Here is a 57,262-nt window from a genome sequence, read left to right as displayed (position 1 = left end):
ATGTTGCATTGCGCACAGCCTCGTTGACGGCCTGGGTCAAGCGACGCAATTGTTCGGGCTTGATAATGTACGGCGGCATCAGATAAATGAGCTTACCAAACGGTCTTACCCACACGCCCTGTTCGACAAAGAATTTTTGCAACGCGGCCATATTCACCGGGTGCGTGGTTTCGATGACGCCGATGGCACCAAGCACGCGCACGTCGACGACCCAACCGGAGTCTGCCGCCGGGGCGAGTTCTGTCCGAAGCTGCGTTTCTATGGCCGCTACCTGCGAACGCCACTCGCCGGTTTGGAGTAACGACAGGCTGGCGGAGGCGACGGCGCAGGCCAGTGGATTACCCATGAAAGTTGGACCATGCATAAAACATCCAGCTTCACCGTTGCTGATGGTTTCTGCGACCTGACGCGTGGTCAGGGTAGCGGAAAGGGTCATCGTTCCGCCGGTTAACGCTTTGCCAAGGCACAAAATGTCCGGAGTGATATCGGCGTGCTCACAGGCAAACAGCTTGCCCGTGCGACCAAATCCGGTGGCGATTTCATCGGCAATCAGCAAAATGCCTTCCCGGTCACACATTTTACGGATGCGCTTTAACCACTCAGGATGGTACATGCGCATGCCGCCAGCGCCCTGCACAATCGGCTCAAGGATCACCGCCGCAATTTCGTGGCGATGTGCGGCCATCAGACGGGCAAAAGGCACCATATCCAGTTCGTCCCATTCGCCGCCCATCCGGCTTTGCGGAGCGGGCGCAAACAGGTTCTCCGGCAGATAACCCTTCCACAGACTGTGCATTGAGTTGTCAGGATCGCAGACCGACATCGCGCCGAAAGTATCGCCGTGATAACCGTTACGAAATGTCAGGAAACGCTGACGGGATTCGCCTTTGGCCTGCCAGTATTGCAGTGCCATTTTCATCGCGACTTCCACGGCGACCGAACCTGAATCCGCGAGAAAAACGCACTCCAGCGCCTCTGGCGTCATCGCCACCAACTGGCGACACAGCGCAATGGCCGGGGCATGGGTAATGCCGCCAAACATCACGTGCGACATAGCATCAATCTGCGTTTTCATCGCGGCATTCAACTGTGGATGGTTGTAACCGTGGATCGCCGCCCACCAGGATGACATACCGTCAATCAGCATCTCACCGTTGGCTAATATCAGTTCACAACCTTCGGCACGCGCCACCGGATAAACCGGCAGCGGGGAGGTCATGGAGGTGTAAGGGTGCCAGATATGGCGTTGGTCAAACGCAAGATCGTCCGTTGTCATAATCGACTTGTAAACCAAATTAAAAAGATTTAGGTTTACGAGTCTACACCAAACTGACAACGAAACGTATACCAATATGGCTCATTCTTCTCGCTGGACAATGTCGCAAGTCACCGAATTATTTGAAAAACCGCTGCTGGATCTGCTGTTTGAAGCGCAGCAGATTCATCGTCAGCACTTCGATCCGCAGCAGGTTCAGGTCAGTACATTGTTGTCGATAAAGACCGGTGCCTGCCCGGAAGATTGTAAATACTGCCCGCAAAGTTCCCGCTATAAAACCGGCCTGGAAACGGAACGTTTGATGGAAGTTGAACAGGTTCTGGACTCTGCACGTAAGGCGAAACAAGCCGGTTCAACGCGGTTTTGCATGGGTGCGGCGTGGAAGAATCCTCACGAACGCGATATGCCTTACCTGGAACAGATGGTTCAGGGCGTGAAAGAACTGGGGCTGGAAGCCTGTATGACGCTGGGCACGCTGGACGAATCTCAGGCCCAGCGCCTGGCCAATGCGGGTCTGGACTACTACAACCACAACCTCGACACCTCGCCGGAATTTTACGGCAATATCATTACCACCCGTTCGTATCAGGAGCGCCTGGATACGCTGGATAAAGTGCGTGAGGCGGGCATTAAAGTGTGCTCCGGCGGGATTGTGGGACTGGGGGAAACGGTCACCGATCGCGCGGGTCTGCTGCTGCAACTGGCGAACCTACCCACCCCGCCAGAAAGCGTTCCCATCAACATGCTGGTGAAAGTAAAGGGCACGCCGCTCGCCGATAACGACGATGTGGATGCGTTTGATTTTATTCGTACTATCGCCATTGCGCGCATCATGATGCCGACGTCGTACGTGCGTCTTTCTGCCGGACGCGAGCAGATGAACGAACAAACCCAGGCAATGTGCTTTATGGCCGGGGCCAACTCGATTTTCTACGGCTGCAAATTGCTGACCACCCCGAACCCGAACGAAGATAAAGACCTGTTGTTGTTCCGCAAACTGGGTCTGAATCCGCAACAAACGGCGGTGCTGGCGGGCGATAACGAACAGCAGCAACGTCTGGAACAGGCGCTGCGTACTCCGGATACCGACGATTACTACAACGCGGCAACCGTATGACCTGGCAGCAAAAAATAGACGATGCGCTCGCTTTGCGTCGTTCTGCCGATGCCCTGCGTCGGCGCTATGCGGTGACGCAGGGCGCCGGTCGTTGGCTGCAGGCAGACGATCGCCGGTATCTGAATTTCTCCAGCAACGACTACCTTGGCTTAAGCCACCACCCTCAGATTATCTGTGCCTGGCAGCAGGGGGCAGAGCGTTTTGGGGTCGGCAGCGGTGGCTCGGGTCATGTCAGCGGTTATTCGGTTGCGCATCAGGCGCTGGAAGAAGAACTGGCCCACTGGCTGGGCTATTCGCGGGCGCTGTTGTTCATCTCCGGTTTTGCGGCTAATCAGGCGGTCATTACCGCGCTGATGGGCAAAGAGGATCGGATTGTCGCCGACCGACTCAGCCATGCCTCGCTACTGGAGGCTGCGAGCCTTAGCCCCGCCGTGCTACGTCGCTTTACCCACAACGATGCGCAGCATCTGGAACGTCTGCTGGCTGCCTCCTGTCCGGGGCAGCAGTTGGTGGTGACCGAAGGCGTGTTCAGCATGGATGGCGACAGCGCGCCACTGGCTGAAATCCACGCGGCGGCTGAGCGGCAAAGCGCATGGCTGCTGGTGGATGATGCCCACGGTATAGGCGTTACCGGTGAGGAAGGGCGCGGTTCATGCTTCCATCAACAGGTGAAACCTGAGCTGTTAGTGGTGACCTTCGGGAAGGGATTTGGCGTCAGCGGCGCGGCAATCCTGTGTTCAGACAGCGTGGCCGATTATCTGCTGCAGTTTGCCCGTCATCTGATATACAGCACCAGTATGCCTCCGGCGCAGGCTCAGGCTTTACGCGCTGCGCTGACAGTGATCCGCAGCCGTGAAGGTGACGAGCGCAGAGCAAAACTGACAATGCTTATCCGGCGTTTTCGCGCCGGCATGACGACCCCTGATTTAGTGCTGGCGCATTCAGACAGCGCTATTCAGCCGCTGATCGTTGGCGACAACCATAAAGCCTTGCAACTGGCGCAGGTATTACGGCAACAGGGATGCTGGGTGACGGCAATCCGTCCACCCACCGTGCCGGTCGGCACCGCCAGACTTCGTCTCACGCTGACCCAGGCGCATGAGCCCCAGGACATCGACCGCTTGCTGGAGGTGCTGCATGGCGCAGGTTGATAAGCAAGCCATTGCCGCCGCGTTTGGTCGCGCGGCTTCCCTCTACGAACAACACGCTGAACTCCAGCGCCAGAGCGCCGATGCGTTACTGGCACGACTGGATGGTCGTCAGTTCGACCACGTGCTGGATGCGGGCTGTGGCCCGGGGCGTATGAGTCGTTACTGGCGGCAGCAGGGGAGCAAAGTCAGCGCCCTGGATCTGTCGGCGCAAATGTTGGCAGAAGCACAGCGTCACGATGTTGCTCATCACTATTTATTGGCGGATATCGAAGCTCTACCGCAGGCGAGCGCCACTTTTGACCTGGCCTGGAGCAATCTGGCCGTGCAGTGGTGTAGCGATTTACGCGGCGCGTTAAGCGAGTTGTACCGGGTGGTACGCCCGGGCGGGATAGTGGCGTTTAGTACCCTGGCACACGGCTCGATGCCAGAACTGCGTCAGGCGTGGCGAGCGGTTGATGACCGGGAGCATGCCAACCGTTTTTTGCCCGTGGAACAGCTGGAAAGCGCCCTGGATGGCTGGAATGTTGACTACCAGTCTCATGCCATCACGCTGTGGTTTAACGACGCGCTAAGCGCCATGCGCTCGCTGAAAGGCATCGGCGCGACGCATTTGCATGATGGCCGCGACCAGCGCTTACTTACCCGTTCACAGTTGCACCAGGTGCAGTTAGCCTGGCCCCAGCAGCAGGGGAGATATCCGCTGACCTATCATCTATTTTTGGGAGTGATTCAACGTGACTAGCACGTATTTTGTCACCGGGACAGACACCGAAGTGGGTAAAACTATTGCCAGCTGCGCGCTGCTCCAGGCGGCGGGGTTGTTGGGATTACGAACCGTCGGCTATAAGCCCGTGGCGTCCGGTAGTGAAATAACGGCTGAAGGACTGCGCAACAGCGATGCGCTGGCTCTACAGCGCAATAGCGTTGTAGCCGTGGATTATGCAGCCATCAATCCGTATACCTTCGCGGAACCTACTTCACCGCATATCATCAGTGCTGACGAAGGGCGCCCCATTCAGGCCTCCGTGATGTCTGCGGGATTACGCACGCTGGAAGAGCAGGCTGAATGGGTACTGGTAGAAGGCGCGGGCGGATGGTTTACGCCGCTTTCGCCAACACTGAGTTTTTCTGACTGGGTAAAAGCGGAGCAACTGCCGGTGATTCTGGTGGTTGGCGTTAAGCTTGGTTGCATCAATCACGCCATGCTGACCGCTCAGGCGGTGCAGCAGGCCGGACTGACCCTTGCCGGATGGGTCGCCAATGATGTGACGCCGCCTGGAAAACGTCATGCAGAATATATGGCGACGCTCAGGCGTGTGCTTGCGGCACCGCTGCTGGGGGAAATTCCCTGGCTGGCAGAAAAGCCGGAGCAGGCATCAACAGGGCATTATATCGATCTTAGCGCTTTGTCTGCGTTGTCCCCCAGTCGTTAATTAGCGGGTCGCCGAACGGTGTTATTTGCCCCTGCGCTACGTTACGCCCACGGTGTAACAAGCAATAGCAATCGGCGACCCGTCGAATAAACGGCAGGCTCTGCTCCGCGAGCATAATGGCGATGCCAAGTTCCTGGCTTAGCTTGACAATCAGATTACCCAGCCTGTGGATATAAGCCTGACCACTTCCTCGCGTGGGTTCATCGAGGATCAGCAGGCGCGGGCGTGTGACCAGCGCGCTGGCGAGCGCAAGCTGGTGCTGATTTTCCTCCGACAATGCCACTCCTTTGACCTGACGCAGTTCGAAAAGCTGTGGAAACAGGCGGTAAATATCGCTGCTGTTCATCGTTTCGCTTTCTTCAACCGCCTGACGCGCAATATGCAGATTTTCCTCGACCGTTAGTTGTGAAAAAATCCGTCTCTCTTGTGAGACGTAGTTAATACCCAGCGCAATGCGATTTGCCGTCGGAATCGGACTCAGGTCGCGCGGCGGTGCGCCAGCCTGATGCCAGAACATGGTTCCGCTTTCAATCGGTAAATTGCCGATAATGCAATTGGCAAGCGTAGTCTTTCCCATCCCCGGAAGCCCCAGCACGCCAGTACATTTGCCGGGCAGCAGGTCGAGATCCACATCCCACAATGAGTGTTGATTGCCGTAATAGTGATTCACTGCGCGAAGACTCAACATAGATTTCTCCATCATGATGTTATCGGCCCCACTAACAGGTCGTCGGAAGAAACCTGCAATTCTCTTGCCAGAAGCGGGATTCGTGGTAGAAACAGCGTGATAGCATACTAAAAACGCAAAAAAGTCCGGTTCATCAGATGGGAAGGGCTGTTTTGTGCACATTGCCAGTGCCTGGCGGTATCGTGATGGTGCAGGCAGGAAAATGATGAAAATGCGAGCAAGATCCCGGCCATTCCAGGTTGCTTCGTTAGCTGATAAATATCAAAAAATAGCGATAATTTTTTTTTATGCCTGCGGAAAAGAAAGTCAGGGTGTTTTTGCCAGGCTACAGTCCATACGGGCTGGAGGCAGTTATCCACTATTCCTGTGGATAACCTTGTGTATTAGAGTTAGAAAACACAATGTAAGCGAGAGAAGACGCGGGTTGCGACTAAATTGATGCGAAAGACGGCTTGTGATAATAATCATTAAATTACAGAAAGTTAGATAAAAGCAATGGCTGTCGCAGAAGTGTCATGTGTTGCCACAAAACTTTCATCGGGTAGCTTGACAAATGTTAAAAAAGTCATTGCTTTGGGGATAACACGTTTTTACTGGTGTTTTATCTTGTCTCTGGCCAAATTTTAGCCTGTAGTCACGCTCGTTCAGATGGCGTATCAGAAATATTCTGGCGTGTTACTGTTTTTTCATCCAGTATTTTTTACTGGCAAAATATACCACTGCGAGTAAAATTACACACCTGCCCGCCCATTGCTTCAGGTAGCTGCTCATGAGTAAACCGTTCAAACTTAATTCCGCTTTTAAACCCTCTGGCGATCAGCCTGAGGCAATTCGCCGTCTGGAAGAAGGGCTGGAGGATGGTCTGGCGCATCAGACGCTACTGGGGGTGACGGGGTCTGGGAAAACATTCACCATCGCTAACGTGATTGCGGACTTGCAGCGTCCTACCATGGTGCTGGCCCCCAATAAGACGCTTGCTGCTCAGCTGTACGGTGAGATGAAAGAGTTCTTCCCGGATAACGCGGTGGAGTATTTCGTCTCTTACTACGACTATTATCAGCCGGAAGCCTACGTACCCAGTTCTGACACCTTCATCGAGAAAGATGCTTCGGTCAACGAACATATTGAGCAGATGCGCCTGTCGGCAACCAAAGCGCTGCTGGAGCGTCGGGATGTCGTCGTCGTGGCCTCCGTTTCCGCTATCTATGGTTTGGGCGATCCGGATCTGTACCTGAAGATGATGCTGCATCTGACGGTAGGGATGATTATCGATCAACGCGCGATCCTGCGCCGCCTTGCGGAACTGCAATACACCCGCAACGATCAGGCATTTCAGCGCGGGACCTTCCGTGTGCGTGGTGAAGTGATCGACATTTTCCCGGCTGAATCCGACGACATCGCGCTGCGTGTGGAACTGTTTGATGAAGAGGTTGAACGCTTATCGCTGTTTGACCCGCTCACCGGGCAGGTCGAATCCACGATTTCGCGCTACACCATCTATCCTAAAACGCACTACGTGACGCCGCGCGAACGTATCGTGCAGGCGATGGAAGAAATCAAAGTTGAGCTGGCAGAGCGGCGTAAAATTCTGTTGGCAAATAACAAATTGTTGGAAGAACAGCGGTTAAGCCAGCGTACACAGTTCGATTTGGAAATGATGAATGAGCTGGGTTACTGCTCGGGGATTGAAAACTACTCCCGCTATCTGTCCGGGCGTGGCCCCGGTGAGCCGCCGCCGACGCTGTTTGATTACCTGCCTGCCGACGGTCTTCTGGTGGTGGATGAATCCCACGTCACAATCCCGCAAATTGGCGGCATGTATCGCGGAGACCGGGCGCGTAAAGAGACCCTGGTCGAATACGGATTCCGTCTGCCCTCGGCGCTGGATAACCGTCCGCTCAAATTTGAAGAGTTTGAGGCGTTGGCTCCACAAACCATCTACGTTTCAGCGACGCCGGGTAACTATGAGCTGGAGAAATCTGGTGATGAAGTGGTCGATCAGGTAGTACGACCAACCGGCCTGTTGGATCCGGTCATTGAAGTGCGTCCGGTGGCGACGCAGGTTGACGATCTGCTGTCGGAGATCCGCACCCGTGCGGCGATTAACGAACGTGTGCTGGTCACTACGCTCACCAAACGCATGGCGGAGGACCTCACCGAATATCTCGAAGAACACGGTGAGCGGGTGCGCTATCTGCACTCTGACATCGATACCGTGGAACGCATGGAAATCATTCGTGACCTGCGTCTGGGCGAGTTTGACGTGCTGGTGGGTATCAACCTGTTACGTGAGGGTCTGGACATGCCTGAAGTCTCGCTGGTGGCGATTCTGGACGCAGACAAAGAAGGGTTCCTGCGTTCTGAACGTTCGCTGATCCAGACCATTGGTCGTGCGGCGCGTAACATCAACGGTAAGGCTATTCTTTACGGCGACAAAATTACCGCCTCAATGGCCAAAGCGATTGGTGAAACTGAACGTCGTCGTGAGAAACAGCAGCTTTACAACGAAGAACACGGCATTACGCCGCAGGGGCTGAATAAGAAAGTGGTCGATATTCTGGCGCTGGGTCAGAATATTGCGAAGACCAAGGCGAAAGGCAAAGGGAAGTCACGCGCAGGTGCGAAGTCTGAGGTTGTCGAACTGGATATGACGCCAAAAGCGCTGCAGCAGAAGATTCACGAGCTGGAAGGACAAATGATGCAGCATGCGCAGAATCTTGAATTTGAAGAGGCCGCGACGATCCGCGACCAGTTGCATCAGTTGCGCGAGCTGTTTATCGCGGCGTCTTAACGCGATGTTGAAGGTGGGGGAGACCTGTCATCCGGCCTGGAAACGTCAAGGTTGTGTATGCCTGATAAGCGTCAGCGCCATCAGGCAAATTCGCTCAGCCTAACGCCTGTACCGCTTTTTCCAGCGCGCTATGCAATAGCTGGCGATCATGGCGGTAGGGAATATCGCTGGCTTCCAGCACTTCCTGAATGACAACGCGATTGGTAACGGTGGAAACATCCACTTTCGGGCCCACAACTACGGCATCAATCACTTTCTTGCCAACATACTGTTCAATGATTGCCAGCTTATCGTTGAGTGTCAAGCTGGCTGCTGGCAGGCTTAACTCGCGGCCGAGATTACCGATGTAGACCATCGGGGCCGGCGTGCGACGTAACGCCTGCGCCAGATCGTCGAGCAGCAGGATCGGCATCAGACTGGTGTAAAAACTGCCTGGCCCTATCAGAATCAAATCCGCTTCGGCGATAGCTTCAACCGCTTCCCGCGTGGTGGGGACTTTTGGCGACAGCATCAGCTCCTGAGGAGGGATAGTGAGCTGATCGATATTCACTTCGCCATAGACTTCATGCCCCTGATCGTCGATAGCCATCAGATCCACTGGCAGCTCCGACATCGGAATTAAATGCGCATCGACCTTCAGCAGGTTACGAATTAAATTGATGGCTTCTAAAGGCCGCACGCTGAGGTGATCGAGTGCCTTTAACATCAGATTTCCGAGGTTATGCCCGGAAAGTTCGCCATTTCCGCCAAAACGATACTCAAACATAGCGGATGCGACGCTGGGCTGGGTAATTAACTGGTTGAGACAGTTACGCATGTCTCCCCAGGCGATCCCGCCTTCAGAGCGACGAATACGGCCTGTCGAGCCGCCGTTATCGGTCGTGGTGACGATACCCGTCAGGCGTGAGCCTAAAGGGGAAAGTGAGGAAAGAACGCGTCCTAATCCATGCCCTCCGCCGAGAGCGACAACGCGGTCCAAATCTGCCAGGGTGCGAGTGCGCATAGAGTTTCCTGATATCAATTGATCGGCGCTACAGTACCGTAAATAGCGTGTTTTCAGCAATTATCCAGTTGGCATCTGGCGAAATTTATTATCTGCGATCTACCCCTTTCTGACGATATCGACCTGACGGCAAGATGATGTATATCAATGCAAAACTATGGTTTTTGCTTATTCTGTAGCGAAAATGCACGATCGCGTCGCTATATACATATTTATATAGCGAAAGTGTACATGGCAAAAGCGTCATTTACACGCTAGTATCGGCATAACCACAATGTACTCGAAGTATGACGAGTATAAACACTCTAGCCTCTGCACCTGGGTCAAATGATACGGTGCTTTGGCCGTGACAATACTTGAATAAGTTTGTCACCAGGGCGCAGGAAGAAATGACTACGTCTCCCGTATTTGGAAAGGTGTACATGGGCTCTCAACTTACCGATGCTTTCGCGCGTAAGTTTTACTACTTACGTTTGTCGATTACAGATGTGTGTAACTTTCGTTGCACCTACTGCCTGCCGGATGGCTATAAGCCCGGCGGGGTCACCAATAACGGCTTTTTAACCGTTGATGAAATTCGTCGTGTCACGCGTGCGTTCGCCAGTCTGGGAACGGAGAAAGTGCGTCTGACAGGTGGCGAACCTTCATTGCGTCGCGACTTTACCGACATCATCGCCGCCGTGCGTGAAAACGACGCCATCCGTCAGATTGCGGTGACCACCAATGGTTATCGTCTGGCGCGCGATGCCGCCGTCTGGCGCGATGCCGGGCTAACCGCGCTAAACGTCAGCGTCGACAGCCTGGATGCCCGTCAGTTTCATGCCATTACCGGGCAGGACAAGTTTCAGCAGGTGATGGCAGGTATTGACGCCGCCTTTGATGCGGGTTTTGAAAAAGTGAAAGTCAACACCGTGCTGATGCGCGACGTAAACCATCATCAGCTGGACACCTTCCTGGCCTGGATCCAACCACGGCCGATCCAACTGCGTTTTATTGAACTGATGGAAACAGGCGAGGGCAGCTCGCTCTTCCGTAAACACCATATCTCCGGCCAGGTACTGCGCGATGAGCTGCTGCGCCGCGGCTGGATTCATCAGATCCGACAGCGCAGCGACGGCCCGGCTCAGGTTTTCTGCCATCCTGACTATGTTGGCGAAATTGGTCTGATCATGCCTTATGAGAAAGACTTCTGCTCTACCTGCAACCGTCTACGCGTTTCCTCTGTCGGTAAGCTTCATCTGTGTTTATTCGGTGAAGGTGGCGTTAGCCTGCGTGATTTGCTGGAAGATGACGCTCAGCAGTCGGCGCTGGAAGAACGCATTTCAGCTGCGCTGCTGGAGAAAAAACAGACCCATTTCTTACATCAGAACAATACCGGTATTACGCAAAACTTATCTTACATTGGCGGCTGATCGCTAAAAGGAGTTTTTCATGAGTCAGGTAAGCGCTGAATTTATCCCGACACGCATTGCTATTCTTACTGTTTCCAATCGTCGTGGTGAAGAAGATGACACCTCCGGCCATTATCTGCGTGACTCGGCGCAAGAAGCGGGTCATCAAATAGTCGACAAGGCGATTGTCAAAGAGAACCGTTACGCCATCCGCGCCCAGGTTTCAGCCTGGATTGCCAGTGACGACGTGCAGGTTGTGCTCATCACCGGCGGCACCGGGTTAACCGAAGGGGACCAGGCGCCGGAAGCGCTGCAACCGTTGTTCGACAGAGAAGTTGAAGGGTTCGGCGAAGTCTTCCGTATGTTGTCGTTTGAAGAGATTGGCACCGCGACGCTGCAATCCCGGGCGATTGCCGGAGTCGCCAATAAAACGCTGATTTTCGCCATGCCGGGGTCGACCAAAGCGTGTCGTACCGCCTGGGAAAATATTATTGCGCCGCAGCTTGATGCCCGTACGCGTCCGTGTAATTTCCACCCACATTTGAAGAAATAAGTATGTCGCAACTGACTCATATTAACGCCGCTGGCGAAGCGCATATGGTGGATGTCTCCGCCAAAGCGGAAACGGTACGCGAGGCGCGTGCCGAAGCCTTTGTTACCATGCGTAGTGATACGCTGGCGATGATTATCGATGGCAGTCACCATAAGGGCGATGTATTCGCCACGGCGCGTATTGCGGGTATTCAGGCCGCCAAACGGACCTGGGATCTTATCCCGCTGTGTCATCCGCTGATGCTGAGCAAGGTGGAAGTCAATCTGCACGCCGAGCCTGAGCACAACCGCGTACGCATTGAAACGCTGTGTCGCCTGACCGGGAAAACCGGTGTCGAAATGGAAGCGTTAACGGCTGCCTCCGTAGCGGCGTTGACTATCTACGATATGTGTAAAGCGGTGCAAAAGGATATGGTGATTGGTCCGGTGCGTCTGCTGGCAAAAAGCGGCGGCAAATCCGGAGATTTTAAGGTGGATGCGCATGATTAAGGTTCTCTTCTTTGCTCAGGTACGCGAACTGGTAAATACCGATGCGTTAGAGGTCGCCGCCGAGTTTGCAACGGTAGAAGCGCTGCGTAAGCATCTTGCGGCAAAAAGCGATCGCTGGGCGTTGGCGCTGGAAGACGGTAAGCTGCTGGCGGCGGTAAACCAGACGCTGGTCGATTTTGACCATACCCTTAACGCGGGTGACGAAGTGGCTTTCTTCCCACCGGTAACCGGAGGCTAAGATGGCTGAAACGCGAATTGTTGTTGGCCCTGCGGCGTTTCGTGTCGGGGATGAATATCCCTGGCTGGCCGAACGTGACGAGGACGGCGCGGTGGTCACTTTCACCGGGAAAGTCCGCAACCACAATCTCGGCGATAGCGTGCAGGCGTTAACGCTGGAACACTATCCAGGGATGACCGAAAAAGCGCTGGCGGAGATTGTCGACGAAGCGCGTTCGCGCTGGCCGCTGGGACGAGTAACAGTGATTCATCGCATTGGCGAACTGTGGCCGGGTGACGAAATCGTTTTTGTTGGCGTGACCAGCGCGCATCGTAGCAGTGCGTTTGATGCCGGGCAGTTCATTATGGATTACCTGAAAACCCGCGCGCCGTTCTGGAAGCGCGAGGCCACGCCGGAAGGTGAACGTTGGGTTGATGCTCGCGACAGCGATAAGCAGGCGGCAAAACGCTGGTAGAGTAGTACACTTGTGTTAGGCTCATACTGATTCAGGAGATTGTCATGGACCGATTCCCACGATCCGATTCTATTGTGCAGGCGCGTTCCGGTCTGCAAACCTATATGGCGCAGGTCTATGGCTGGATGACTTGCGGGCTGTTGCTGACGGCGTTTATCGCCTGGTATGCGGCAAATACGCCTGCGGTGATGATGTTTGTTTTCTCCAGCAAAATCACCTTCTTTGGCCTGATCATCGCCCAACTGGCGCTGGTGTTTGTCCTGTCTGGCATGGTGCAAAAGCTTAGCGCGGGTGTGGCGACCACGCTATTTATGCTCTACTCGGCGTTAACCGGTCTGACGCTATCAAGCATTTTCATTGTCTATACCTATTCGTCTATCGCCAGTACCTTTGTGGTCACCGGCGGGATGTTCGGTATCATGAGTTTGTACGGCTACACCACCAAGCGCGATCTGAGCGGCTTCGGCAATATGCTGTTTATGGCGCTGATTGGTATTGTGCTGGCCTCGCTGGTTAACTTCTGGCTGAAGAGTGAAGCGTTGATGTGGGCGGTGACGTACATAGGGGTGATTGTGTTTGTCGGCCTGACCGCCTATGACACGCAGAAGCTGAAAAATATCGGTGAGCAGATCGATCTGCGCGACAGTTCCAACTTGCGTAAATACGCTATTCTTGGGGCGTTAACGCTGTATCTGGACTTCATTAACCTGTTCCTGATGCTGCTGCGTATCTTCGGCAATCGTCGTTAATTTTCCGCTACCGGATGGCGTAAGCCGCCATCCGGTGAATTATTTCGCCATCGCCTTCTCGTTTTTTACCCGCAACTTTTTTGCCCGACTCTCCAGCAGCAAATAACACACCAGTGCCAGAAGTAGCGGAATAAAATAGTACAACACGCGATACGCCAGCAGAGCGGCAATAATCGTTCCCTGAGACGTTTTTTCTCCTGCCAGCAGCGCCATAAAGACCGCTTCCAGCACGCCGATCCCCGCCGGAATATGCACGATTACGCCGGCAATACTGCTCACCAGCAGCACGCCCAGCACGAAGAAATAATCGATATTCTGACCGAGCAACAACCAGATAATCGCCCCCATTACCATCCAGTTAGCACTGGATATCGCCATTTGCGCGAGGGCAAATTTCCAGGAGGGTAGCACCAGCTTTTGGCCCTTGATGGTGATGTGTCGATGCTTAGCGAAGGCGCAAAACCACAGATAAACGACAATAATCAGCAGCAGCGCTACGCCTAAAATACGCAGCGTACCTTCATCGATATACCAGTGTGCGGGCAGTTCAACGATGCCGAAGGTAAAAATAAAACCGCCCAGCAGAATATAGCCCAACCAGTTGGTGGTAATGCTCAGCGAAAAAATGCGGGTGATTGTGCTCCCCGGTAATCCGAGGCGAGAGTAGAGCCGATAGCGCATCCCAATACCGCCTACCCAGGTGCTTAACGTCAGGTTGAAGGCGTAACAGATAAACGACACCAGCATGACCTGACGTTTTGCCAGCTTATGGCCGCAATAATAGCGTCCGAGCAGGTCATAACAGCCGTAAAGCAAATAACTGACAATCACCAGCCCCACGGCGCTGAGCAGGGCAATCCGGTTGTAATCGCGGATGACCGTCCACACCTCCTGCCAGTTGACTTTGCTGGCATAAACCACCAGCAATACGATGACCGCAATAAAAAACAGCCATGTAAGGATCTTTTTCGCTAATCGCCAGCGTCGGTGGCTTTTTGCCATCAGGATTTTCCTCCTGCATCCTCAGTTGGAATACGATCCTGCGTTTCCAGCGTGGGCTGTGCGGGCGGCTCTACCTCAGCCAGATGCGGGGTATGCGCCGGTAGCCAGCCGACCAGAGCCGGGAAGTGGCGTAAAAAGTGGAACGCCAGTACGCTTTTGGTCAGGTTCCACCAGGTGCGCTTGGGCAGCATGGATTCATCAACACGCTTGCAGTCCTGCGCAATGATAGGGTTCAGGTTGTCACGTAAAGTCTGGTTAAACGTGCGGTCATGAATAATCAGATTTGCCTCCAGATTGAGCGACAGGCTCAGGGGGTCGAGATTGCTGGAACCGACCGTTGCCCAATGGTCATCCATCAGTGCCACTTTGCCGTGCAGAGGCCTACGCCGGTATTCATAAACATGGACGCCGCCTTTAACCAGATAGTTGTACAGCAGGCGGGCGCCAACTTTTACAATCGGCATATCCGGTTCACCCTGGACGATGAGTTTTACCCGCACGCCGCGTCTCGCTGCTTTACGCAGGGCATGCAGCAGGCGATAGCCCGGAAAGAAATAGGCATTGGCAATAATCACTTCCCGCCTTGCCTGGGTTAGCATTTTCAGATAGTGGCGTTCAATATCATCACGATGTTCTTCATTATCACGCCAGACAAACAGTGCCTGTGCTTCGCCGGGATGATGATTATCGACGGCCCGATGATGACGTCGCCACCAGCGTCGTACTGCGCTTTGCCCCGGTAAGTTCTCCAGCACGAATGTCAGGATATCAGCCACAACAGGGCCTTCAACGCGAACGGCGTAATCCTGCTTGGCCTCCGGGCCGTAATCAGACATATGTTCAGCGGAATAATTGATGCCGCCGACAAAAGCAACACGATCGTCAATGACCACTATTTTGCGATGCATTCGGCGAAAGAGATTGGTGCGCATACCGAACAGGCGCGGACGTGGATCGTAGTAGCGGAAGACAACGCCGGCTGTGGTCAGCTCTTCAACAAAACGGTCGCTAAGATCCGGCGAGCCGTAGCCATCCAGCAGCACCTCTGCTTTGATTCCTCGCCGGGCGGCTTCGAGCAACGCGGCATGCAGCTGTTTTCCTACCGCATCTTCAAACCAGATAAAGGTCTCAAGGATAATTTTTTGTTGCGCCTGTTTAATGGCGTCAAAAACGGCGGGGTAGAATTGATCGCCGTTTTCCAGCAGTTGAATTTGATTGCCTTCACGCCAGCCATATTTCATAAATGAATCTCCGCACTCAGAGGGGCATGATCGGACAAATGTCGCCAGTGACGCAGCGCTAGCGTCGTTGGGGTACTGGCATTCGCGTTTTTCACATAGATCCTGTCCAGACGCAGCAGGGGAAACTGCACCGGAAATGTGCGTGCTGGGCGACCGTGGGCGCGGGTAAAAATCTCGTCAAGTCCGGCTCTGGTTTTCAACGGGTGATTGGCCGTTTGCCGCCAGTCGTTGAAATCTCCAGCGATCACCACCGGTTCCGCGTCGGGCAGGGCATTGACCCAATCAGCCAGCATCGCAAGCTGGGCCTGGCGATGAGCTTCGCGTAAACCGAGATGCACACACATGACATGAATGGGGTGGGAGAGCATTGGTGGCGCGATACGGCAGTAAAGCACCCCGCGCTTTTCACTCGCGCCGACCGACACATCACGATTTTCATCATGTTCAATGGGATAACGCGATAGCACCGCATTACCGTGATGCCCCTGCGGGTACACAGCATTACGCCCATAGGCGAAGTCGCTCCACATTGTGTCCGCCAGAAATTCGTAGTGGGTGGTATCCGGCCAGTTCTCAATGCGCAATGAGTGAGCTTCGTGCGCACCCATCACTTCCTGCAGGCATACAATGTCCGCACCAACCGTTCTGACGGCTTCCCTTAGCTCAGGCAAAATAAAACGCCGATTGAAGGCGGTGAACCCTTTGTGAGTATTAATGGTGAGCACATTGAATGAAAATTGAACTCCCGATCCGCTCATGAGCCTCCCGTTGGCGTCACTTCCTAAATAAAATAGTGTAGTCATCGTCACAAAAAGATGCAGTGTTGCGGAATTTTCCGTAAAGTCCGGTACTCTGAACAATTAGTTGAAAATCCTTCAGGAGAAAAGCCATGAGGTGGCAACAACGTGTTCGTGTCGCAACGGGTCTAAGTTGCTGGCAGATTGTGTTGCATTTACTGGTAGTGGCGTTGCTGGTAATGGGCTGGATGAGCGGCACGTTGGTGCGCGTCGGCCTGGGATTATGCGTCGTTTACGGCGTAACAGTTTTATTAATGCTGGCCTTGCAACGTCACCATGAACAGCGCTGGCGCGACGTAGCGGATGTGCTGGAAGAACTCACCACCACGTGGTATTTCGGTGCTGCGATGATCGTGCTGTGGTTACTGTCACGCGTGCTGCAAAACAACGTTTTGCTGGCACTGGCGGGGCTGGTGATCCTGGCCGGACCCGCCGTGGTCTCGCTGCTGGCGAAAGACAAAAAGCTACATCACCTTGCGTCGAAACATCGCATACGCCGCTGAGCCGGTTGTGGCCGCTATCACCAACAGCGGCCACAAACTTCCCCAGACAATCTGCAGACTCGCATCCTTCAGGTAAATCTGTTTCGTAATGTCCGTAAAATGGCGGATTGGGTTAATCCACGTCAGATTCTGTAACCACACCGGCATATTTTCGACCGGCGAGACGTAACCTGAGAGCAAAATCGCCGGCATCATAAACACAAACACGCCGATAAACGCCTGCTGCTGTGTCGCGCACAGCGATGAAATCAGCAAACCAAAGCCGACCAACGACAGCCCGTAAATCACCATCGTGAAATAGAACAGCCCCAGTGAACCGGCAAACGGAATGTCATAAGCCCAAATGCCGATTGCCAGCACAATGGTGGCCTGAAAGGTTGCCACAATTAGCGCGGGAACCGCTTTGCCGATGAAAATCTGCCAGGTGGTAAGCGGAGAGACCAGCAGCTGATCCAGCGTGCCTTGTTCGCGCTCACGGGCAACCGACAGCGAGGTGACGATCATTACGCCGATAGTGGTGATCATCGCGATCAGCGACGGTACTACGAACCATTTGTAATCCAGATTCGGGTTATACCAGTTACGCACGACCAGCTCGCTATTGTTTGGTTTCGGCTTGCCGTCCATCAGCTCCTGCTGATACGTCTTAACGATCTGCTGCAGGTAGTTGGCGGCAATTTGCGCGCTGTTGGAGTTACGCCCATCGAGGATAATTTGCATGGGTGCCTGCTGGAAGGTGTCCAGATTGCGCGAAAAGTTGGCCGGGAAGCGCACCAGCAGCAGGGCTTTTTGCGTGTCGATAGTCGGCTTAATTTCCTGGGGACTTTTAAGCAGCAGAACATGGGTAAAGGCGCTGGCGCGGGCGAAGCGTTGGGTTAACTCCACCGAATGTTTACCGTTGTCTTCGTTATAGATAGCGATCGTGGCGTTGGTCACTTCCAGAGTCGCCGCAAACGGGAACAGGATCACCTGAATCAGTACCGGTAAAATCAGAATGGCTCGCGTCTGCGGTTCGCGTAACAGCGATTGCAGCTCTTTGCGAATTAACGTCCATAAGCGATGAAACATGCCCGTCCCCTTAATCCAGCCGACGTTTGGTTTTAAGCCACGTCAGGCCAATAAACATTACCGCCGAAGCGATTAAAAACAGCACGTTGATAATTAGCACCACAGGAATATTTCCCGCCAGAAACAGGCTTTGCAGGGTGCTGACGAAATAACGCGCCGGAATAATGTAGGTTACCGCCCGGATAATCGCGGGCATGCTGTCTATCTGGAAGATAAAACCTGACAGCATAATCGAGGGCAGGAAAGCGGCGTTCAGCGCCACCTGAGCGGCGTTAAACTGGTTGCGGGTAATAGTCGAAATCAACAGGCCCATGCCGAGCGTACTCAGCAGAAACAGGCTGGTAATGAAAAACAGGATTAGCAGCGAGCCGCGATAGGGCACGCCGAGAATAAATACCGACACCAGCATACACAGCAGCATCGCCAGCATGCCGAGAAAATAATAGGGGATCAGTTTACACAGCAGCAGCTCTACGCGGGTGACTTCGGTAGAAAGCAGCGCCTCCATGGTTCCGCGTTCCCATTCGCGCGCCACTACTAATGAGGTGAGGATCGCGCCAATGACCGTCATTATAATTGTTACCGCTCCGGGAATAATAAAATGCTGGCTGATGGCTGCCGGGTTAAACCAGTAGCGGGTCTGCACGTCGATCAAGGGCTTGAATGATTCTCCACGATCTTCCGCCCGCTGTTGTTGCCAGATCTGCCAAATACCTTCGACATAACCCTGCACAAAGTTGGCAGTATTGGGTTCGCTGCCGTCGGTGATCACCTGGATCGGCGCCACGTCGTTTGGTCGCGCCATCTGCTGGGCGAAATCCACTGGGATCACCACCAGCCCGCGAATGCGCCCGGCCTGCATTTTCTCAATCAATTCCTGACGGTTATCGCTGATAGTGGCGTCAATATACGGCGAGCCGGTCATGGTATGGGTAAAATCCAGCGCCTCTTCGCTTTGCTGTTCGAGCAAAATCCCTACCCGTAGCTTGCTGGAGTCGAGGTTGATCCCGTAGCCGAAAATAAACAGCAGCAGCAACGGGATCACCACCGCAATCAGCCAACTGCTGGGATCGCGGACGATCTGGCGGGTTTCTTTCACGCACAGCGCGCGTACGCGACGCCAGGAGAGAGCGGAATTACTCATGCGCGTGCTCCTTATCCCAGTCATTGATTAGCGTGATAAACGCCTGTTCCATCGTCGGATCCGGCGTGTCGTTGTCGGCAGCCTGAGCTTTCAGGTCGTCCGGCGTACCGCTGGCAATCAGTTTGCCGCGATACACCAGCCCGATGCGATCGCAGTACTCCGCCTCGTCCATAAAGTGGGTAGTCACCATTACCGTGACACCTTTTTCCACCATGCTGTTGATATGCAGCCAGAACTCGCGGCGAGTGAGAGGATCGACCCCGGAAGTGGGTTCATCGAGGAACAAAATATCCGGTTCATGCATCAGCGAGCAGGCCAGCGCCAGGCGCTGCTTAAAGCCCAGCGGCAGTTCGTCGGTGGCGTGAGACGCGATGCTTTTCAGACCGAATGCCTCGCTCATACGATCGATTTTCTCCTTCTGTGCCCGACCGCGCAGGCCGTAGACGCCGGAGAAAAAGCGCAGGTTCTGCTCAACGGTCAGGTTGCCGTACAGCGAGAATTTTTGCGCCATATAACCCAGATGCTGGCGCGCTTTGCCGGAGCTGACCTTCAGGTCCATGTCCAGCACCAGCGCTTTGCCATACGTGGGAACCAGCAGGCCGCACATCATTTTAAAGGTCGTGGATTTGCCTGCGCCGTTGGGTCCTAGCAGGCCAAAAATCTCGCCGCGCTGCACGGCAAAGTCTACGTGGTCGGTCGCGGCAAAATCGCCAAATTTCTTGGTCAGCGCTTTGGCTTCGATCACCGTTTCGCCAGGCGTGCCTTCTACGGTATGCAGGATAGCGCCCAGTGGGGACTCCGATGTCCCGGCTCCGCCGAGTAAATCGATAAAAGCATCCTCGAAACGGGGGGCGGTTTCGTTGATGGTTACTTCCGGCATGCCGTCAGCGCGTTGAATCTGCTGAACTGTCACGTCCTTTTTCAGGATTAAACGGACGGATTTCCCCTGAATCATCCCGTCGCTGACCAGCGGCAGTTTTAACGCGCGTTGCAGCAGTCGGCGGTTATTTTCCTGCGGACTGCTCATCAGGAAGCTTCGACCCGCCATGGTTTGCGTCAGCTGAGTGGGATCGCCCTGGTACAACAGCTCACCTTCGTTCATCAGCAGTACATCACGACATTGCTCTGCTTCATCCAGGTACGACGTACTCCAGAGGATCAGCATACCGTCCCCGGCCAGCTCATGAACCATTTGCCACAATTCGCGACGGGAAATTGGGTCGACACCCACACCTGGCTCATCCAGCAGCAGCACTTTGGGTTCGCCGACCAGCGTACAGGCCAGCCCGAGCTTTTGTTTCATGCCGCCGGAAAGTTTGCCGGCCAGTCGTCCGGTAAATGGCCCCAGCGAGGTAAATTCCAGTAACCGGGCAAAGGTTTTTTCTCGCGTTTCACCGGTGACGCTGCGCAAATCGGCATAGAGATTGAGGTTCTCCATGACGGTCAAATCTTCATACAGACCAAATTTCTGCGGCATATAGCCCAGCACCGCATGCAGCGCGCTGTCGTCCTTGATGGGATCAAAACCAATCACCGCAGCACTTCCGGCATCGGGTTTTAACAATCCCGCCAGCATGCGCATCAGCGTGGTTTTCCCCGCGCCGTCCGGTCCGACAAGTCCGGTCACGTAGCCCGCATGCACGGTACAGTCGAGCGGGGCGACGGCGGGTTTTTCCATTCCGGCAAAGTTTTTTGTCAGCCCTTTGAGCGTAATAACGGCATCATTCATGCCGTGCCTCGTCACTGAATTTGATCGTTACCGGCATTCCCTGGCGTAGCGCATCGTCCGCGTCGGTCACCACAATACGCAGGCGATAAACCAGATCGGTGCGCAGGTCAGGAGTCTCAACTGTTTTCGGCGTAAACTCGGCAGTAGGCGACACGAAGCCGATTTTACCGTGATACGGTTTGTCCGGACGGCCATCGGTGTAGAGCAGGATTTCGCGTCCCGGTTGGGCCTGGCTCAGATTCCGCTCATCTACGTAGGCGCGAACCCAAACCGGACGCGTAAGCGACAACGTCAGTACCGTGCCTCCTTCGTTCAGCATGCTACCAGGTTCCACCGCACGGGTGAGTAGTGTGCCGTCAGACGGGGAGATTAGCGTGGTGTCGTGTAAATTGAGCTCTGCCTGCGCAAGCTGGGCCTGAGCTTGTTCGAGCGTGGCTTTCGCCTGTTCAATGTCCTGTACACGATTACCGCTGCGATACTGGGTAAGTTTGTCCTGCGCAGATTTCAGCGAAGCCTGCGCCTGATCGCGTGATGAACGGGCATTTTCCAGATCGTTGGCGGAGATGGTGCGGCTTTTCCACAATCCTACCTGCCGATTATAAAAGTTCTGCGCGTAATCATAGGCGGCCTGCGCCTGTTTGACAGCCGCTGCTGCCTGGGCAATCTCTTCTGTGCGATACCCGGCCAGCATCAGATCGTATTGCGCCTGGGCGGCGGCAACATTGGCTTTCGCCTGCATTAACGCGTTTTCATATGGGGCGTGATCCAGTTCACCCAGCACCTGACCGGCTGTAATAGCATCGCCTTCGTCAACCGCCAGTGAGGCCAGCCTGCCGCCAACGCGAAAACTCAGGTTGACGCTACGGATATCGACATTGCCGTACAACGTCAGGCCGTTATCTTGCCGACTTTGATACCACCACGTTCCACCGGCAATCACGGCAACGAGGGCCGCGATAACCAGCCCGAGCACGACAGGTTTTTTCATGACTCCAGACTCCTTTGCGTTAAACCTTGCAGAATAAGATCGATGTGACAGGTGATCGTTTGGTCAATCAGCGCGCTTTTATCTTCATCAAATTGTGACCAACCTGTACGCAACAGAATGGTTTCTTTCCCAAGACGAAAGGCCAGCACCTCGCCGAGGATGGCGTGGGTGTGCAGAATCATTTGGGTATCGTTGGCATCGCCGCCTGTATAAGCAGCAATCAGGCGTGTTAAGTGTGTATGCAGCGGATTGATAACCTGGTCGTGCACCAGTTGATAAGCCGCGGTGGGTGAAAGCTGTTCGCGCGAGATAAATTTGCTCAGATTTACGGTGTCTTCCTGGGTGAGCAGCGTGATCATATTTTTGCAGGCGCGCAGGATCAATTCGCGCATTGCGCCACGATCCGGCTTTGGCTGGGCAAACAAACGCTCAGCTTCTTCAGCGTGCGGGCGAAACTGTGAGCCGATAAAATCCGCAATCCACTGGGCACAGGCGAGATACAAATCCTCTTTTGAGCCAAAATAGTAGGTGATAGCCGCAATATTTTGCCCGGCTTGCGCAGCGATATCGCGCGTGGTGGCATGCAGACCATACTCGCCAAACTGTGCCAACGCGGCGGCAATAAGCTGATTTTTTGCCTGTTCACCTTTGGTTGTCATGGTGGGTGTATTCATGGCACGACTCTGATCTTAATCAATCGATTGATTAAGATTATGACTGATGTGCAACCTTGTCCAGTCCGGGGCGTTATTTTCCTCAGCAGGGATAATTTATGCGGCACATCACAAAAACTGCTACACTCCGCCCCTTCATGACATTGTGGTTTTTGTCATCTCTATTGTATGTATCTCCCTGAAAACGACACCGGTAACGGTCAGGGCGGTTCGGAGTTGTTATGTCTTTTGATTCCCTTGGTTTAAACCCTGATATTTTACGTGCCGTTGCCGAACAGGGTTACCGTGAACCTACCCCTATTCAGCAGCAGGCAATCCCTGCCGTGCTGGAAGGCCGCGATCTGATGGCCAGCGCCCAGACCGGTACGGGGAAAACGGCAGGTTTTACCCTGCCGCTGTTGCAGCACCTGATTACTCATCAGCCGCATGGTAAAAGTCGTCGTCCGGTGCGTGCGCTGATCCTCACGCCAACCCGCGAACTGGCGGCTCAGATTGGCGAAAACGTACGTGATTACAGTAAGTATCTGAACATCCGCTCGCTGGTGGTCTTTGGCGGCGTTAGTATCAACCCGCAGATGATGAAGCTGCGCGGTGGCGTGGATGTGCTGATTGCCACGCCTGGCCGTTTGCTCGATCTGGAACACCAGAATGCGGTGAAACTGGATCAGGTTGAGATCCTGGTACTCGATGAAGCTGACCGCATGCTGGATATGGGCTTCATTCACGACATTCGTCGCGTTCTGGCGAAGCTGCCGGCAAAACGCCAGAACCTGCTGTTCTCTGCAACGTTCTCTGACGATATTAAATCGCTGGCCGAAAAGCTGCTGCATAACCCGCTGGAAATTGAAGTGGCGCGTCGTAATACCGCGTCAGAGCAGGTGACTCAGCATGTGCATTTCGTGGATAAAAAACGCAAACGTGAACTGTTGTCGCAGATGATTGGTCAGGGCAACTGGCAGCAGGTGCTGGTGTTTACCCGTACCAAACACGGTGCGAACCATCTGGCGGAACAGCTGAATAAAGACGGCATCCGCAGCGCGGCGATCCACGGTAACAAATCTCAGGGAGCGCGTACCCGTGCGCTGGCCGATTTTAAATCCGGTGATATTCGCGTGCTGGTGGCGACCGATATTGCCGCGCGTGGCCTGGACATTGAAGAGTTGCCGCACGTAGTGAACTACGAGCTGCCAAACGTCCCGGAAGATTACGTGCACCGTATTGGTCGTACCGGCCGTGCGGCCGCCACTGGCGAAGCGCTGTCCCTGGTGTGTGTCGATGAACACAAGCTGCTGCGTGACATTGAGAAGCTGCTGAAAAAAGAGATCCCGCGTATTGCGACGCCAGGCTACGAGCCGGACCCATCCATCAAAGCCGAGCCGATCCAGAACGGTCGTCAGCAGCGTGGCGGTGGCGGTCGCGGTCAGGGTGGAGCCGGGCGTGGCCAGCAGCCGCGTCGTCAGGATGGCGGTGCGCCAAAAGCGAAACCGCGTAGCGGCGAAGGCAAACCGGCGGGCGATAAGCCTCGTCCACCGCGCCGTCCGCGCAAACCGTCTTCCGCGCAGTAATTGCGAGCCCGGCCGAAAGGTCGGGCTTTTCTTTTTGCGACACGTACCAGAAAGTGCCACAATAGTGGCTGTTTATACAGTATTTCAGGTTTTCTCATGGCACTAACGGCCGCGTTAAAAGCGCAAATCGCCGCCTGGTATAAGGCGCTTCAGGAACAGATCCCCGACTTTATCCCCCGTACGCCGCAACGGCAGATGATTGCCGACGTCGCGAAAACGCTGGCAGGTGAAGAAGGGCGGCATCTGGCGATTGAAGCGCCGACCGGAGTGGGGAAAACCCTGTCGTACCTGCTCCCCGGTATTGCCATCGCGCGTGAAGAACAAAAAACGCTGGTGGTCAGTACCGCCAATGTTGCTTTGCAGGATCAGATCTACAGCAAAGATTTACCGCTGTTGCGCAAAATTATCCCTGACCTACGTTTTACCGCCGCGTTTGGTCGCGGACGCTATGTTTGCCCGCGTAATTTAGCGGCGCTGGCCAGTACCGAACCCAATCAGCAGGATCTGCTGGCCTTTCTCGACGATGACCTGACGCCCAATAACCAGGAAGAACAAAAGCGCTGCGCCAGGCTAAAAGGCGATCTCGACAGTTACAAGTGGGACGGGCTGCGCGATCACACGGATATCGCCATCGATGACGGACTCTGGCAACGCCTGAGCACCGATAAAGCCAGCTGTCTGAATCGTAACTGTCACTACTATCGTGAGTGCCCCTTTTTTGTCGCCCGCCGCGAGATTCAGGAGGCTGAAGTGGTGGTGGCCAACCACGCGCTGGTGATGGCGGCTATGGAAAGCGAAGCTGTGTTGCCGGAGCCGAAAAATCTGCTGCTGGTCCTTGATGAAGGCCACCACCTGCCGGACGTCGCGCGTGATGCGCTGGAGATGAGCGCAGAAATCAGCGCCCCCTGGTATCGGCTCCAGCTGGATCTGTTCTGCAAATTAGTGGCGACCTGCCTGGAACAGTTTCGCCCGAAAACTACGCCGCCGCTGGCGAACGCCGAGCGTCTGAACGCTCACTGTGAAGAGTTGTATGAACTGATTTCATCGCTTAATAGCATTCTTAATCTGTATATGCCCGCTACTCAGGAGGCGGAACATCGCTTTGCGATGGGCGAACTGCCTGCAGAAGTGATGGAGATTTGTCAGCGTCTGGCGAAGCTAACGGAAATGCTGCGCGGTCTGGCGGAATTGTTTCTCAACGATCTCAGCGAAAAAACTGGCACGCACGATGTTGTGCGTCTGCATCGGGTTATTTTGCAGATGAACCGGGCGCTGGGCATGTTTGAGTCGCAAAGCAAACTGTGGCGGCTGGCATCGCTCGCGCAGTCGTCAGGCGCGCCGGTGAGTAAATGGGCGACGCGCGAGCTGCGTGACGGGCAAATCCACGTCTGGTTCCACTGCGTGGGGATCCGTGTGAGCGATCAGCTTGAACGCCTGCTGTGGCGTAGCGTCCCGCATATTATTGTCACTTCCGCAACGCTGCGCTCGCTCAACAGCTTCTCGCGTTTGCAGGAGATGAGTGGGCTGAAGGAAAAAGCAGGGGATCGGTTTGTCGCGCTGGATTCACCGTTTAATCACGTTGAACAGGGCAAAATCGTCATTCCGCAGATGCGCTACGAACCGTTAATTGATAACGAAGAGCAACATATCGCGGAAATGGCCGCCTATTTCCGCGAACAGCTGGAAAGCAAAAAGCATCAGGGGATGCTGGTGCTGTTTGCCAGCGGTCGGGCGATGCAGCGTTTTCTTGAGCACGTCACCGATCTGCGTCTGCTGTTGTTGGTGCAGGGCGATCAGCCGCGCTATCGACTGGTAGAGTTGCACCGCAAACGGGTGACCAACGGCGAGCGCAGCGTGCTGGTTGGGCTGCAATCTTTTGCTGAAGGTCTGGACTTGAAAGGCGACCTGCTGACCCAGGTGCATATTCACAAAATTGCATTTCCGCCGATCGACAGCCCGGTAGTGATCACCGAGGGCGAGTGGTTGAAAAGCCTGAATCGCTATCCTTTCGAGGTTCAAAGCCTGCCTGCGGCGTCATTCAATTTGATCCAGCAGGTTGGGAGACTCATTCGTAGCCACGGCTGCTGGGGAGAAGTGGTTATTTATGACAAACGTTTATTGACCAAAAATTATGGCAAGCGTTTACTGAACGCGTTACCCATATTTCCGATAGAGCAACCTGCTGTGCCAGACGTTATAGTAAAACCAAAAGAAAAAACGAAACCTACGCGTCGCCGTCGGCGTTAACGATGCGAGCAACAGGCAAGGAGTTATCGATGGATTACCGCAAAATCATAAAAGAGATTGGGCGAGGAAAAAATCACGCGCGTGACCTGGATAAGGATACTGCTCGCGGACTGTATACCCATATGTTGAACGGCGACGTACCGGAGCTTGAAATGGGCGGCGTACTGATTGCGCTACGTATTAAAGGCGAAGGCGAAGCGGAGATGCTGGGCTTTTACGAAGCAATGCAAAACCACACCCTTCGCCTGACCCCGCCGGTTGCCAAACCCATGCCGATTGTCATTCCCAGCTACAACGGCGCGCGCAAGCAGGCGAATTTGACGCCGCTGTTGGCGATTTTACTGCATAAGCTGGGCTTCCCGGTGGTGGTGCACGGCGTCAGCGAGGATCCTACCCGCGTGCTGACAGAAACCATTTTCGAGCTGATGGGGATTGCGCCGACGCGGCATGCCGGGCAGGCACAGGCAAAGCTGGATGGTCATCAGCCGGTGTTTATCCCGGTGAGCGCGCTGTGTCCTCCGCTGGAAAAACAGCTGGCGATGCGTTGGCGAATGGGGGTGCGCAACAGTGCGCACACGTTGGCCAAATTAGCCACACCGTTTGCTGAAGACGCCGCGCTGCGTCTTTCCAGCGTGTCACACCCGGAATACGTCTCGCGTGTGGCAAAATTCTTCAGCGATATCGGTGGACGTGGCCTGTTGATGCACGGTACCGAAGGCGAGGTGTACGCCAACCCGCAGCGCTGCCCGCAGATAAGCCTGATCGATTCGTCCGGTGTGCGAGTGCTACAGGACCGACAGAGCGAGATGCCTGACGAGCCGGTACCGCTGCCGGTGGCAAAAGATCCGGAAACCACTGCGCGCTGGATTGAGCGTTGTCTGGCCGGCAGTGAGCCGGTTCCGGCATCGTTGAAAATCCAGATGGCCTGCTGCCTGGTGGCAACCGGTGAATCCGCGACGCTGGCTGAAGGACTTGCTCGCGTCGAACAAAACTTCTGATTTTTTATTCCCCGACGGGCCATTTTCCAGGCCTGTCGGTTCTCTCTTTTCGCCAACGTGAAATTTCTGCACGTTTATTGACCTCCTGAGCGCCGTGGCGCAGCATAGTTTGTTGAAAAATAAGAAACACAATCAACACGCGACACAACAGGAGATAACAATGAACAGTGGACATCGCTTCCCTGCGCCAACGCTGCACGCATTTACCCAGGCCGTTTTTCAGCAGATGGGAAGCAATGAACAGGAGGCGCGACTGGTGGCCGATCATCTGATAGCCTCTAACCTCGCCGGTCATGACTCCCACGGCATCGGCATGATCCCCAGCTATATTCGCTCATTCTCGCAGGGACATCTGCAGATCAATCGTCATGCCAAAGTGGTTAAAGATGCGGGGGCGGTGATTACGCTTGATGGCGATTGTGCCTTTGGTCAGGTGGCGGCGCATGAAGCCATCACGCTGGGGATTGAAAAAGCGCGTCAGCACGGTATTGCCGCCGTGGCATTACATAATTCGCATCATATTGGACGTATTGGCTACTGGGCGGAGCAATGTGCGGCGGCAGGTTTTGTCTCAGTGCATTTTGTGAGTGTGGTCGGGATCCCGATGGTTGCACCGTTTCATGGCCGCGATAGTCGTTTTGGCACTAACCCCTTCTGCGTTGTTTTTCCGCGTAAAAATACCTTCCCGCTGTTGCTGGACTATGCAACCAGTGCCATCGCGTTTGGCAAAACCCGTGTGGCATGGCACAAGGGGGAGCCGGTGGCTCCGGGATGCCTGATTGATACAAACGGGGTGCCTACAACCGATCCTGCGGTAATGCAGGTTTCTCCGCTGGGATCGTTGCTCACGTTTGCCCAACACAAAGGTTATGCGCTGGCCGCGATGTGTGAAATTATGGGTGGTGCGCTTTCAGGGGGTAAAACCACACATGAAGAGAGCCTGCAGACCAGCCCGGACGCCATCATCAACTGTATGACCACTATTATTATGAATCCGGAACTGTTTAGCGCGCCGGACTGTGACAACCAGGTTGCGGCATTTGCCGAATGGGTGAAAGCGTCCCCGCATGCTGAAGATGCCCCGATCCTGTTGCCTGGGGAGTGGGAAGTGAATACTCGCGAGGAACGGCTGGAACACGGTATTCCGCTGGATGCCGGAAGCTGGCAAGCGATTTGTGAGGCGGCACTGCAAATGGGCATGCCAGACGCCGTGTTGCAGGAATTCCGTCAACGACTGGAACACTAAGCAAAAAAAAGCCCGTCCAGTGGCGGACGGGCAAACAAAGGGTAACAAACAGGGTCAATGAGGGTTGGAGCATTGGGTCGTACAGGTAATCTTTCGGTTATTTATAGATAACCGCGGTGCCGCTCATTTTGTCTTTACCGACAGCGGAAGTGATGCTGTAACCAGATGCACCAGCAGCAGCCGCTTTCTCAGCCAGTTTGGCTTCCAGGCCATCCAGTGTGGTGGCCCCATCAGCAGAAACTACACCAATTTTATTCATGCTTTGTGCCTGAGTGGAGGAAACCGGCTCGGCAGCGAAAACGCCAAATGACAGGGTAGACAGGGCGATAGCAGCAACAGCATATTTAATGTATTTCATGATTAATCTCTCGCAGGTTTGTTCTGTTAGTTAGTGTTCTGTTAAGAAGACGTTGTTTCGTCGATGTGATAAGTATCACGTTTTTTTTGGCGAGAGAAAATCGAATAGAATTGACGACATCAATCAAAAAAATTGAATGACAAATAACTTATTGAATATTAATAAATTCAGATGAGGGATTTACAGTTCTTGTCACTACGCTTTACAGAGAAACCAACAACGGCACATTTTGCCACACAGAGTGCAAAAAAGCGTGCTCGTAAAGGAAATCGTATGCGCTGAAACTTTTGGTAAAGATGAGTCAACGTAGCTGGCTATCTTTCGAACCTCTGCGATTATATCCTGAAAATGCTGCATTATGTGAATCTTTATCCTGTTGGCATGTAATGCACAAGCGTACGCCAGGTACTGCCTCACGCCTGGCCTGTGGGATAGGATTGCCGCATTCTTCGCATTCATACAGACTTTCCCCCGTCGGTAACTCACCACGGGCGCGGGCAACAGCATCTTCAATAGTATTGTTGATCTGTTCGTTAACTGCGTCGTCATTTGCCCATCCGGATGCCATATGTACCTCCTGCTGATGTCTACAGAATAAGTATAGCGAATGTGATGGGCGAAAAACGACCACGCATCAGCGGTATCAGATTTCAGACCATTCGCGCAGCAGGTTATGGTAGAGATTGAGTAACGACAGGATCTCGCTACTTTCCCCATGACGCGCCTTCAGGGACTGAATGTTTTTATCCAGTTCAAAAAGCATGGCGCGATTTTTGTCATCTCGGATCATCGACTGGATCCACATAAAGGATGCCACACGAACCCCACGGGTTACCGGCGTAACGCAGTGCAAGCTGCTGGAAGGGTAAAGCACCAGATCGCCCGCTGGAAGTTTTACCGCGTGCTGGCCGTAGGTATCATTGACCAGCAGTTCTCCTCCCGCATAATCGTCGGGATTACTGAGGAATAAGGTGGCGGAAAGGTCTGTGCGCATCCAGCCGTTTTCCGGATGACTACGTACCGCGCCGTCAACGTGGAAACCGTAGGTTTCATGGTCCTGGTAGCGATTAAACAGCGGTGTGGAGAGCGTTTTCGGTAATGCTGCGGCGAAGAAAAGCGGGCTGTTATTCACCGCAGTTTGTACCGCTTGTTGCAAAACGCCGTAACGCTCGCTTTGCGTATCCACCTGCTGGTTGTTTTTTACCTGCGCGCCCTGGGCGCCGGTGGTTGCTCGGCCATCAATCCAGTCGGCAGCGTCCAGTTGTTCGCGAAACCAGGCGACATCCTGCGCCGACAGAACGCCGGGAATGTGGTACATCATCAGTGTTTCTCCTGAAAGTGGGGCTTTCGCCCCACGAGATGGATCAGAAATGCATATTGGCGGTGAGCAGGAAGGTTCTTGGCTCGCCCGGATGGTAACGGTATCCGCTCTTGTTGATGGAGGATACATAATCGGTGTCGAACAGGTTATAGACGTTCAGCTGGAAATCGAGATTGCGATTCACGCGATAACCCAGCCTGGCGTCGGCGACCCAGTAACCTTCAGTATAAGATGGCGTACCCACTGCGCCGTCCGAACCGCGATGCATGCTGCCCACGTAGCGTGCGCCCGCGCCAACGGAAATATCATCGGTAGCCTGATACTGGCTCCACAGCGTGAAGGCATGTTCTGGCGTATAGGGCAGGGAAGAAGAACCATCCTGAGCAATGTTTTTGCCGCTGTGGATCGTGGCGCGTTGCTGGGTGTATCCTCCAATAACCTGCCATGCGGGGGTGATGTTGCCAGCTACGGAGAGTTCGTAGCCTTCAACGCGTTTCTCCCCGTACTGGGAATATGTTCCGTCGTCGTTCTGCTCTACTTCATTCTCAATATCTGTGCGGAAAATCGCGGCGGTTAACAGCAGGCGCTTATCCAGCACCTCCCATTTGGTGCCGATCTCGCTGGTTTTCGCTTTCTGTGGTTTGAAGTCGGTACGGTTTGCGCTGTTACCGGTTCCTCCCTGCGCAAGGGCAAAGTTGCTGCCGCCCGGCGGTTGCTGAGAAACGGCATAGTTAATGTAGACATTGCCGTTATCGGTCAGGTGATACAGCGCGCCCGCTTTCCAGTTCACCAGATTGCCTGATTTGGCCGTATCCACGGTCGTAACCGGAGAACCTTTGGCGACGCCTGTCGGACATGCAATTGCACCACGGCCGGAAGCGCCGCAAGCGGTGGCGCTGTCATATTCAGTGCGGTAATTGTCGAGGCGAATACCGCCGTTTAGCTCAAACTCACGGGTAATTTGTAACGTATCAAAAGCGTATACGCCAAAGGTGTCGGTTTGCCCGTTGGCGTTGGCACCACTACGCGATAATCCGCCGATATTCACGTCGCTGTTGGGATGATAAATATTAACCGGCGGCGGGGTGAGCGGGGCTACACCATAGTTGGTTTGTGTTTCGCGCGCCAGTTCCACACCGGTACTGATGTCGTGGCCGATGGACCCGGTGTAAAATTTTGAGGTCAGGTTAGTCTGGTTGGTCAGGATTTTGTTACTGACATCTTTGGTATTTGCCAGGCGTGACCATGTCCAGGTGTCGACGCTGCTGGTGGGTTGCGTAATGTTAGACGCACCGCCCATCACCGCCGTCATCAGATAATCCTGTTTAATACGCGACCAGCGGGTGGTGTTGCGAATCGTGGTGCTGTCGCTCAGGTCATGTTCAAAACGCATTGTCGCGGTATCGGTCGTCGAATCGTCGTAATCCGAGTTGGTACCGTAGAAGTTATGCGTATCGACTTTTCCTGAATGATTCAGTGCAGACGTTCCTGCGGAAGGCGCAGAGTAACCCGGCAGGCCGATAGTGGGGATGCCTCCATCCGGCGTGTTGTGCTGAGTCACGTGCAGATAGTTCAGATACAGTCGGTTCTCGGTGCCCAAGCCAAAAGCGAGAGAGGGGGCCACACCGTAACGTTCATTCTTTACGCTGTCGCGACCGGCATCATGTGTTTTTTCGCCCATCAGATTTAAACGTGCGGCTGTGGTGTCGCCGATAGCCTGGTTAATGTCCAGCGTACCACGGCGGAACCAGGCGCTGCCGACGCTGGCCGACGCATCGATCCCGGAGTCGGTGCGCGGCTGTTTACTGATCATATTGATGGAACCTGTCGGTGCGCTACGCCCATAGTCGGTGCCGGAAGGGCCTTTGATCACTTCGACCTGTTCGGTATTGAAGGTATCGCGCGTGACGCTGCCAATATCACGAATACCGTCGATATAAATACTGTTTGAGGTATCCGCACCACGCATATAAACCGCATCACCGGTAGTGGAATTGCCGTTTTCGCCAGCGAAAAACGCGCCAACGCCCGGTACGTTTTTCAGCGCATCGGTCAGATTTGTTGCGCCTTGATCCTTAATCACTTGTTCAGAAATCACCGTCATGGTGCGGGTGGTATCCGCTACCGGGCGGGAGAATTTAGGGTCGGCAGACTGTGTTGGGGCATACAGCGAAGGTTTGGTCGCTTCAACGACCAATGTATCTTCTTGTTTTTTATCCTGATCGCCTGCAGCGACAGCCTGGGCTACCGGAGACAGGCCAATGCACAGACCAGCAAAAAAAGTCAGTGAATGAAAACTACTGGACGGCAAGTTGCGATTTTTATCCATGTTAATAAGTGACTTATTATTTTTGAGTAGACGGTTTCACTCACGCGAAGGGACATCTCTGTGGATGTTGTACCCTGCAGGTCTCGCGAAAATGAATGTGTAATTGATAATGATTTTGATAATCATTTCTAATCAGTGAGGAGTTTTAGCATTCATTAATTCAAAAATAAATACATTTATTTACATTGGATTCAAAATTCCAACATGATGATTACGATTTGAGCTGTGTGTGGCGTGATGAGAGCGCAAAAAACTGCATTCGGGTCGAATGCAGTTGGGATGAGGTGGGGGCTACTTATAAATAGTTGCGGTACCGTACATCTGGTTTTTACCGCCCGCAGAGTTAACAACAAAGCCTTTTGCGCCTTGTTCTTTCGCTTTTTCTGCCAGCTTGTCTTCGAGATCGCTCAGGTTAGTTGCACCGGTAGCAGATACTGTGCCGGAAGCGTGTAACTGACCGGTGGCTGGGCTGGTGTAGGGCTGTGCAGCAAATGACGCAAAGGTCATGCCGGCCAGTACGGTAGCGGCAAGTAATGTGAGGCATTTCTTCATGGTGATATCCTCTGAAAAACAACAGGTGTGCCTGATAAGTTTAGGTCGCCAGCAGATGACATTTACCGCAAAAAATCGATGATGAACCGTCTGTTTTTTGAACAAAGAAATCGGTATGAAGCAGGCATAAAAAAATCAAATTTCCACGAAGTGCGTGTTTACCCCGTGACGTTATGCGGGTATCTTACGCCGCTGTTAAAAGGAGAATGCTATGCCCCCCCAGAAACCGGGATTACACCCACGCAATCGCCACAATGGCCGTTATGATCTTGCGACTTTATGCCAGGTTACCCCAGAGCTGACGCAATTTCTCACCCTCACGCCAGGCGGTGAGCAGAGTGTTGATTTCGCCAATCCGCAAGCCGTCAAGGCGCTCAATAAGTCACTGTTGGCGCATTTTTATGCGGTGAAAAACTGGGATATTCCAGACGGTTTTTTGTGTCCTCCTGTTCCTGGCCGCGCTGATTACATTCACCACCTGGCCGACCTATTGGGGGAAACCAACGGCACCATTCCGGCAAATGCGAGCATCCTGGACATCGGCGTAGGGGCAAACTGTATTTATCCGTTGATCGGCGTGCACGAATACGGCTGGCGATTCACGGGCAGTGAGACCAGTAGCGAAGCGTTTAACAGCGCTCAGGCGATCGTAAACGGCAATCCGGGGTTAACCCGTGCTATTCGTCTGCGTCGCCAGAAAGATGCTACGGCAATCTTCAACGGTATCATTCACAAAAATGAGCAGTATGAAGCCACATTGTGTAACCCGCCATTCCATGATTCTGCGGCCTCAGCCCGCGCAGGAAGCGAGCGTAAACGTCGTAATCTGGGGCAAGATAAAGATGATGCGCTGAACTTTGGCGGACAGCAGCAGGAGCTGTGGTGTGAAGGCGGTGAAGTGGCGTTCATTAAAAAAATGATCGCTGAAAGCCAGGCCTTTGGTCGCCAGGTGATGTGGTTCACCACGCTGGTTTCGCGCGGCGAGAATTTGCCTCCGCTGTATCACGCGTTGACGGACGCGGGCGCGGTGAAAGTGGTCAAGAAAGAGATGGCCCAGGGGCAAAAGCAGAGCCGCTTTATTGCCTGGACCTTTATGGATAACGATCAGCGTCGCCGTTTTATGGCGCGTCAACGTTAAAGCGTTGGCTCGGCTGGCGGCAGCGGTTCGCTTGCCGCAGGCGTTGGGCCATGCACCGGTGCAGGCAAGACCTGATATGTCTGTACCGGCGCGCGTATGTTCGCCAGATCGAAGTATTTCTTCACCTGGCTGTCGAGCGCAAAACGTACCGTCCACTGCTTCAGCGGCAAGGTGGTAAACGAAACCCGCAGCGTGAAGGCCGTATTGGTTAACCCTACAATCCCCGCAAACGACGGCTCGCCGATAATAAGCCCACGGATGTCTTCTTTTTCCATCACCGCAGCAACCGCGTCTTTCAACGCCTGATTCGCTTTATCCGCATCCTCATGGCGGTCTACATCGTAATTGGCGACGACCGATCCTATTCCACGCACAAAGTTGGCGAAGGTCGTTATCGATGACCAGGGAATGATATGGTACGCCCCGGTGTCCTGACGCACGCCCACAGAGCGGATAGACATCCGTTCTACCGTACCGGTGAGAGGACCGATGGTAACCAGGTCGCCGGTGTTCATGCCATTTTCGAACTGAATAAAGATCCCGGTAATAATATCTTTTACCAGCGTTTGCGAACCAAAAGAGATCGCCAACCCCAACGCCCCGGCCCCAGCCAGTAAGGGGGCGATATTGACGCCAATTTCTGACAGCACAATCATGATGGTGATCGTGCTGATGATCACCGCCAGCGCGTTGCGAAACAACGTCAACAGGGTGCGGGTACGCGCGCTGGGTAGCGGGCGGCCGTGAATATCGGAAGCCAGACGATTTTCAATCAGGCTGGCGAGAATCGTCCAACCGATGGCGGAGAAGAATAAAATCAGCGCGATACGGATCAGGATATCCACCGTTTTTTCTCCTGCGCCGTAATGCAGCCAGTTCCAGAAGTCGAACAGTCCCCAGGCATTCAGTAGCAGCATGACCGCGACACACACCGTCAGGATCCTGGCGACGCTTAACGCCGTCGACAACCAACCATTCAGCCGCTTTTGGAGTTCCGGATAGCTGCGCTGGGTATGTGGTGAAAGAGTAATGGTTTTGGCTATCCAGCGGGAAAGCATACCGGAAACAAACGCGGCGATCCCGACGATCACCAGGCTGCGCAGCGTGGCACCCATCATGAATTTCAGGCTGTTGCCTGGATCAAACAGCGAGAAGAAAAACAGCACAATGAAGTAGGCGCTGGCCAGCCAATGCCATACCAACGCAAAAGCGCGAATAAACAGACTGAAAAAAGCGAGGGATCTTTCCGCCAGATTCAACAAATGCTGAGTAATTTCTTTCTTGTTTCTGAAAATCAGGTACAGCGCCCATAGTGTGATACACAACATGATGATGACGTTTGCCATCGCGCCGACCTGCACGTTGACCTGATTCGAGATAATGGGTACGGCAACAATAAGCCCGTAGCCAATCAGGCTGCTCAATGAACTCAATCGGCGATTCCAGTAGCGCGCGCCAGCATCCTGAATGTTAAACGGGCGCAGCTCGGCCACCGTAGGGCAAAATATCAGGCGCAAAATGGCCTTGAAGAACTCAATCAGGGCGAAAGCATTGAGAAACAAACTTTGCTGAAAAGCGATCGTGCGACTGCCGGCGTTCATTTTGTCGCTCAGTATCTGCCCGACAAACAATGTCAGCGCCAGCAGAAGTAAATCGATAACGAATGCGCCAACGATCATCGCCGGAAGCTGGAGCCAGTTGCTGCGCTCGCGGTTTTTGCGCCGTGCCCATTGTCCCATTTTGCGATACAGCGGCAGCGCGCACAGACGAACCAACCAGAAAAAACCGAACACCGACACCGCCAGCATTAAAAAATGCGTCAGGGCATTGGTGAACGTTTGCGAGTTAAAGGTTTTGTGCGGGGCATCGGTAATATTGCGATAAAGCTGGGCAAAGCGGCTGGAGAGGGCTTCACCGTAGTGGCGGGTGACATCCGTGACGTTTTCCAGTACCGTTTTTTCCTCCGTTAGCGTGGGCGGGACAATGGTCGGCACCGGCTGGGCAGGAGGGGCAGTGGCCACTTTGCGTAACTGGCCGATCAGCTCCTGACGCGAGGCGTCATTTTCCAGCACATCGGCCAGTGCGCCGTAAGCCGCTTTTTTCTGTTCAATATCCGGCTCTTTCGCCGGTGTGGTTTGCGCGTTGGTTGACGTTGGCGTGGTAACGCCAGGAATCGTCACCGCCTGGGTCGGAAGACTCAACAGACAAACAATGATGAACAGGATCCCGCGCATGACTCCTCCCATGAGAAAATAAATTCAAAAGGATAAGTATAGATGTCAGGGCGGGAGAGAATTGAAATGAGAGGATTCTGGTGAAAAACCTCCCTTCGGATGAAGGGAGGCAGAGCTATCAGGAAACGTGCTGCAAGAATTCCTGTAAGCGTTGGCTGGGCGGATTTTCAATCAGGGCCTGCGGATTACCGTCCTCGGCAATACGGCCCTTATCAATGAAAATCAGGCGTGAAGCCACTTTTTCGGCAAAACCGATTTCGTGGGTCACAATCACCATGGTCATCCCTTCTTCCGCGAGATCCTGCATTACTTTCAGAACTTCGTGGCGCAGTTCCGGATCCAGCGCTGAGGTTGGCTCATCAAACAACATCATTTTTGGCTTCACCGCCAGCGCACGGGCGATAGCCACACGCTGTTGTTGACCGCCGGACAGCTCAGAAGGGTAGTGGTGGGCGCGCTCGGCCAGTCCCACTTTCGCCAGCAGTTCTTTCGCCAGTTTCTCGGCCTGTTCTTTATTCGCCCCGCGTACGCGCTGCGGCCCGAACATGACGTTTTCCAGCGCCGTCAGATGCGGGAACAGATAGAACTGTTGAAACACCATCCCGGCTTCCTGGCGGATTAACCGCTCGTCTACCTTCGGATCGTTCACTTTCAGACCGTCGACGATCAGATCGCCAGAGGTTATCTCTTCCAGTTTGTTAATGCAGCGCAGCAGGGTAGATTTACCGGATCCGGAGGGTCCGATAATGACCACCACTTCACCCTGTTCAATGTTCAGATCAATATTGTGCAGCACCTGGGTTGGACCAAAGTGCTTAGAAACGTTTTTAAATTCAATCACAGGATTTTCATCCTTCTTTCCAGACGACGCAGAATGAAGCTCAGCACCAGCGTAATGATCAGATAGAACACCGCAACGGCGCTCCAGATTTCCAGTGCGCGGAAGTTACCGGCAATGATTTCCTGGCCCTGACGGGTCAGTTCGGCGACGCCAATGACAATAAACAGCGAGGTATCTTTAATGCTGATGATCCACTGGTTGCCCAGCGGCGGCAGCATACGACGCAGTGCGAGAGGTAAAATTACGTGGCGGATGGTCTCTGTGCGTGAAAGCCCAAGCGCCAACCCTGCCTCGCTGAAGCCTTTATGGATTGAGAGCACCGCGCCGCGGGTGATTTCCGCAATATAGGCCCCGGAGTTGATCATGATGGTGACAACGGCGGCGCTAAAGGGGTCAATGCGTAAATCGTTAAATGCCATTGGCAGGGCGAAGTAAATAAACATCACCTGCACAACGATTGGCGTACCGCGAATAACTTCGATAAACACCAGCGCTACGTGGTTGGCTATCCAACCGCCGAAGGTGCGCGCAAACCCTGCTGCAAGTCCGATTACCAGACCGCCAGCCAGACCGAGGACCGAGATCCACAGGGTCATTTTGGCGCCTTCAATCAAAAGCGGGATGGCGGGCCAGATGGCACTCCAGTCAAACTGCATATGTCGTTCCTGTTACCGTGGTGAGAAAAACAATGAGCCATAACATGATGACTCAAAATTGCAGACCCGGCGGCGCTGGCGCTACCGGGCGTTACAGAACGTTCTTGTTATTTAGGCTCAGTACCGAACCATTTTTTGTAGATTTCGTTGTACGTGCCGTTTTCTTTCAGCGTTTTCAGCGCGCCGTTCACTTTCTCGCGCAGTTCATCGCTACCTTTCGGGAAGGCGATACCGTACTGCTGAGCTTCAAGGGACTCACCTACGGCTTTGAACTGGCCGTTACCCGCGGTTTTAATGAAGTAAAGAATGTTTGGCGTGTCGTGCAGCACGGCGTCTGCGCGGTTGGTGCCCAGTTCCATATACGCGTTATCGATGTTCGGGAACTGACGCAGGTCTTTAGTTTTGATGTTAGCTTTCGCGTAATCAACGGAACCGGTGCCGCTCTTCACTGCGACAACTTTACCATCGAGATCTTTCACGCTTTTCACGTCGTTATTATTTGCTTTGACCATCACCAACAGACCGCTTTTATAGTAGCCGTCAGAGAAGTCGATCGCTTTTTTACGCTCATCAGTGATGGTGATACCCGCCAGTGCCAGGTCGATATTTTTGGTTTGCAGAGCCGGGATGATGCCACTGAAATCCATTGGTTTCAGTTCATAATCCAGCTTCAGTTCTTTGGCCACGGCAGCCCACAGATCCACATCAAAACCAACGTATTTGTCACCCTGCTTGAATTCAAACGGTACAAACGCAGTGTCGGTTGCGACAACCAGTTTCTTATCTGCGGCATGGGAGGACACCGCAAAAGCCAGGGTAAGTGCAGCCAGTGAAACTTTTAATACAGACTTCATAGGATTTCCTTTTATATCCACGGGGCGATCCCCTGCGAGAACATATGGCTTAATGAAATAATCGTGCCAATTTTGCAACTCATTGTTTTAACAAGAGGGTGTCTTGTTTTTCTGCACAATGAATAGGGCAAAGAAGGCGATCTGCACTGTTTTGGGGCACTCATTTGGTGCGTACCTGGCACGGTGCAAACGGTATCACTATTTAGCGTAAAAAATGTTGATAAAACAATCTTTCGTTAACGATTGTGTGAAGTGATTATTACAAATAATTTACTTTGAAGGGGTGAATGATCAATGCTGTGCACCATAGATGTGCAAAACCCCCGCCGGGGCGAGGGTTATATAGGTAATTCTTATGTCTGTTGTTATTCAATGTTGGCTTCGATAAACCACAGGAATTTGTCGAGGTCGCGTGAAGCGGCGGTGAAGATATCTGCGGTATCTTCGTCTTTTGCTTCGCCAATGGCTTTACGGACGCTGTTAGCGACGACGGCATAGCGGTCAGCCAGTTCTTTCAGGTGATCCTGTACGCTATGGATATCCAGTGGATAGCTTTTCAGAGGCGTTTTGCTGTTAATAACCTGAGTTGTACCCAATGCCACACCACCTAGCTGTACGGCTCGTTCAGCCATCGTGTCGAGGTGATCGGTCAGGGCAGTACGGAAACCATCCAGCATTTCATGTACGGCAATGAAGTTCGCGCCGCGCATATTCCAGTGGGCCTGTTTGGTGATCAACGACAGGTCGATGAATTGGATCACTTGCTGATTCAGCAGCTCAACAGTCGCTTTCTTTTCGCTGTCTGTCACATCGTTGCGGGTATAAAGGAGGGCAGATGCTTTTGTTTTTACCAATTTTGCGGTACTCATATTTTCATATCCTCTTGATGTTTATGTCCCAACTCTTCAACGAAAATAAGTATAGCGCTAAATTTGGATTTATCTTCCCGGTGTTACCTATTACTTTAATAGTGAAGAGACGATGAATATAAAATAGTTGATAAAATCAGTATCTTATGGTGGTTTTGGATGGGGTGATGTTATTTTTATGTTAATGTAAAAAATGAATCAAATATGCGAATGAGAAAAATCTATTTATTAGAATAATTATTACGCAAATTTACAATTGGATATTCTGCATGATTATGCAAACCATGCAGAATATTAAGGGGTTAATTTACGTCAACTTGTTTTATTTGTGGTTCTTTGCGAATAGTGAGCGTAGAACCCATCGATGCGACAATAATGGCGCCCAGTGCAAGCGTCTGAATTAGTGTCAGCGTTTCACCGAGGAAGATCATTCCGGAAATCGCCGCCAGCGCCGGTTCCATGCTCATCAACGTCCCAAAAGTACGCGTTGGCAGTCGCGTCAGCGCAATCATCTCCAGCGAATAGGGAAGCGCAGTAGAGAGGACCGCAACGGCCAGGCCTAATGGCAGAATGGACCAGTGCCACAGGGCATCGCCGGCCTGGAGCACACCGATAGGGACAAAAATCAACGCCGCAATTAATGACCCTACCGCAACGGTAGCTGGGCCGTGTTCCGCGCCGGCACGTTGCCCGGTAAGAATATAGATTGCCCAGCAGGCACCAGCCCCCAGCGCCAGCGCAGCACCGGTTAAATCGACGTGAGAAACGTCCTGACCTAATGGCAGCAGGAACCACAGTCCGAGTACAGCCAGTGCAACCCAAATGAAATCCACCGGACGTCGGGATGAAAATAGCGCTACCGCGAGCGGGCCGGTGAACTCCAGCGCCACGGCAATTCCCAGCGGTACGGTCTGAATTGACAGGTAGAAGAGGTAGTTCATCCCGCCCAGCGACAGGCCGTAAAACAATAGAGGAAGACGCTGCTCTTTGGCGAATCGTAAACGCCAGGGTTTAAAGAAGGCGATAAGGATGAGGGTGCCCAGTGCAAGGCGCAGTGCAGTCACCCCCGGTGCGCCAACGAGAGGGAACAGCGATTTTGCCAGAGATGCTCCACTTTGAATGGAGGACATAGCAATCAGCAAAACCAAAATAGGCAACCAGACTGGCGCTTTACGTAACGACCCCGGCATCCTTTCTCCTGTCTAAATATGTCAATAGAAGTAAAACAGCGAGTGTAATGGAAATACACTCATGTGGTTGAGTATTCGTTGAAAAAAAATTGCTCAGTTCCGTACAATGGGATGAAATTGATGGATTAATAATCTGTGTGATTAGGAATAATCTGGATGAATGTGCCATATTGTGCGCGCAATAATGGCAGTTTACGTTAGAAAAGTGATGTTAATTGAAAGAGATAGCGGGTTTCTGAAATGTTCTGTTACATGAAAGACCCCGTTAGACATCGCTAATCGCAAAGAGTTTCCCATTAATTTTTGGTATATTTAAAACTTAAGATTTACTTGAAGCACATTTGAGGTGGTTATGAAAAAAATTGCATGTCTTTCAGCACTGGCCGCTGTTCTGGCTTTCTCCGCAGGTACTGCTGTAGCTGCTACTTCTACCGTTACCGGTGGTTACGCTCAGAGCGATGCTCAGGGCGCAGCGAACAAAATGAACGGTTTTAACCTGAAGTATCGTTACGAGCAGGACAACAACCCGCTGGGTGTTATCGGTTCCTTCACTTACACTGAAAAAGATCGTACCGATGCTTCTGGCGACTACAACAAAACCCAGTACTACGGCATCACTGCTGGCCCGGCTTACCGTCTGAACGACTGGGCGAGCATTTACGGCGTAGTGGGTGTTGGTTACGGTAAATTCCAGAACGCAGCATCCCCGGCTGACAACCACACCACCAGTGACTACGGTTTCTCCTACGGTGCTGGTCTGCAGTTCAACCCGATCGAAAACGTTGCTCTGGACTTCTCCTACGAGCAGAGCCGTATTCGTAGCGTTGACGTTGGCACCTGGATCGCTGGCGTGGGTTACCGCTTCTAATCACTTCGGTGATATAAAAAATCCGCCTCTCGGGGCGGATTTTTTTTGCCTGCAATTTGAGCTGTTAGCGAGATTTGGTCTCGAAGATGTCGGTACCAAGGTGGTTGTAATCCACCTTCTGCAGCTTAAAGTTGGTGATATACACCGGACCGGCCTTTTTCTCTGAGATAAAGCGGTAGCTGTTGGTAATTTCTTTTGCGCTGATCCCCGTCCACTGCGAGAAAAAGCTCAAGAAATCATTCGCTGAGCGACGGGCTTTAATCACCCGATGCGCTTTATCATCGCTCGACAGCACCATGAAAGGCACCTGGAAATTCTGCTGGAACTGATCGTCATGCGCCAGGTACTGCACCTCTTTTCCACGCTCTTTAAAGGCGAGGCCATGATCGGAGAAATAGACCATCGAGAAGCTATTGCCGCTGTTACGTAACTGTTCGTAAAGCTGGCGCAGCAGGTCATCCGTCTGCGTCATGGTGTACAGGTAACAGGAGGTCTCTTTTGACTGGACAAAAGTTTCGTATTTTCCTTGCGTACGGTCGCAGGCCTGCGGATGCGAGCCCATTAAATGCAGTACGATCAGCTGCGGCTGCGTGCGCTCGGTTGCCAGCACCTGGGCGGTCATCTTCAACAGCGCTTCGTCGCGGGTGTTTTTGTCTGCTTCGAAATCACCGTTTTTGAGGAACTGAACTTCATCTGCTCGCTTCGCAATACTGGCAATAGCCGTATCGTATTCACCAATCTGTCCCTGATTGGAAAACCACCACGTCTGGAATCCTGCGCGGTTGGCCAGAGTAACAAAGTTGTCCTGGAACTGGGGCTTATTATCAACTACCCGATTCAGGGTTAAGCCGAGTGATTTTTGCGTAGAACCACTGGCGGCAATGTAATCCGCGAAGATATAGCCGTTAACCGAGCTGGCAAACGGGGTGTTATCCCAGTGGCCGCCAAACGCGCCTAACGCATCGCGGCGGGCGCTTTCGCCGATCACCACCACGTAGGTGTGATACTTCGGCTTCACGGCGGTTACCGTCCAGCTGTCTTTGACGCTCGACAGCTTCGCCATACGCTCCTGCTCGTCGAGCACTTCGTTGTTATTGACGATCACGTCCTTGGCAAATCGGAAAACCGGATAGCCGGTATCTTTCAGCTTGAACACGCCACCCCAGGCCAGGTTTTGCACCGGGTTAACAAAGAACGCGACAATGCTGAATAACAAACAAACGCTGTCGAACTTATTCCAGCCGCGCTTTTGTTCATCTTTTTTACGACGTACGGCGATAACACCAAGGGCGAAAATAAACATGCCAACCAGATAGCTGTACCACGGGAAGATGGTCAGAATTTCGGTGGACTCTTCCATATTGGTAGAGTGTAGGGCCAGTAGCGTGTTGAAGTTCGGCGAACCGTATGCCTGGCCGAACGGAAAATACATTGCCGCAATCAGCGAGCAAATGCCAATCAGCGCTTTCTGCGCGCGCGGCGCACTGCGCCACATCAGCATTAATATACAGGTGAAAGCAACGCTATAGAGCAGGCTAAGCGGATAGCCCAGCGCAAGATTGATCAGCAGAGACTGTAAGAAATAGAGGCCAGTCCACGGACTAATCGCCCGGCTGCGAGCAATGATTGAATCTTTGAGGGTTAAATTCATATGCCACTGTTACAAAAACGCCATGTGCTTACCCTGGCGCTAAGGGTCATTGCCTGCCTGAGAGAGCGAGAAGAGGGATAGGGTCCGCATCCGCGAGCCGCAATATACGCAGGGCTGCGAAAAGATAGAGTGTGTGCAAGAGAAGGTCAACTACTACAAAGAAATTGTTTTGCGAGGGACGTGGCAAAACTGACAAAAAGAAGGGTTATTGGCACAAAAACGATCGCTGTATTCGGGTGACCGCAGGAAAAAGAAGCGGCGTACCGCAACGCCGCATTATTTTTCTGAAGGTTTATCCTGCTCTGGTTTGCTGTTAATCATGTCGCACAGCATAGAGATCAGCATTAACCGTACTTTAAAGGGAGAGTGGCTAAACACGCGTATACACCTCTTAAATTCATTCATATAAACCTCCTGACTTCACGATCCCATCAGTCCGTGAGGGATGTCTTTATTATATACAGATATAGCACAGGCTATATTATATAGCTATTGCTAAAACGTTAATTTTTTGTGCCCACGCAACTCTGGTTTACAATGAGCCTTCTCTAATCAGATGCCGTTAACGCGTCACAGTAACGAGGAAGCAGAATGAGTCGTCGCGCAGGTACGCCAACAACAAAAAAAGTGACGCAATTGGTGAATGTCGAAGAACACGTTGAAGGGTTTCGTCAGGTTCGGGAGGCGCATCGCCGCGAGCTGATTGATGACTACGTAGAGCTGATTTCCGATCTCATTATTGAGGTGGGGGAGGCGCGCCAGGTTGATATGGCCGCGCGGCTTGGGGTTTCCCAGCCGACGGTTGCTAAAATGCTTAAGCGCCTGGCTTCCGTCGGGTTGATTGAAATGATCCCCTGGCGGGGCGTGTTTTTAACCGCAGAAGGAGAACGGCTGGCTCAGGAGAGTCGGGAGCGTCATCAGATCGTAGAGAATTTCCTGTTGATTTTAGGCATCAGCCCGGAAATTGCCCGTCGTGACGCGGAAGGAATGGAGCATCACGTCAGTAAGGAAACGCTGGAGGCTTTTAGCCGGTTTACGCAACAGCAAGGAACAGGCTCTGAATGAGTTTCCCTTTACTACGCGCCTTGCAGCGCGATCGCTTTTTCCAGCTGTTAATCATCGTCGGGGTTGCACTGAGCCTGTTCACGCCATTTGCGCCCCGGCTGTGGCCAGGTGCCATTGACTGGCACACGATTATTACGCTTAGCGGCCTGATGTTACTGACCAAAGGGGTCGAGCTCAGCGGCTATTTTGATGTGTTAGGGCGCAAAATGACCCGCCGCTTCAACACAGAACGCCAGGTGGGAATATTTATGGTGCTGGCGGCGGCGCTGCTGTCGACGTTTCTGACCAATGATGTGGCGTTGTTTATTGTTGTTCCGCTGACGATCACCCTGAAAAAATTATGCGCTATTCCGGTGAATCGCCTGATTATCTTTGAGGCGCTGGCGGTTAACGCCGGATCGTTGCTCACGCCAATAGGTAACCCGCAAAACATTCTGATGTGGGGGCGCTCTGGCTTGTCATTTGCCGCATTTACCTGGCAAATGGCGCCGCTTGCGGGGGCCATGATGCTGACGCTGGTGGTGCTGTGCTGGTTCAGTTTCCCGAATAAAGCATTGCATTATCACACCGGTACGTCCGCGCCTGACTGGCAACCGCGTCTGGTGTGGAGCTGTCTGGCATTGTATATCGTCTTCCTGGCGGCGTTGGAGTTAAAACAAGAGCTGTGGGGGCTGGCAATCGTCGCTGCAGGGTTCATGGTGCTGGCTCGCCGCGTGATCCTCAGCGTTGACTGGACGTTGCTGTTAGTGTTTATGGCGATGTTTATTGATGTGCACTTGCTGACGCAACTCCCGGCCTTGCAGGGGATCACCCACCAGATTGGCACGCTTTCAGCGCCGGGGCTGTGGTTGACGGCCATTGGCCTGTCGCAGTTTATCAGTAATGTTCCTAGTACAATTTTGCTGCTGAACTACGTCCCGCCGACGCTATTGCTGGCCTGGGCGGTCAATGTGGGCGGCTTTGGGCTGTTGCCGGGATCGCTGGCGAATCTTATTGCTTTGCGCATGGCAAACGACCGCCGGATCTGGTGGCGTTTTCATTGGTATTCGATGCCGATGCTGATATGGGCGGCGCTGGTGGGGTATGGTTTGTTGCTGATGCTGTCATAGCGGCGCAGAGACAATAAAAAAGGCGGATGATTCATCCGCCTTTTTCGTATCAGGTATGTGCTTAGTTCAGACGAACCGGCATACCAGAACGGTTCTGTACCGCCTGCTCAACGACGGCCTGATCGACGTCAGGCTGACCGGTGATGCTGGTAATGCTCTTATTCAGCGTAATTGGTACGATTTCCCCGCCTTCGAACTGTGCTTCAGTGGTAGACAGTGGGTTGTGTACCTCAATGTAACGGCTGCCGTCTGGTTCGGTAGTGGCTTTTACCGGCTCATCGATAAACTGTACGCGGGTGCCGACCGGCACATTTTCAAACAGGAACTTGATGTCGTCGTTACGCAGACGCACGCAACCATGGCTGACGCGTAAGCCGACGCCGAAGTTAGCATTGGTGCCGTGGATAGCGTACAGGCGACCGATATACAGCGCGTACAGCCCCATCGGGTTATCCGGACCTGCCGGAACAACGGCTGGCAGCGGTTCGCCCGCTGCGCGGTATTCCGCATGCATTTTCGCCGTAGGCGTCCAGGTTGGACCCGCTTTTTTACGTTCTACTTTGGTGGTCCAGTTGATTGGCGTGTCTTTGCCCAACTGACCGATACCGATCGGCAGAACAATGACGGTGTTAGTGCCTTTCGGGTAGTAGTACAGACGCATTTCAGCGCTGTTAATCACAATACCTTCATGCACGGTATCCGGCAGGATCAACTGCTGAGGGATGTTCAGCACGGTACCGCCTTTCGGCAGGAAGGTATCCACGCCCGGGTTAGCTTCCAGCATGTTAGACAGACCCATCTGATACTCTGCCGCAAAATATTCCAGCGGTTGGGTGTTGCCTTCAGGAATCGTGATGACCTGGTTTTGGCCAATCAAACGGCTGCCATCGGTAGGCAGCGGGTACGTGACGGCAGAGGCGGTGTTACAAAAACCAACTATTGCGAGTGCCGCCGCGAAAAGCGTTGTTAATTTCATATTCATGTTCATGTATGCGAGATTCAGTGCCAGGCAGGCTAGTGGGTTGAGATTTATGTAGTGTTGGGCACGCATTATATGTGCAATCTGAGCAACAAGGAATTCGGATGTGTACTAAATCACATTTTTTTCCTCACGCTTTCACTTTACCCCTTCAGCATCAAGGCGCGATCTTATCGCAGACTTATGGCATAATACGCGGTTTGTCACATATTTCTTTCTCTTTCAGGATACGCCAGTGTTAGTTTCCAGCAACGTCACCATGCAGTTCGGCAGTAAGCCGCTGTTTGAAAATATTTCCGTCAAATTTGGCGGCGGCAACCGTTACGGCCTGATTGGCGCGAACGGTAGCGGTAAATCCACTTTTATGAAAATTCTCGGCGGCGACCTCGAACCGACGCTGGGCAACGTTTCCCTCGATCCGAATGAGCGCATCGGTAAGCTGCGTCAGGATCAGTTCGCCTTTGAAGAATTCACCGTGCTTGACACTGTCATCATGGGTCACGGTGAACTGTGGGAAGTGAAGCAGGAGCGCGATCGCATTTATGCGCTGGCCGAGATGAGCGAAGAAGACGGCTATAAAGTTGCTGACCTCGAAGTTCAGTATGGCGAAATGGACGGCTATTCTGCGGAAGCGCGTGCGGGTGAACTGCTGCTGGGCGTCGGTATTCCGGTAGAGCAGCATTATGGCCCGATGAGCGAAGTCGCGCCCGGCTGGAAACTGCGTGTGCTTCTGGCACAGGCGCTGTTCTCTAACCCGGACATTCTGCTGCTCGACGAACCAACGAACAACCTGGATATCGACACCATTCGCTGGCTGGAGCAGACACTCAACGAGCGTGACAGCACCATGATCATCATTTCGCACGACCGTCACTTCCTGAACATGGTCTGTACGCACATGGCGGATCTGGACTACGGCGAACTGCGTGTTTATCCGGGTAACTACGACGAATACATGACAGCGGCAACTCAGGCGCGTGAACGTCTGCTGGCCGATAACGCCAAGAAGAAAGCACAGATTGCCGATCTGCAATCCTTCGTCAGCCGCTTTAGCGCCAACGCGTCTAAATCTCGTCAGGCAACCTCTCGTGCGCGCCAGATTGATAAGATTAAGCTTGACGAAGTGAAAGCGTCCAGCCGTCAGAACCCGTTCATCCGCTTCGAACAGGATAAGAAACTGTTCCGTAACGCGCTGGAAGTGGAAGCGCTGGCGAAAGGTTTTGATGAAGGCCCGCTGTTTAAAAACTTTAACCTGCTGCTGGAAGTGGGAGAGAAGGTTGCCATCATTGGTGCCAACGGCGTGGGTAAATCCACCATGCTGAAAACGTTGGTTGGCGATTTGCAGCCAGACAACGGTACCGTGAAGTGGTCTGAGAACGCCCAGGTTGGTTACTACGCGCAGGATCATGAATACGAGTTTGAAAACGATCTGACCGTTTTCGAATGGATGAGCCAGTGGAAACAAGAAGGCGATGATGAGCAGGTTGTGCGCAGCTTCCTTGGTCGTCTGCTGTTCAGCCAGGACGATATCAAGAAACCTGCAAAAGTGCTCTCCGGTGGTGAAAAAGGACGCATGCTGTTCGGTAAGCTGATGATGCAGAAACCGAATATCCTGGTGATGGATGAACCGACCAACCACCTGGATATGGAATCTATCGAGTCGCTGAACATGGCGCTGGAAATGTATCAGGGCACGTTGATCTTCGTTTCTCACGACCGTGAGTTCGTCAGTTCCCTGGCGACCCGCGTGATTGAGATTACGCCGGAACGTGTGATCGACTTCACCGGCAACTACGAAGATTACCTGCGTAGTAAAGGTATTGACGGTTAATTTACCCGTCGTCTTTCGTGTTACAGGTGTGTTGGCTGCACCTGTTCACCCCGGTCACTTACTTATGTAAGCTCCCGGGGATTTACAGGCTGACCGCCTTCCTGTAACGCGAAATACTTAGGGAAAATTGTGTAAGCTACATATTAAATAATCCCCAGCGCGCGTTTACCGTGGATATTCAAATCCTCCAGTGTGAAGCGTCCTTCCCAGTGAGTTTCATAATCCTCTCGAGGGAAATCACCCGGCGATGCGCCTTTTTCCAGCGCGGCTTTTACTTTGTGAGCGTAGGCCAGATTCTTTTCGCACATCGGTGCGGCAGGGATGTACATCACGTTGCCCCAACCTTGTTGATTTTCTACCGGCGCGACGGAGTGAATAACATCACAATGCCACCAGACGGAATCTCCGGCTTCCAGTTGTGGAATGCTGGTTAGCGCTTCAATCAGCAGCGGATGCCATTGCGCGGAAATCGGCAGGACTCTGCCGGGCGCTACGCCGCAAAGCTCATCTTCCGGCACATCGTCAAGCAATGGGCGTAACAGCACATACGCCATCGCTTCAGGAATCGGAACCACGTGCAACAATCCCTGACCTGGCAGCATATCGGACAACGCAGTCCAGCCCTGGAAGGTACGGAATACTGAACATTTGGTGGTGTTATCCACGGTGTACTCTTCTACTTCGGTGCGATGCGCAGCCTGCCACGGATCGTACTCTTCCAGTTTACCATTGAAAACATTCGCAAAAACCTGCTGATATGCCGGCAGAAGCCAACGTTCCAGCGCGCCGGAATCCGTATGCGCGCCCAACCCTTTGGACGTTGTTCCCGGCGGACGACGACGTATGCGGTCAGGGTAGATAACGCTGACATCCGGGTTAAACCATTGTTTCCCTTCGCTTGTAAACGTCCACAGGCGATTAAGGAATAAATGTGCATTGGCCATTTCTTCGCTCTGGCGGGCCTGCATCTGTGCCTGGGACCAGTAGATGGGGTAGATCTCCGGGCGGGATGCGCTGAGGGTGCCAAAAAAGTTATCACCGGGGCCTTTGTAGACCTCATCAAAATGGTTGCGATCCAGGTAATCGAGCATCGACTGATCCCATGCCAGCGCCTGTTCGCGGGGGAAATGCCCCTTAATAACCGCGCATCCGCGACGCTTAATTTCTTCACGCTGCTCTGCACTCACGCGACCCGCTTTGATATCCGCATAGGACAACACAGGCCATACCGGGGAGCCTTGCGCTTTGAGGGCGTTGATTTCCGCCACGCGGGTGGCAATGGCATCGCTCAGCTGGTTGAAGATCAACTGAACATCCCCAAGCTGTGCCCGCAGTTGCTGTTTCATCTGACGGATTGCCGCTTTGTGATCGGCAGGCAACGTGTCGCTGGTAAAAGTAAAAGCCATAACCACCTCGCATTAACTTTCATTCGAAACTAAATTTGATTGCAAGTGATAATATAAGTTAAAAATTAGTTAATGCAAGTTTAAAAATATGCTGGTGTGCGCAAAGTGAGAATAGAGTGAAAGCCGGGGCGAGCGCCCCGGTTATGGGATCAGCTGTTAAAAGGGGAGGTGTTGTCCAGCACCGCCTGAATCACGTTCAGCGCGCCTTGATGGTTATTGTCATCGGTCTGATAGCGGGCAATCGATTTGATGCTCTCTGCCGCATTGGCCATGGCGAAAGAGTAGTGCGCCATCTTCAACATTTCCGCGTCGTTACCGCTATCGCCAATGGCGACTACGTTTTGCGGTGACAGGTTCCAGCGTTTTAACAAACGGCTGATTCCGTTAGCTTTATGTAAGCCGGGAATGATCAGGTCGATAAACCCAAAGCCGCTGGTGACAGGCTTCATGATGCCGTCGAGGGCAGAGTGAAGGTGATCGATAACTAATGGGATCTGTTGGTCTGGTAAATTCAGCGAGAACTTGAACAGCACATCGTTGATGTCCTGATAATCCTTTACGGGTTTCAGGCGATGGTAGTGTTTTGCCATCAACGCGACAAAGGACTCTGGGGCATTTTCGCTCACGTAGGCGCTTTGCAGTCCACAGGCCACAAAGTTGAGCTGCTTATCTTTGAGCAGTTCGCCAATGACAATGCGTGATTCGTGGCGGGTAAGCTCACCGTGAAACAGCTGTTTGCCGTGTTCAAACACCAGTGCCCCGTTCTCGGCGACAAAAGAGATCTCATCTTTGAGCTCCGGGAAGAAGGATATTAGCTGGTAATACTGGTTGCCGCTGGCCACGACAAATTCAATATCTCGTTTCTTCAGTTCCTGATACTGCGCCATAAAGCGTACGCGATCGTAATGCTTGGCGTCGTCGAGAAAAGTGCCGTCCATGTCTGTGACGATAACTTTGATGGTCATACTTGCTCCTGGCTCATAACTGCGACCTGAAACATTTTAATAACAATGTGAGCTAAAGCACAAATTTAATTTCGAATGAAAGAGGGAGAGGGGCGATTGAGTGGGCCGGATAAGCAACTGCGCCATCCGGCAGTGGTGAGGGATGAGAACCGGATGTCGGTACGAGTACCTAATCCGGCTCACTGACCTTGCTTATAACATATGTTCAGTACGGGCGATGATATCGTCCTGCGCATCCGGAGACAGCGCGGTGAAGAAGGCGGAATAACCCGCTACACGCACCACCAGATCACGGTACTGATCCGGGTGTTTTTTGGCTTCAAGCAGCGTTTCACGAGAAACGATGTTGTACTGAATATGCCAACCTTTGTGCTCTTCAAAGAAGGTACGCAGCAAAATCATCAGCTTCTGTTTATCAGACTCATTTTCCAGCGTGGCCGGGTTCAGCTTCTGATTTAACAGCACGCCACCGAGGATTGAACCAGTAGGCAGTTTACCCACCGAGCCAATTACCGCCGTTGGACCGAGATGGTCCGTACCGGATGCCGGGCTTGCGCCTTCTGCCAGCGGGGTGTGCGCTTTACGGCCATCCGGCGTTGCCATGGTTGCCGCGCCGAACGGTACGTTTGCAGAGATAGACGAGGTCCCGGCGTAGTAGTTGCCGCCAACCGGACCACGGCCGTAACGCGGGTTGTGATACAGCTTCAGTTCGTCAATGTAAGTCTGATAAGCGCGGGCCAGCAGCGCATCAACGCTATCGTCATCGTTGCCGTACTTTGGCGCACCGTTTATCAGGCGTTGGCGCAACTGCTCGTGGGTCAGACCATCGAAATCATCGGCCAGCGCGGCGGCCAGCTGTTGTTGGCCGATAGTCCCCTGCTCGAAGACCAGTTTTTTCACTGCAGCCAGGCTGTTGCCGAGGTTGGCGATACCCACCTGCAGGCCGGATACCCAGTCATACTTCGCGCCACCTTGCTTAATACTTTTCGCACGTTCAATACAGTCATCTACCAGCGCGGAGCACAGAATATCGTGTACGTTTTCTTCCAGCATGGTGTCGACGACATACTCTATTTCGATGGATTTGCGCGTGTAATAGCGGATCTGCGTATCCCAGGCGTCCATCACTTCATCGAAATTATTAAAGTTGCCAGCTGAGAGCGCTTTCTCTTGCGGCAGGAATACTTTGCCGCTGGTGGCATCGCGTCCGCCTTCCAGCGCCGCCAGCATTACGCGGGCAAAGTTTATAAAACTCATGCCGGTGCAGCGGTAGCCCCATTTGCCGCCAACGGCGGTTTCGATGCAACCAATAGCCGCGTAGTCATAGGCGTCCTGCGGTTCAATGCCCAGCTTAATGAATTCCGGAATGACGATTTCGTCGTTGTTAAAGGCTGGCATCCCGAAGCCGCAACGGATCACCTGTACGCAGGCATCCAGGAAGTCGTTACTCATCCCCGCATGATAACGCACGCTGAGATTCGGCTGAGTGGAACGCAGTCTGCCACAGGACTCCAGAATGGCGTAGGAGAGCGGGTTGACGGCATCCATCGCCTGACCGTTGACCAGGTTCTGGCCACCAATGGTCACGTTCTGATACAGCGGGCTGCCCGCCGAGGCTTTCGAGTGGGAGCCGGAGCGGATTTTGTTCACTTCCAGCAGCTTCAGCCAGCAGCTGTGCAACAGCTCAATGGCGTGCTCACGATCGAGACTCTGGTTCAGTTCTACGTCACGACGATAGAACGGATAGAGGTACTGATCCATACGACCAAATGATACCGAGTGACCGTTCGATTCAATTTGCAGGATTAACTGGATGAAGTAGCACAACTGTAGCGCCTGCCAGAACGTTTTTGGCGGTTCATGGGCGATGACATCGCAGTTTTCCGCCATGGTCAGCAATTCATCACGGCGGCTGGTGCGCGTTTCTGTGGACGCCATTTTACGTGCCAGTGCGGCAAAGCGCTCAATGTGCAGACTGACGGCTTCCAGCACAATATCAATCGCTTTCAGGAACTGATCGCCATGGAGGTCTTGCAGACAAGTCAGATTGATGCGGGAACGACGTTCATCGACTTTATGGCGCAGGCCGTCGAGACCTTTTTCCAGCAATAGCGGGAAGTTCACCGCCAGGTGCGCGTCACCGGAGGTCATATTACCTTCAGCTTTGATAATGCCTGTTTCCAGCAGCCCTTTTTGTTCGTCAGTAAACATGCCGTAGCAGCGATCCTGTACGGTCTGACCGCGCCACCACGGACACACTTCGTGCAATACGCGCTTGTTCTCTTCACTTACCGCGAAACCTGCGCCAGGCCTGTCGGCAAGATCGTCGATCTCTTTTTCAATCCAGGAGACGGTGTATTCCGGGAAGATTGGCGCGGCGCGTACTTCGCTTGCCTGGTTACCGATGATTAGCTCGTCATGCTTGATCCAGATAGTGCGTTCCGCCAGGTGATGAGCCAGTGCCAGCGCGCGGCGAACCGGGATGGGTTTATCCAGATGCTGCTGATACATCTCGGTATAGTGCTGGGCGCGCTCGGTACAAACCGGTGGTTTCACAATGTGGATCAGGGCCGTTTTATGCGCTTTGATACGGTCGCTAAGTGTGTCCAGTTTCAGAGTGGTCATGGCGATTATCCTCGTAGGGTCGCGGTTGACTAGTGACAGTGATGTATGGATCAAACGGAGTAACCGGAAACAACCGGGAGTTCGAGGAAACAAACGGGAGGAAACCTTGAGTGGCAAGGCTTAACGATAGGTAAAGCTAGTCAACTGGTAGAAAACCACCCAATATGACAATTTTAGATCGTTCGACAACAAAGTTAAAAAGGTGTCATATATAGTTAGATCGTACTGCCGACTGTTTAATGGGATTTAAATTCGGCTTAAAACGTTATCACATGGAGGTTCAAAACAAAGCCAGCCAATTGGACATTTCTGTAATCAGCCAGCCTTGTTTTGCGTGCTTACGTTCGACGCTGGGCTATCCTTTTCAATGGAATCACATTGTCCGAAAATCTCTTTCTGTCGGACCGGATTTGAATCAGATAACTCAAGCACCGCAGGCATAAGCATCTTTAAGCCACCAGTGATAAATATCTCCATGACAGCTTCACGTTGGGCTTCAGTCATCCCCTGATAAATCATCATCCAGAGTGCTTGCTTCTCATCATTTGCTAAGCCACTTTTTGTCTTGAAATCCTCAACTCCCATAGATGGCTGTCCTTTGTTGCTATACCCAAGATAATTTTGGGTCCGTGCAGGCAATATCGATATATGGTATTCCGTGGCTTTAGTCCCTCCTCGTTTCCGCCGCACTCCGTCCAACCCTTCTGCGAGTTTTTCTAACTGCTTACGTACATTGGATACTCCACTTGGGAATCCGGGCATCCCCGCACACTCTTGAGCCGTAAACCAAGTTTGCTCATTCATCATTACCTCCTGTTTCCGATTTTTTCTGGCTCACAAAAAATTCGATTCGATTTTTTATGGTGTAAAAACATGCTTTCACAAAAATCAAAGACTTAAATTCGATTTATTTAGATTTGATTAAACCGACAAAAGACTGACAAAAAGATTGAATTCGATTTTTTGTGTGCTATATTTTTACACGTAAAGGTGAGCAGTTTAGTTCACCGCAACGAGTAAATATTTAAGGATCGCAGAATGATGACCAAAAGCCAAGACTGGCACCCTGAAGACATCAAAGCAGCGATTAGAAAACGCGGAATGACGACCAGTCAGTTATCCCGTTGTCATGGGCTAGCGGAATCAACATTACGTAACGTATTCCGTCACCACTGGCCCAAAGGGGAGAAAATTATCGCTGACTTTCTCAACATGGAGCCATCAGAGATATGGCCTTCGCGTTATCAGAATCTGACTGTTAAAGAGGTTGCATGATGGAGTTTTGGGTATCAGTGAAAGAATGCGTTGGCGTCTGTGGTTTCCCACAGGCTGAGTCTAATGCACGGAAAAAACTTGAGGATCTGGTTTGCGGTCGCAGTGAGCTACGCCGCAAACGTGCCGGCACCAAAGCATTTGAATACCACATATCAGTATTGCCACCAGAAGTTCGGGCTGAATTGCTGGCAACTCGTGGTTTGATTGAAACCTCATCCGGACTCATTACTTTGCCGCAAGAGCCTGAACGTGTGGCTGCTGACGACCTTGATCGTCAGCGTCTCTGGTCAGCCTGGGAGAAAGCAACAGGCGAACAGCGACTGCATGCAGAGCGTCGCACGAAAGCTGCCGCGCTGGTGGCTGAGCTGATGGCATCAGGTGTTGGCAACCGCAAAGCTATTACCCTTGCTGCCAAGCAACTTCAAATCAGTGAAGGAACGCTGCGCAATCTGTACTACAAAGTGAAGGACTTCAGCCCTGATCTCTGGGGACCGGTACTGCTCGATCGCCGGGTTCGTGAAAAACGCGTTACGGGACGTTCGGCTGAAATTTCTGATGATGCCTGGCAATTCTTCCTGGGCGATTACCCGCCCGGATAAAACAACGCTCCGGATTGAAATAAGTAAACGCTGGGAGTCCACCGCTAATGCCTTATAACGTTCCCGCACTGCGCAAACTTATTACTGACGGCGAAAAAGATATTGCCTTTGAACTGGGGCTGCAAAGACTTCCGCCAGTGGGCGTTGAGAAAGCGCTTAATACCTCATTCAGTAATCAGGTTCGTGATTTATACGACCATCAGAGCTGGATTAAAGACCAGATTATTCCGTCTGTTAAATCTGATGATGAAACCATCATTGAGACTGCGGCCAGCGAAGGCGTCATCAGAAAACAGGCCACGTTTGCTACGGGGCCGGCGGTATTTAAAGGGAATACACCGCTGCCGGAAGATATGGAGATGCAAACCGCTACCGGTATTGTTTATGCCGTGACGACTTCCGGCGTTCCTGTAGATGGGGTCATGACTGTAACCATTCAGGCCAGCGATGCCGGCGCGTCAGGAAACCTTCCGGAAGGTGAAAGCCTGACCTTACTGTCCCCCGTTCCCGGCGTGGAAAGTATTGGTTTAACGGGTACGGGGGGCATCATCGGTGGTGCGGATATTGAGCCAGTTCCTGAATTGCTTGACCGGCTTTTATTCCGTAAACGCAATCCCCCTGTTGGTGGGGCTGTGCATGACTATGTCATCTGGGCACGAGAAATGGCTGGTGTCAGTCGGGCGTGGGCATTTGATGCCTGGCATGGCCCCTGCACAATCGGACTGGCATGGGTTTATGACGATCGTTCAGTGATTACCCCCGGATATCAGGACCGAAAAAATATGGAAGATTACCTTTTCCGTCATACCGACCCGGCGACTGGCGTATGGGTTGGTAAACCTGGAGGAATAGAAGTCTGGCCCGTTGAACTGGTGCTCCGTCCCGTCAATATGGTTATCGACATAACACCGGATACGTCTGCCACGCGTAAAGCTGTCCAGTCCCGCCTGTTGACGCTTCAGAAGACGCTACAACCAGGACAAACGTTACCCATTTCAGCGATTCGTACTGCTATCGGCACCGCATCTGGCGTGACGGATTACAAGCTGAATCTGACCGCTGACATTCCCTGTGCTCAGAATGAACTTATCACTATCGGAGTGCTGACATGGCCCACAGTGTAGATGAATGGCTGGGCGCTTTATGGCAGGTCATGCCACGTGGCAAAGCGTGGTCACGCGATGAGGATGGTGATTTAAACCTTTTTTTACGGGCGTTAGCCAGACGTTTAAGTCAGACGGAATTTGATGCAGAAAACCTGCTACCGGAGATGCGGCCAGAAACAACATTTATGCTACTGGAAGAATGGGAGGAATACCTTGAACTGCCGGAGTGTGGGCAGTTAAGCGGTACTGTAGAAGACCGACGTCGTGCTGTCGTGGAGAAGTATCACCGCAAAGGTGGCCTTTCCCCGTGGCAGATTGAAGCGGTGGCTGCCGCGCTTGGATTTACTATCCGGGTAACTGTCCTTCTGCCTCACCACTGCATGCGTAGCTGCATGTATCCCCTTTATCCAGCCCGTTATCGCTGGACGTTACAGATTGATGTGATCGGTATAAGCGGCGGACGTTTTACCTGTATCGATAACGTCATGACACCGCTTCTGAGTGAACGGGCAAGAGAACTGGAGTGTGTGCTGACAAAATACCGTCTCGGTGGCACAGCATACGAATATTTTTATTCTTCAGGAGATAACTGATGTATCACGTAGATAATTCGACCGGTGTTCCGGTTATGCCACAACCGTCTCCTGTCACCAGTGAGACAGAGCTTTTTTTTACCGAAGGTGGAAACGGTGTTCCCCCGACGTTCCCCGGTCCTGACTGGTTTAATATCATTCAAAGTGAGCTAATTAATATTCTCAGAGCTGCGGGGCTTGATCCTGACAAGATGGACAATACGCAGATTCTGGCCGCTCTCAAAAAGCTGTTTCTGAGTCGCTCCAATCCATTTGGCGACATTAAAGCAGATGGTGCGGCGGCAATCGCGACGGCTCTCTCAAACCTTGGTTTG

Annotated in this window: 54 protein-coding genes, 1 pseudogene and 1 riboswitch (1 of these 56 cut by a window edge); of the genes and pseudogenes, 26 read left to right on the top strand and 29 right to left on the bottom strand. The window is 52.9% G+C overall.

Features of this window, described 5'->3' with window-relative positions:
• On the bottom strand, positions 1 to 1,276 hold the 5' portion of the coding sequence (bioA, locus tag OGX99_RS11535; RefSeq protein ID WP_286543611.1) for an adenosylmethionine--8-amino-7-oxononanoate transaminase. It extends 14 nt beyond the left edge of the window; only the first 1,276 of its 1,290 coding nucleotides appear in the window; the start codon lies at positions 1,274 to 1,276; its stop codon lies off the left edge, out of view.
• Positions 1,277 to 1,352: 76 nt separating this feature from the next.
• On the opposite strand from bioA, the gene bioB reads away from it, so the two are divergent.
• From bioB to bioD, 4 genes are read left to right on the top strand one after another with little or no spacing between them, the layout of a single operon-like run.
• Positions 1,353 to 2,393: a biotin synthase BioB gene (bioB, locus tag OGX99_RS11530; RefSeq protein ID WP_187252763.1), complete on the top strand. Its 1,041-nt coding sequence runs from the start codon at positions 1,353 to 1,355 to the stop codon at positions 2,391 to 2,393.
• Positions 2,390 to 3,544: an 8-amino-7-oxononanoate synthase gene (gene bioF, locus OGX99_RS11525; RefSeq protein WP_286543608.1), complete on the top strand. Its 1,155-nt coding sequence runs from the start codon at positions 2,390 to 2,392 to the stop codon at positions 3,542 to 3,544. The genes bioB and bioF overlap by 4 nt, the downstream gene beginning before the upstream one ends.
• Positions 3,531 to 4,286 carry a malonyl-ACP O-methyltransferase BioC gene (gene bioC, locus OGX99_RS11520; RefSeq protein WP_286543605.1) on the top strand — a complete coding sequence of 252 codons (756 nt, stop codon included), beginning with the start codon at positions 3,531 to 3,533 and terminating at the stop codon, positions 4,284 to 4,286. The genes bioF and bioC overlap by 14 nt, the downstream gene beginning before the upstream one ends.
• Entirely contained in the window at positions 4,279 to 4,977 is a 699-nt protein-coding gene (gene bioD, locus OGX99_RS11515; protein ID WP_151219593.1) for a dethiobiotin synthase, read from the top strand. The genes bioC and bioD overlap by 8 nt, the downstream gene beginning before the upstream one ends.
• On the opposite strand, the gene OGX99_RS11510 is transcribed toward bioD, so the two are convergent.
• Positions 4,943 to 5,665 carry an ABC transporter ATP-binding protein gene (locus OGX99_RS11510; RefSeq protein ID WP_210904856.1) on the bottom strand — a complete coding sequence of 241 codons (723 nt, stop codon included), beginning with the start codon at positions 5,663 to 5,665 and terminating at the stop codon, positions 4,943 to 4,945. The two genes, bioD and OGX99_RS11510, sit on opposite strands and share 35 nt — an antisense overlap.
• Before the next feature lie 769 nt (positions 5,666 to 6,434).
• Between OGX99_RS11510 and uvrB the strand changes: the two genes are divergently transcribed.
• On the top strand, positions 6,435 to 8,456 hold the full coding sequence (uvrB, locus tag OGX99_RS11505) for an excinuclease ABC subunit UvrB (protein ID WP_103768867.1): 2,022 nt from the start codon (positions 6,435 to 6,437) through the stop codon (positions 8,454 to 8,456).
• A gap of 94 nt (positions 8,457 to 8,550) precedes the next feature.
• Here uvrB and yvcK read toward each other — a convergent pair whose 3' ends face one another.
• Entirely contained in the window at positions 8,551 to 9,459 is a 909-nt protein-coding gene (gene yvcK, locus OGX99_RS11500) for a uridine diphosphate-N-acetylglucosamine-binding protein YvcK (protein WP_151219595.1), read from the bottom strand.
• A 289-nt stretch (positions 9,460 to 9,748) separates the two neighbouring features.
• Positions 9,749 to 9,894, top strand: a riboswitch (molybdenum cofactor riboswitch).
• Between yvcK and moaA the strand changes: the two genes are divergently transcribed.
• The 6 genes from moaA to OGX99_RS11470 all read left to right on the top strand — a co-directional run bounded on the left by moaA (position 9,882) and on the right by OGX99_RS11470 (position 13,332).
• A complete protein-coding gene (gene moaA / locus OGX99_RS11495; RefSeq protein ID WP_286543598.1) occupies positions 9,882 to 10,871 on the top strand; it encodes a GTP 3',8-cyclase MoaA in 990 nt (329 codons plus the stop codon). Its footprint overlaps the riboswitch before it by 13 nt.
• A gap of 19 nt (positions 10,872 to 10,890) precedes the next feature.
• On the top strand, positions 10,891 to 11,403 hold the full coding sequence (gene moaB / locus OGX99_RS11490) for a molybdenum cofactor biosynthesis protein B (protein ID WP_003035187.1): 513 nt from the start codon (positions 10,891 to 10,893) through the stop codon (positions 11,401 to 11,403).
• Between the two features lie 2 nt (positions 11,404 to 11,405).
• Positions 11,406 to 11,891 (top strand): cyclic pyranopterin monophosphate synthase MoaC, encoded by a 486-nt coding sequence (gene moaC, locus OGX99_RS11485; RefSeq protein WP_151219597.1) that lies wholly within the window; start codon positions 11,406 to 11,408, stop codon positions 11,889 to 11,891.
• Entirely contained in the window at positions 11,884 to 12,129 is a 246-nt protein-coding gene (gene moaD, locus OGX99_RS11480) for a molybdopterin synthase sulfur carrier subunit (RefSeq protein ID WP_151219598.1), read from the top strand. The genes moaC and moaD overlap by 8 nt, the downstream gene beginning before the upstream one ends.
• A 1-nt stretch (position 12,130) precedes the next feature.
• Positions 12,131 to 12,583 (top strand): molybdopterin synthase catalytic subunit MoaE, encoded by a 453-nt coding sequence (moaE, locus tag OGX99_RS11475; RefSeq protein ID WP_187260183.1) that lies wholly within the window; start codon positions 12,131 to 12,133, stop codon positions 12,581 to 12,583.
• A 44-nt stretch (positions 12,584 to 12,627) separates the two neighbouring features.
• On the top strand, positions 12,628 to 13,332 hold the full coding sequence (locus OGX99_RS11470) for a Bax inhibitor-1/YccA family protein (RefSeq protein WP_038639068.1): 705 nt from the start codon (positions 12,628 to 12,630) through the stop codon (positions 13,330 to 13,332).
• Positions 13,333 to 13,371: 39 nt separating this feature from the next.
• On the opposite strand, the gene OGX99_RS11465 is transcribed toward OGX99_RS11470, so the two are convergent.
• The 3 genes from OGX99_RS11465 to OGX99_RS11455 are packed head-to-tail and all read right to left on the bottom strand — an operon-like array spanning position 13,372 to position 16,333.
• On the bottom strand, positions 13,372 to 14,334 hold the full coding sequence (locus OGX99_RS11465) for a lysylphosphatidylglycerol synthase domain-containing protein (RefSeq protein WP_187252759.1): 963 nt from the start codon (positions 14,332 to 14,334) through the stop codon (positions 13,372 to 13,374).
• On the bottom strand, positions 14,334 to 15,575 hold the full coding sequence (gene clsB / locus OGX99_RS11460; protein WP_151219600.1) for a cardiolipin synthase ClsB: 1,242 nt from the start codon (positions 15,573 to 15,575) through the stop codon (positions 14,334 to 14,336). The genes OGX99_RS11465 and clsB overlap by 1 nt, the downstream gene beginning before the upstream one ends.
• Positions 15,572 to 16,333 (bottom strand): endonuclease/exonuclease/phosphatase family protein, encoded by a 762-nt coding sequence (locus OGX99_RS11455; RefSeq protein ID WP_210904860.1) that lies wholly within the window; start codon positions 16,331 to 16,333, stop codon positions 15,572 to 15,574. The genes clsB and OGX99_RS11455 overlap by 4 nt, the downstream gene beginning before the upstream one ends.
• Positions 16,334 to 16,464: 131 nt before the next feature.
• Between OGX99_RS11455 and OGX99_RS11450 the strand changes: the two genes are divergently transcribed.
• Complete coding sequence (locus tag OGX99_RS11450; protein ID WP_016152353.1) at positions 16,465 to 16,875, top strand: YbhQ family protein; 411 nt, start codon at positions 16,465 to 16,467, stop codon at positions 16,873 to 16,875.
• Here the strand turns inward: OGX99_RS11450 and OGX99_RS11445 are convergent.
• The 5 genes from OGX99_RS11445 to cecR are packed head-to-tail and all read right to left on the bottom strand — an operon-like array spanning position 16,837 to position 22,478.
• The gene (locus OGX99_RS11445; RefSeq protein WP_003837035.1) at positions 16,837 to 17,943 is read right to left on the bottom strand and encodes an ABC transporter permease; all 1,107 of its coding nucleotides are present in this window, start codon (positions 17,941 to 17,943) and stop codon (positions 16,837 to 16,839) included. The genes OGX99_RS11450 and OGX99_RS11445 overlap by 39 nt on opposite strands.
• A 10-nt stretch (positions 17,944 to 17,953) precedes the next feature.
• A complete protein-coding gene (locus OGX99_RS11440) occupies positions 17,954 to 19,087 on the bottom strand; it encodes an ABC transporter permease (RefSeq protein ID WP_003831545.1) in 1,134 nt (377 codons plus the stop codon).
• Positions 19,080 to 20,816, bottom strand: coding sequence for an ATP-binding cassette domain-containing protein (locus OGX99_RS11435; RefSeq protein ID WP_286543593.1), 1,737 nt, complete (start codon positions 20,814 to 20,816; stop codon positions 19,080 to 19,082). Before OGX99_RS11435 ends, OGX99_RS11440 begins: the two co-directional genes overlap by 8 nt.
• Positions 20,809 to 21,804, bottom strand: a complete 996-nt coding sequence (gene hlyD, locus OGX99_RS11430) for a secretion protein HlyD (protein ID WP_151224986.1) — start codon at positions 21,802 to 21,804, stop codon at positions 20,809 to 20,811. The genes OGX99_RS11435 and hlyD overlap by 8 nt, the downstream gene beginning before the upstream one ends.
• Positions 21,801 to 22,478 (bottom strand): transcriptional regulator CecR, encoded by a 678-nt coding sequence (gene cecR, locus OGX99_RS11425; RefSeq protein WP_151219603.1) that lies wholly within the window; start codon positions 22,476 to 22,478, stop codon positions 21,801 to 21,803. Before cecR ends, hlyD begins: the two co-directional genes overlap by 4 nt.
• A gap of 221 nt (positions 22,479 to 22,699) precedes the next feature.
• Here cecR and rhlE point away from each other — a divergent pair, with 221 nt between their 5' ends.
• The 4 genes from rhlE to OGX99_RS11405 all read left to right on the top strand — a co-directional run bounded on the left by rhlE (position 22,700) and on the right by OGX99_RS11405 (position 28,534).
• Complete coding sequence (gene rhlE / locus OGX99_RS11420; protein WP_103768876.1) at positions 22,700 to 24,043, top strand: ATP-dependent RNA helicase RhlE; 1,344 nt, start codon at positions 22,700 to 22,702, stop codon at positions 24,041 to 24,043.
• Positions 24,044 to 24,139: 96 nt separating this feature from the next.
• Positions 24,140 to 26,290: an ATP-dependent DNA helicase DinG gene (gene dinG, locus OGX99_RS11415; RefSeq protein WP_286543588.1), complete on the top strand. Its 2,151-nt coding sequence runs from the start codon at positions 24,140 to 24,142 to the stop codon at positions 26,288 to 26,290.
• Between the two features lie 29 nt (positions 26,291 to 26,319).
• Positions 26,320 to 27,288, top strand: a complete 969-nt coding sequence (ybiB, locus tag OGX99_RS11410; protein ID WP_151224987.1) for a DNA-binding protein YbiB — start codon at positions 26,320 to 26,322, stop codon at positions 27,286 to 27,288.
• Between the two features lie 160 nt (positions 27,289 to 27,448).
• A complete protein-coding gene (locus OGX99_RS11405; protein ID WP_286537956.1) occupies positions 27,449 to 28,534 on the top strand; it encodes a malate/lactate/ureidoglycolate dehydrogenase in 1,086 nt (361 codons plus the stop codon).
• Between the two features lie 97 nt (positions 28,535 to 28,631).
• Here OGX99_RS11405 and ybiJ read toward each other — a convergent pair whose 3' ends face one another.
• From ybiJ to mcbA, 5 genes are all read right to left on the bottom strand, one after another.
• Complete coding sequence (gene ybiJ / locus OGX99_RS11400) at positions 28,632 to 28,892, bottom strand: DUF1471 family protein YbiJ (RefSeq protein ID WP_286543584.1); 261 nt, start codon at positions 28,890 to 28,892, stop codon at positions 28,632 to 28,634.
• Between the two features lie 301 nt (positions 28,893 to 29,193).
• Positions 29,194 to 29,460 (bottom strand): DksA/TraR family C4-type zinc finger protein, encoded by a 267-nt coding sequence (locus OGX99_RS11395; protein WP_142417726.1) that lies wholly within the window; start codon positions 29,458 to 29,460, stop codon positions 29,194 to 29,196.
• 75 nt (positions 29,461 to 29,535) lie between these two features.
• Positions 29,536 to 30,213, bottom strand: a complete 678-nt coding sequence (gene ybiX / locus OGX99_RS11390; protein ID WP_151219607.1) for a PKHD-type hydroxylase YbiX — start codon at positions 30,211 to 30,213, stop codon at positions 29,536 to 29,538.
• A gap of 43 nt (positions 30,214 to 30,256) precedes the next feature.
• Positions 30,257 to 32,542, bottom strand: coding sequence for a catecholate siderophore receptor Fiu (locus OGX99_RS11385; RefSeq protein WP_286543582.1), 2,286 nt, complete (start codon positions 32,540 to 32,542; stop codon positions 30,257 to 30,259).
• Between the two features lie 291 nt (positions 32,543 to 32,833).
• Positions 32,834 to 33,094, bottom strand: a complete 261-nt coding sequence (mcbA, locus tag OGX99_RS11380; protein WP_151219609.1) for a DUF1471 family periplasmic protein McbA — start codon at positions 33,092 to 33,094, stop codon at positions 32,834 to 32,836.
• A gap of 211 nt (positions 33,095 to 33,305) precedes the next feature.
• Here mcbA and rlmF point away from each other — a divergent pair, with 211 nt between their 5' ends.
• Entirely contained in the window at positions 33,306 to 34,232 is a 927-nt protein-coding gene (rlmF, locus tag OGX99_RS11375) for a 23S rRNA (adenine(1618)-N(6))-methyltransferase RlmF (RefSeq protein WP_187252750.1), read from the top strand.
• On the opposite strand, the gene ybiO is transcribed toward rlmF, so the two are convergent.
• From ybiO to rhtA, 6 genes are all read right to left on the bottom strand, one after another.
• Entirely contained in the window at positions 34,229 to 36,466 is a 2,238-nt protein-coding gene (gene ybiO / locus OGX99_RS11370; RefSeq protein WP_286543579.1) for a mechanosensitive channel protein, read from the bottom strand. The genes rlmF and ybiO overlap by 4 nt on opposite strands.
• 118 nt (positions 36,467 to 36,584) lie before the next feature.
• Entirely contained in the window at positions 36,585 to 37,307 is a 723-nt protein-coding gene (glnQ, locus tag OGX99_RS11365) for a glutamine ABC transporter ATP-binding protein GlnQ (protein ID WP_048226011.1), read from the bottom strand.
• Positions 37,304 to 37,963 (bottom strand): glutamine ABC transporter permease GlnP, encoded by a 660-nt coding sequence (glnP, locus tag OGX99_RS11360; protein ID WP_043015695.1) that lies wholly within the window; start codon positions 37,961 to 37,963, stop codon positions 37,304 to 37,306. Before glnP ends, glnQ begins: the two co-directional genes overlap by 4 nt.
• 107 nt (positions 37,964 to 38,070) lie before the next feature.
• A complete protein-coding gene (gene glnH, locus OGX99_RS11355) occupies positions 38,071 to 38,817 on the bottom strand; it encodes a glutamine ABC transporter substrate-binding protein GlnH (RefSeq protein ID WP_016152370.1) in 747 nt (248 codons plus the stop codon).
• Between the two features lie 365 nt (positions 38,818 to 39,182).
• Positions 39,183 to 39,686 (bottom strand): DNA starvation/stationary phase protection protein Dps, encoded by a 504-nt coding sequence (gene dps, locus OGX99_RS11350; RefSeq protein ID WP_151219612.1) that lies wholly within the window; start codon positions 39,684 to 39,686, stop codon positions 39,183 to 39,185.
• Positions 39,687 to 39,988: 302 nt separating this feature from the next.
• Entirely contained in the window at positions 39,989 to 40,876 is an 888-nt protein-coding gene (gene rhtA / locus OGX99_RS11345; RefSeq protein WP_278238549.1) for a threonine/homoserine exporter RhtA, read from the bottom strand.
• 352 nt (positions 40,877 to 41,228) lie between these two features.
• Here rhtA and ompX point away from each other — a divergent pair, with 352 nt between their 5' ends.
• Positions 41,229 to 41,744: an outer membrane protein OmpX gene (gene ompX / locus OGX99_RS11340; protein WP_003035257.1), complete on the top strand. Its 516-nt coding sequence runs from the start codon at positions 41,229 to 41,231 to the stop codon at positions 41,742 to 41,744.
• Between the two features lie 64 nt (positions 41,745 to 41,808).
• Here ompX and OGX99_RS11335 read toward each other — a convergent pair whose 3' ends face one another.
• Positions 41,809 to 43,395: a phosphoethanolamine transferase gene (locus OGX99_RS11335; RefSeq protein ID WP_151219614.1), complete on the bottom strand. Its 1,587-nt coding sequence runs from the start codon at positions 43,393 to 43,395 to the stop codon at positions 41,809 to 41,811.
• Between the two features lie 276 nt (positions 43,396 to 43,671).
• On the bottom strand, positions 43,672 to 43,800 hold the full coding sequence (gene mntS, locus OGX99_RS11330; protein ID WP_003831584.1) for a manganase accumulation protein MntS: 129 nt from the start codon (positions 43,798 to 43,800) through the stop codon (positions 43,672 to 43,674).
• Between the two features lie 186 nt (positions 43,801 to 43,986).
• On the opposite strand from mntS, the gene mntR reads away from it, so the two are divergent.
• Together mntR and OGX99_RS11320 are read left to right on the top strand one after the other, a co-directional pair.
• Positions 43,987 to 44,460 (top strand): manganese-binding transcriptional regulator MntR, encoded by a 474-nt coding sequence (gene mntR / locus OGX99_RS11325; protein WP_187252747.1) that lies wholly within the window; start codon positions 43,987 to 43,989, stop codon positions 44,458 to 44,460.
• Positions 44,457 to 45,569, top strand: a complete 1,113-nt coding sequence (locus OGX99_RS11320) for an anion transporter (RefSeq protein WP_151219616.1) — start codon at positions 44,457 to 44,459, stop codon at positions 45,567 to 45,569. Before mntR ends, OGX99_RS11320 begins: the two co-directional genes overlap by 4 nt.
• A 61-nt stretch (positions 45,570 to 45,630) precedes the next feature.
• Here OGX99_RS11320 and ldtB read toward each other — a convergent pair whose 3' ends face one another.
• On the bottom strand, positions 45,631 to 46,551 hold the full coding sequence (ldtB, locus tag OGX99_RS11315; RefSeq protein WP_048233825.1) for a L,D-transpeptidase: 921 nt from the start codon (positions 46,549 to 46,551) through the stop codon (positions 45,631 to 45,633).
• A 232-nt stretch (positions 46,552 to 46,783) separates the two neighbouring features.
• Between ldtB and OGX99_RS11310 the strand changes: the two genes are divergently transcribed.
• A complete protein-coding gene (locus OGX99_RS11310; RefSeq protein WP_103768890.1) occupies positions 46,784 to 48,379 on the top strand; it encodes an ABC-F family ATPase in 1,596 nt (531 codons plus the stop codon).
• A gap of 143 nt (positions 48,380 to 48,522) precedes the next feature.
• On the opposite strand, the gene OGX99_RS11305 is transcribed toward OGX99_RS11310, so the two are convergent.
• From OGX99_RS11305 to OGX99_RS11290, 4 genes are all read right to left on the bottom strand, one after another.
• Positions 48,523 to 49,785, bottom strand: a complete 1,263-nt coding sequence (locus OGX99_RS11305) for a DUF1479 domain-containing protein (RefSeq protein ID WP_252838042.1) — start codon at positions 49,783 to 49,785, stop codon at positions 48,523 to 48,525.
• Positions 49,786 to 49,934: 149 nt separating this feature from the next.
• Entirely contained in the window at positions 49,935 to 50,750 is an 816-nt protein-coding gene (locus tag OGX99_RS11300) for a Cof-type HAD-IIB family hydrolase (protein ID WP_252838043.1), read from the bottom strand.
• 192 nt (positions 50,751 to 50,942) lie between these two features.
• The gene (locus OGX99_RS11295) at positions 50,943 to 53,375 is read right to left on the bottom strand and encodes a glycyl radical protein (RefSeq protein ID WP_252838044.1); all 2,433 of its coding nucleotides are present in this window, start codon (positions 53,373 to 53,375) and stop codon (positions 50,943 to 50,945) included.
• Between the two features lie 315 nt (positions 53,376 to 53,690).
• Positions 53,691 to 54,182: a DNA-binding protein gene (locus OGX99_RS11290; RefSeq protein ID WP_077764452.1), complete on the bottom strand. Its 492-nt coding sequence runs from the start codon at positions 54,180 to 54,182 to the stop codon at positions 53,691 to 53,693.
• A 231-nt stretch (positions 54,183 to 54,413) separates the two neighbouring features.
• Here OGX99_RS11290 and OGX99_RS11285 point away from each other — a divergent pair, with 231 nt between their 5' ends.
• The 5 genes and pseudogenes from OGX99_RS11285 to OGX99_RS11265 form a co-directional block, all read left to right on the top strand.
• Complete coding sequence (locus OGX99_RS11285) at positions 54,414 to 54,650, top strand: helix-turn-helix domain-containing protein (RefSeq protein ID WP_023277393.1); 237 nt, start codon at positions 54,414 to 54,416, stop codon at positions 54,648 to 54,650.
• A complete protein-coding gene (locus OGX99_RS11280) occupies positions 54,647 to 55,249 on the top strand; it encodes a DNA-binding protein (protein ID WP_286543572.1) in 603 nt (200 codons plus the stop codon). The genes OGX99_RS11285 and OGX99_RS11280 overlap by 4 nt, the downstream gene beginning before the upstream one ends.
• A 47-nt stretch (positions 55,250 to 55,296) precedes the next feature.
• Complete coding sequence (locus OGX99_RS11275) at positions 55,297 to 56,373, top strand: baseplate J/gp47 family protein (RefSeq protein ID WP_023277360.1); 1,077 nt, start codon at positions 55,297 to 55,299, stop codon at positions 56,371 to 56,373.
• Complete coding sequence (locus OGX99_RS11270) at positions 56,358 to 56,948, top strand: putative phage tail protein (RefSeq protein WP_023277359.1); 591 nt, start codon at positions 56,358 to 56,360, stop codon at positions 56,946 to 56,948. The genes OGX99_RS11275 and OGX99_RS11270 overlap by 16 nt, the downstream gene beginning before the upstream one ends.
• Positions 56,948 to 57,262 (top strand): annotated as a pseudogene (locus OGX99_RS11265) (integrase); the annotation flags it as partial. The gene OGX99_RS11270 and the pseudogene OGX99_RS11265, both read left to right, overlap by 1 nt.

This window comes from Citrobacter sp. Cu096 (genome assembly GCF_030332285.1).
Taxonomy (GTDB): Bacteria; Pseudomonadota; Gammaproteobacteria; order Enterobacterales; family Enterobacteriaceae; genus Citrobacter; species Citrobacter meridianamericanus.
The sequence above is the reverse complement of the archived record's forward strand: the minus strand, read 5'-3'. Positions and strand labels throughout refer to the sequence as shown.

Bases quoted from the DNA above. Each gene is read 5' to 3' on its own strand.
- OGX99_RS11305 (WP_252838042.1), bottom strand. From the start codon at position 49,785: ATGGCTTTTACTTTTACCAGCGACACGTTGCCTGCCGATCACAAAGCG.
- dps (WP_151219612.1), bottom strand. From the start codon at position 39,686: ATGAGTACCGCAAAATTGGTAAAAACAAAAGCATCTGCCCTCCTTTAT.
- OGX99_RS11270 (WP_023277359.1), top strand. From the start codon at position 56,358: ATGGCCCACAGTGTAGATGAATGGCTGGGCGCTTTATGGCAGGTCATG.
- cecR (WP_151219603.1), bottom strand. From the start codon at position 22,478: ATGAATACACCCACCATGACAACCAAAGGTGAACAGGCAAAAAATCAG.
- OGX99_RS11465 (WP_187252759.1), bottom strand. From the start codon at position 14,334: ATGGCAAAAAGCCACCGACGCTGGCGATTAGCGAAAAAGATCCTTACA.
- moaE (WP_187260183.1), top strand. From the start codon at position 12,131: ATGGCTGAAACGCGAATTGTTGTTGGCCCTGCGGCGTTTCGTGTCGGG.
- OGX99_RS11450 (WP_016152353.1), top strand. From the start codon at position 16,465: ATGAGGTGGCAACAACGTGTTCGTGTCGCAACGGGTCTAAGTTGCTGG.
- OGX99_RS11470 (WP_038639068.1), top strand. From the start codon at position 12,628: ATGGACCGATTCCCACGATCCGATTCTATTGTGCAGGCGCGTTCCGGT.
- mntS (WP_003831584.1), bottom strand. From the start codon at position 43,800: ATGAATGAATTTAAGAGGTGTATACGCGTGTTTAGCCACTCTCCCTTT.
- hlyD (WP_151224986.1), bottom strand. From the start codon at position 21,804: ATGAAAAAACCTGTCGTGCTCGGGCTGGTTATCGCGGCCCTCGTTGCC.
- OGX99_RS11435 (WP_286543593.1), bottom strand. From the start codon at position 20,816: ATGAATGATGCCGTTATTACGCTCAAAGGGCTGACAAAAAACTTTGCC.
- moaB (WP_003035187.1), top strand. From the start codon at position 10,891: ATGAGTCAGGTAAGCGCTGAATTTATCCCGACACGCATTGCTATTCTT.
- dinG (WP_286543588.1), top strand. From the start codon at position 24,140: ATGGCACTAACGGCCGCGTTAAAAGCGCAAATCGCCGCCTGGTATAAG.
- bioF (WP_286543608.1), top strand. From the start codon at position 2,390: ATGACCTGGCAGCAAAAAATAGACGATGCGCTCGCTTTGCGTCGTTCT.
- OGX99_RS11395 (WP_142417726.1), bottom strand. From the start codon at position 29,460: ATGGCATCCGGATGGGCAAATGACGACGCAGTTAACGAACAGATCAAC.
- moaA (WP_286543598.1), top strand. From the start codon at position 9,882: ATGGGCTCTCAACTTACCGATGCTTTCGCGCGTAAGTTTTACTACTTA.
- moaD (WP_151219598.1), top strand. From the start codon at position 11,884: ATGATTAAGGTTCTCTTCTTTGCTCAGGTACGCGAACTGGTAAATACC.
- OGX99_RS11510 (WP_210904856.1), bottom strand. From the start codon at position 5,665: ATGTTGAGTCTTCGCGCAGTGAATCACTATTACGGCAATCAACACTCA.
- glnP (WP_043015695.1), bottom strand. From the start codon at position 37,963: ATGCAGTTTGACTGGAGTGCCATCTGGCCCGCCATCCCGCTTTTGATT.
- bioC (WP_286543605.1), top strand. From the start codon at position 3,531: ATGGCGCAGGTTGATAAGCAAGCCATTGCCGCCGCGTTTGGTCGCGCG.
- mcbA (WP_151219609.1), bottom strand. From the start codon at position 33,094: ATGAAGAAATGCCTCACATTACTTGCCGCTACCGTACTGGCCGGCATG.
- OGX99_RS11445 (WP_003837035.1), bottom strand. From the start codon at position 17,943: ATGTTTCATCGCTTATGGACGTTAATTCGCAAAGAGCTGCAATCGCTG.
- clsB (WP_151219600.1), bottom strand. From the start codon at position 15,575: ATGAAATATGGCTGGCGTGAAGGCAATCAAATTCAACTGCTGGAAAAC.
- OGX99_RS11290 (WP_077764452.1), bottom strand. From the start codon at position 54,182: ATGATGAATGAGCAAACTTGGTTTACGGCTCAAGAGTGTGCGGGGATG.
- rhtA (WP_278238549.1), bottom strand. From the start codon at position 40,876: ATGCCGGGGTCGTTACGTAAAGCGCCAGTCTGGTTGCCTATTTTGGTT.
- ybiB (WP_151224987.1), top strand. From the start codon at position 26,320: ATGGATTACCGCAAAATCATAAAAGAGATTGGGCGAGGAAAAAATCAC.
- ompX (WP_003035257.1), top strand. From the start codon at position 41,229: ATGAAAAAAATTGCATGTCTTTCAGCACTGGCCGCTGTTCTGGCTTTC.
- ybiJ (WP_286543584.1), bottom strand. From the start codon at position 28,892: ATGAAATACATTAAATATGCTGTTGCTGCTATCGCCCTGTCTACCCTG.
- OGX99_RS11455 (WP_210904860.1), bottom strand. From the start codon at position 16,333: ATGAGCGGATCGGGAGTTCAATTTTCATTCAATGTGCTCACCATTAAT.
- OGX99_RS11335 (WP_151219614.1), bottom strand. From the start codon at position 43,395: ATGAATTTAACCCTCAAAGATTCAATCATTGCTCGCAGCCGGGCGATT.
- ybiO (WP_286543579.1), bottom strand. From the start codon at position 36,466: ATGCGCGGGATCCTGTTCATCATTGTTTGTCTGTTGAGTCTTCCGACC.
- bioB (WP_187252763.1), top strand. From the start codon at position 1,353: ATGGCTCATTCTTCTCGCTGGACAATGTCGCAAGTCACCGAATTATTT.
- OGX99_RS11300 (WP_252838043.1), bottom strand. From the start codon at position 50,750: ATGACCATCAAAGTTATCGTCACAGACATGGACGGCACTTTTCTCGAC.
- OGX99_RS11320 (WP_151219616.1), top strand. From the start codon at position 44,457: ATGAGTTTCCCTTTACTACGCGCCTTGCAGCGCGATCGCTTTTTCCAG.
- OGX99_RS11405 (WP_286537956.1), top strand. From the start codon at position 27,449: ATGAACAGTGGACATCGCTTCCCTGCGCCAACGCTGCACGCATTTACC.
- OGX99_RS11280 (WP_286543572.1), top strand. From the start codon at position 54,647: ATGATGGAGTTTTGGGTATCAGTGAAAGAATGCGTTGGCGTCTGTGGT.
- rhlE (WP_103768876.1), top strand. From the start codon at position 22,700: ATGTCTTTTGATTCCCTTGGTTTAAACCCTGATATTTTACGTGCCGTT.
- glnH (WP_016152370.1), bottom strand. From the start codon at position 38,817: ATGAAGTCTGTATTAAAAGTTTCACTGGCTGCACTTACCCTGGCTTTT.
- OGX99_RS11285 (WP_023277393.1), top strand. From the start codon at position 54,414: ATGATGACCAAAAGCCAAGACTGGCACCCTGAAGACATCAAAGCAGCG.
- ldtB (WP_048233825.1), bottom strand. From the start codon at position 46,551: ATGAATATGAAATTAACAACGCTTTTCGCGGCGGCACTCGCAATAGTT.
- ybiX (WP_151219607.1), bottom strand. From the start codon at position 30,213: ATGATGTACCACATTCCCGGCGTTCTGTCGGCGCAGGATGTCGCCTGG.
- mntR (WP_187252747.1), top strand. From the start codon at position 43,987: ATGAGTCGTCGCGCAGGTACGCCAACAACAAAAAAAGTGACGCAATTG.
- OGX99_RS11440 (WP_003831545.1), bottom strand. From the start codon at position 19,087: ATGAGTAATTCCGCTCTCTCCTGGCGTCGCGTACGCGCGCTGTGCGTG.
- OGX99_RS11385 (WP_286543582.1), bottom strand. From the start codon at position 32,542: ATGGATAAAAATCGCAACTTGCCGTCCAGTAGTTTTCATTCACTGACT.
- uvrB (WP_103768867.1), top strand. From the start codon at position 6,435: ATGAGTAAACCGTTCAAACTTAATTCCGCTTTTAAACCCTCTGGCGAT.
- moaC (WP_151219597.1), top strand. From the start codon at position 11,406: ATGTCGCAACTGACTCATATTAACGCCGCTGGCGAAGCGCATATGGTG.
- rlmF (WP_187252750.1), top strand. From the start codon at position 33,306: ATGCCCCCCCAGAAACCGGGATTACACCCACGCAATCGCCACAATGGC.
- yvcK (WP_151219595.1), bottom strand. From the start codon at position 9,459: ATGCGCACTCGCACCCTGGCAGATTTGGACCGCGTTGTCGCTCTCGGC.
- OGX99_RS11295 (WP_252838044.1), bottom strand. From the start codon at position 53,375: ATGACCACTCTGAAACTGGACACACTTAGCGACCGTATCAAAGCGCAT.
- OGX99_RS11275 (WP_023277360.1), top strand. From the start codon at position 55,297: ATGCCTTATAACGTTCCCGCACTGCGCAAACTTATTACTGACGGCGAA.